Raw genomic sequence first — 56,266 nt, 5'->3', positions numbered from 1 at the left:
CGCTGGGCTTCGGCATCCCCGCGCTGCAGCGCACCGCCGCCCCCGGCGAGGACGCCTACGAGCTCCTCGGCGACGCCAAGGGCAAGCCCCAGGCACTCATCGTCGCCCCGACCCGCGAGCTCGCCGTCCAGGTCGCCAACGACCTCGACGCCGCGTCGCGCAAGCGCGCCGTGCGCATCGTCCAGATCTACGGCGGCCGCGCCTACGAGCCGCAGATCGAGGCGCTCCAGAAGGGTGCGGACGTCATCGTCGGCACGCCGGGCCGCATGATCGACCTGCTCAACCAGGGCCACCTGGACCTGCGCTTCATCAAGACCGTGGTCCTCGACGAGGCCGACGAGATGCTCGACCTGGGCTTCCTGCCCGACGTCGAGAAGCTGCTCGCCGCGACCCCCGCGTCGCGCCACACCATGCTCTTCTCCGCGACGATGCCGGGCGCCGTCGTGGCGCTCGCGCGCCGCTACATGACGCAGCCCACCCACATCCGCGCCGCCGACCCCGACGACGACGGCGCCACCGTCAAGGCCATCAAGCAGGTGGTCTACCGGGCCCACGCGCTCGACAAGGTCGAGGTGCTCGCCCGCCTGCTGCAGGCCAACGGCCGCGGCCTCACCGTGGTGTTCGCGCGCACCAAGCGCACCGCCGCGAAGGTCTCCGACGAGCTCCGCGAGCGCGGCTTCGCCGCCGGCGCCATCCACGGCGACCTGGGCCAGGGCGCCCGCGAGCAGGCGCTGCGCGCCTTCCGCTCGGGCAAGATCGACATCCTCGTCGCGACCGACGTCGCGGCGCGCGGCATCGACGTCACCGACGTCACGCACGTGGTCAACTACCAGTGCCCCGAGGACGAGAAGACCTACCTGCACCGCATCGGCCGCACCGGTCGCGCGGGCAAGACCGGCACCGCCGTGACGTTCGTCGACTGGGACGACGTCCCCCGCTGGTCGCTCATCGACAAGGCCCTGGACCTCGGCTACCCCGAGCCCCAGGAGACCTACTCGAGCTCGGCGCACCTCTTCACGGACCTCGACATCCCCGAGGGCACCAAGGGCCGCCTGCCCCGCGAGAAGCGGACGCGCGAGGGCCTCGAGGCGGAGACGCTCGAGGACCTGGGCGAGACCGGCAAGCACACCGGCGGCTCCGGCGCGGGGCGCTCGGGCGGCCAGGGCGGCCGTTCCGGCGGTCGCGGCCAGGGCGGCCGCGGCGGCTCGGGCTCGGGCTCCGGCGAGGGCTCGCGCGAGGGCGGCTCCGGCCGCAACCGCAACCGTCGCCGCGGCGGCTCGGGCGGCTCGGGCTCGGGCGAGGGCTCCGCGCCCCGCGAGCCGCGCGCCGAGGGCGCCGCGGGCTCGACCCCCGAGGGCGAGGCCAAGCCGCGCCGCAACCGCAACCGCCGTCGCCGCCGCTCGGGCGGCTCGGGCTCGGGCGAGGGCTCGGCCCCGCAGGCCCAGCCGGCCGGCGAGTAGCAGCTGAACGCGAAGGGCGGGACCTCCTCGGAGGTTCCGCCCTTCGTCGTCTCAGCGTGTCAGGCGCTGACGCGTGCCGCCCGGCCCGCGAGGCTCACCACGTCGCCCTGGCGGAGCTGACGCCCACGGCGGAGGTCGACCTCGCCGTTCACCGTCACCTCGCCCTCGAGGATCGCCTCCTTCGCCTCGCCGCCGGTATCCACCAGCCCCGCGAGCTGGAGGAACTGGCCGAGGCGGATCACGTCGCCGGAGATCACGACGTCTTCGATGCGAGGCTGGCGGGTCATAACCGCATGATAGATCCCGGGGACCGCGGCACGATGGCCGGGCCCGCCTACCCGCGCTGCGCCTCGAGCGCCTCGAACGCGGCGATCGAGGTGAGGTTCTCCCCCAGCAGGTTGAGCTTGCCGGTGCCGTGGTAGTCCGAGGACCCCGTCTGGACCAGCCCGTACCTCTCGGCGAGCCCGGCGAGCCTCGCCCGCGACTCGTCGTCGTGATCCCTGTGGTCCACCTCGAGGCCGGCCAGCCCCGCCTCGGCGAGCGACGCGATCACGGAGTCCGGCACCACCCGCCCGCGCGCATGGGCGCCCGGGTGCGCGAACACCGGGACCCCGCCGGCCGCGCGGATGGCGCGCACCGCATCGTGCACGTCGGGCGCGTAGTGGTGCACGTAGAACGGCGAGCGGTTGTGCAGGATCGCATCGAACACCTCGCCGCGCGTGGCGAAGTGGCCGCGCTCGACCAGGGCATCGGCGATGTGCGGGCGCCCCACCGTCGCGGCCGCGCCCGACTGGCGCACCACGTCCTCCCACTCGAGCGGGTACTCCACCGCGATCCGCTCGACCATGCGCTGCGCGCGGCCCACGCGCGCCTCCCGGGTGAGCGCGAGAATCTCGGCGAGCGCCGCATCGGCCGGGCGCGGCCAGTACGCGAGCATGTGGATCGACACCCATCGGTCCTTCGCCGAGACCTCGATGCCGGGCACGAACCTCAGGCCCAGCCGCTCGGCCTCCGCCGCGGCCTCGTCCCAGCCGTCCACGGAGTCGTGGTCCGTGAGAGCCACCACGTCGAGGCCCGCCGCGGCGGCGTCGCGCATCACCTGCGCGGGCGTGCCCGTGCCGTCGGAGACGTTCGAGTGGGTGTGGAGGTCGATGCGCACGGCTTCAGCCTAGGCATCGGCGCGGCCGCCCGTGCCGGGCGGATCAGACCTCGAGCTTGCGGACCAGGAAGATCGCGGCGAGGATCGCCGCGATGAGCGCGCCGCTGATCATCGGGCGGTCGTCGCTCTCCGATGCAGGCGCCTCGGCAGCCGTCGCGACCGGCTCGAGCGCCTCGGCCGCGACCTGGACCGCCGCGTGCTCCTCGGGCTCCACGACGGCGGGGGTCGTGTCCGCCGCGAGGCGCGCGATCTCCTCGACCGCCTCGCGGTGCTGGAACGGGTCCGGCTCCTCGGAAGCGACCGGCTCGGGCTCCTCCGCGGGCTCCGGGGCGACCTCCGGCGCGGGCGCGATCGACTCCGTGGTGGGCGCGGGCCGGGACGGCTCCGGCTCGGGCTCCGGCACCGGCGTGGCGGCGATCGTGAGGGTGAAGGTCTGAGCCACGGTGACCCGGGTGCCCACGGGCGCGGGCTCGGCGGCGCCGAGCGGCAGCACACCCGTAAGCGCGACGGTGAGGTCCACCGAGCCGGCGGCGGCATCCGCCTCGGTCACCGCATAGTCGACGGCGCACGTCACGGTCGCGCCCGCGTCGATGCCGCCGTCGAGGGCGTCGCACGATGCGACGAGGCCGTCGGGCGCGAGCACCGTCACCTGGGCGTCCTGGAGCGGCAGCGCGGCGGTGTTGAGCATCGCGAGCGTGAGCGTCACCGTGTCGCCCGCGTGGACCTCGTCCTCGAGGTCCGCCACCGACCACCCCGCGGTGTCGAGGAACGCCCGCACCTGAGCGACGTCGAGGCGCCGCTGCGCCATCCCGACGGCCAGCTCATGCGCCGCCGCGTGCAGCGGGGCGAGCGCCGCGAGATCCGCGAGCGCCGCGTCGAGCTCGACGCGTGCGGCGTCCGCCGTGGCGACCGCGAGAGCATGCGCGGCCGCATCGGCGTCGAGCACCGCGAGCGCGTCGACCTCGGCTTGCCATGCGTCCCACGCGGCGGCCGCGGCGGGCTCGGCCTCGGCGAGCCCGGCCTCGGCCTCGGCGAGCCGCGCGGTCATCTCGTCGCGGGTGGGGCCGGGCTCGGCGAAGGCGAGCTGGTCCGTCAGCAGCGTGATCTCCGCGCGCAGCGCGACGGCCGCGGCCTCCGCCTCGTCGAGCGTCGCCTGCGCCTGCTCGACCACGCCTGCCTGGGCCTCGTACGCCTCGGGCGCTCCCGCGGTGCCGGCCGCCTCGGCCTCGGCCGCGGCGACGGTCTCCGACGCGATGTCGGCCGACGCCTGGGCCGCGGTCAGCAGCGCCTCGAGCGCCGCATCGGCCGCGTCGACCGCATCGGCCTGCGCCAGGGCCACGTCGAGCTCCCCCGCAGCGAAGGCGGCATCGGCGGCCACGGCGGCCGTCGCGGCCTCGTCGGCGAGCGCCTGCGCCGCCGCGATACGGGTGGGCTCGTCGGTCGCCCCGGCCGGGGCCACGAGCACGGCCATCACGGTGACGAGCGCCGCGACCGCGGAGAGCAGGCGTGCGCGCACGTGTGGTGACCTTCCGTCGAGGTGGGAGAGATCAAGGTTATGGCCGGTGCAGCGCCGGATCGGGGCGCGAACGGCACGATGTGCGCAAACTCACACGGAACCTCCAGGGACCCCCGGCGCATCGTCCACGCCGGACCGCGTGGGACCATGGCGACGTGAACGACAAGGTTGAGAACAACAAGGCCCGTACCGGCCGCCCCACCACGCAGGAGTTCAAGGACTTCATGGGCGCCCACTGGGCCCCGCACGAGGACGTCGAGGTCACGCGCATCGCCGCCGCCCCGTACGCCGCCGAGCGCCGCGCGCGCCTGAGCGCGCGCTTCCCGGGCGAGCTCATCGCGGTCAAGGCCGGCAGCCTCAAGACCCGCGCGAACGACACGGACTACCGCTTCCGTCCCGACAGCGACTTCGCCTACCTCACCGGGCTCGGGCTCGACCACGAGCCGGGCGCGATCCTGGTGATGGAGCCCCGCGAGGGCGAGGGGCACGATGCGACGCTCTACCTGGTCCCGCCGGCGCAGCCCGGCGACGAGGGCTTCTACTCCGACCCCGCCGCGGGCGAGTTCTGGATCGGGCGCCGCCCGGGCCTGGCCGAGTTCGAGGCCATGACCGGCATCGCCACCAAGGCGCTGTCCGACCTGCCGAAGCTCAACCTCACGCACCAGCCGCACAAGAACGTGCGCGAGGCGCTCGCCGAGATGCGGTTCGTCAAGGACGAGTACGAGGTTCAGCAGCTCCGCGACGCGGTCGACGCGACCATCGCGGGCTTCGAGGCCGCGATCACGCAGCTGCCCCGCGCGGTGGGCCACAAGCGCGGCGAGCGCGTGATCGAGGCCTCGTTCGACGGGCACGCCCGCGAGGAGGGCAACGGCGTGGGCTACGAGACCATCGCCGCCGCCGGCCCCCACGCGACCACGCTCCACTGGATCGCCAACACCGGCCAGGTGCGCGAGGGCGACCTGCTGCTGCTCGACGCCGGAGTCGAGGTCGAGAGCCTCTACACCGCCGACGTCACCCGCACCTTCCCGATCTCGGGCGAGTTCACGGCCACCCAGCGCCGCGTCTACGAGATCGTGCTCGAGGCCGCGGACGCCGCGTTCGCCGTCGCGAAGCCCGGCGTGCGCTTCCTCGACATCCACTTCGCCGCAGTCGAGGTGCTCGAGAAGCGCCTCACCGAGTGGGGCATCGCGCCGGTCTCCGAGGACCCCGAGTCGAAGCTGTTCCGCCGCTGGATGGTGCACGGCACGTCGCACCACCTGGGCCTGGACGTCCACGACTGCGCCGAGGCCAAGCGCGAGCTCTACATGGAGGGCATCGTCGAGCCGGGCATGGTCTTCACCATCGAGCCGGGCCTGTACTTCCAGGAGGGCGACCTTGCCGCGCCCGAGGAGCTGCGCGGCATCGGCATCCGCATCGAGGACGACATCCTGGTGACCGAGGACGGCGCCGAGAACCTCTCGGCCGCGCTGCCCCGCGACCCCGATGAGGTCGTGGCCTGGATGAAGCGCGCCATGCGCTGAGGCCTCGGACCTGACGCGACCGGCGCGTCGTCCCTCCGGGGACGACGCGCCGCTTGCTTTCGTCCAGGTAGGTGGGACGATGTGGCGGTGAGCGAGAGCGGGCGCCATGCGGCGCGGTGGGTCCTGCGGGTCCTGGTGCTCGCCTTCGTGTTCGCGCCGATCTTCACGGTCGGCAGGTGCGTCGACTCGGAGGACCCGGGCGCGAGCTACTGCGAGAGCGGGCTCGCGTCTCCGCTCATGGCACTCGTCGGGATGACCTACCCGGTCACGCGCACGCCCTGAGGCGTGCGGCTCAGCCGAGCCACAGCACGTGCCAGGGCGACCGCCAGGCCGGCGCCGACAGCGCCGCCCAGCGCCGCGAGCAGCACGTCGTCGATATCGACCGAGCCGAGCACGAACACAAGCTGTACGGTCTCGACCACAAGCGCCGCTGCCGTCGCCCATGCCAGCCCAGCGATGAACGAGGTCCTCCGCACCGCGAGCGCGCCGAGGAAGCCGACCGGGACGAGCATGAGCACGTTGCCATAGATCTGCCAGCGCGGACCCGGCAGCAGGTTCGGGTCCGTCCACAGCGCCGAGATCGATCGCAGCGGCACCAGGTTGACTCCTGCCCACATGCCCGCCGGCCGCAGCAGCGTGACGGCCGCGATCACCAGCAGCGCAGCTGCGAGCAGGACCCGCGCCGCGCCGGCACGGTCGAGCCTGCGGTGCCGCATGAGGATGGCCACCGCGAGAGCGGCGACAACGCCGGCGATGACCGCGAGCCCGACGAGCGGCAGCGGGACGGTACGCAGGATCTCGCTCATCGCACCGGCGGGTACTTGCCTGGGTCAGGGAACACGATGATGCCGCCGCCCTGGGCCTTGGTGGTGTTCCAGTGGGCGGCGAAGCAGGGCTCGATCTTGTCCCACAGCAGGTGTCGGTCGGTTGGCGGTTGCCCGGCGCCGTACCAGGCACGCGTCGCGAACGCTACGAGGTCCGCCAGTTGGATGAGCTCCCGATCCCATGTGCTCAGGGTGGGATCGATCCAGACGGGCTTGTCGACGACGAGGTTGAAGTTCGGGCGGTTGGCTCCCTTAGATGCCAGTCCCTGCCGAACCTCGTGCATCGAACCCGAGTTGAAGTACGCCTCGTGCTCGTCCTGGCGGTCCGCCACGAAGATCGCGCCCTCGCCGCGGTTCACGCTGCCGAGCGTCTGCGCAACCCGCTCGTAGAGCCGTGCATACGCGATGCCAAGCGGATTGAGCGTCGAGTCGACGGCCGCGAGCGCGCGCTTGTCGACCACGACGCTGAAGACCAGGGGCCGAAACTTGGCGAACAACTGGCCCAGATCACGGAGCAGGTAGTGGAGATGCATCTTCTCGAGTACGTTCGCGTAGCCCGTGGGCAGCCCACCGGGGAACTCGCCGCTCGCCCACCGCGACGCGAGCCACAGGTGCCGCGACTTGATCTCCGTCTCGCCCCAGGCCCGAGACACCGCGTGGGTGCCGAAGTGGCGCTCCTTGACCCGAAGGATCTCCTCGGCGAGGGGCTCACGCGAGGAGTCATGGATCCCCACCGCTGCCAGTGCGAACAGATCGCGCACCGGCGTGCGCCCCTCGCCGGCGGCCTCGACATTCATCGTGGTACCGCCGGACTCGTCGACGTAGAACAGCAGCATCGCTCCCCCAATGACCTCGTGGCCCTGAAACCTACCCGTGCGACCGCAAAGCCCCTGGCTCCGCCGCGCCAGGCTGACACATGGGTGCCCGCACAGCAGGGCGGTTTCAGGGGGACGATGCACAGCGCGGCCGGGCATAGGGTTCCACCTCCCGGCGTTCAGCCCCCGGACCCGCCTCACCACCCGAAGGAAGCCATGCCCCTCGCGCTCTCCCTGCTCGACCTCGCCTTCATCCGCCCCGGCGGCTCCGCCGGGGAGAGCCTCGCGCACAGCGTGGACCTCGCGCGGGCAGCCGAGGTAGCCGGTTACCAGCGCGTCTGGTACGCCGAGCACCACGCGATGCCCACCATCGCGTCCTCCGCACCTGCCGTGGTCATCGCGCACGTCGCGGCACACACGTCGACCATCCGCCTGGGCGCGGGCGGCGTCATGCTCCCCCACCACTCGCCGCTGGTGGTCGCGGAGCAGTTCGGCACGCTCGCCGAGCTCCACCCCGGTCGCATCGACCTGGGGCTGGGACGCGCGCCCGGCGGCGCCGGCGAGGTCTACGCCGCGCTGCGCCGCACGCCGGACGCGTCGGACCGCTTCCCCGAGGACGTGCGCGAGCTCCAGGACCTGCTCGCGGGCGAGGCACGGCTCGACGGGATCCGCGCCACCCCCGGGGCGGGGACGAACGTGCCGCTGTACGTGCTCGGCTCGTCGCTGTTCGGCGCGCAGCTCGCGGCGCAGCTGGGCCTGCCCTATGCCTTCGCGTCGCACTTCGCCCCGCAGGCGCTCGAGCAGGCCGTCGCGCTCTACCGGGGCACCTACCAGCCGTCGGAGCACCACCCGGAGCCGTACGTGATCGCCGGCGTCAACGTGGTCGCGGCCGAGGACGGCGACGATGCACGCGCCGAGCTCGCGGACGCCCGCCGCCAGCGCGTGCGCGCCCTCGTCGCGCGCGGCCCGGCGGCACGCACCTATACCGACGAGGAGATCGAGGCGTTCCTCACCACGCCCCAGGGTCAGGGCATCGCGCAGATGATGTCGAAGGCCGCCGTGGGCACGCCCGCCGAGGTCCGCGCAGGCCTCGAGGCCTTCGCGGCGGAGGCGCGCGCCGACGAGCTCATCACGGTCCACCCGTCGCTGGACCCGGAGGCCCGGATCCGCTCGGTCACCCTCACCGGCGCGGCGGTTCGCTGAGGCGCCCTACGCGGCGCGCTCGGCGAGCGTCTTGATGCCCAGCCGCATCTCCTCGGGCGACAGGTAGAAGGGCAGCCGGAAGCGGTCCGCGCCCGCGCCTGGCACCACCGAGAACGCGGCACCCGCGACCACGGGCACGCCCGCGCGCTCGGCCCGCTCGGCGAACCGCTCTGCCGACTGCCCCGGCATGCGCACCCAGAGGCTCGGCCCGCCCGTCGGCTCGACCGCCTCCCAGTCGAGCCCCGCCTCGGCGATCGCCTCGCGCACCGCCGCGAGCGACTCGCGCAGCGACTCGAGCCTCCACGCGAGCGTCTCCTCGAAGCGCTCCCGCAGGAGGCGCGCGCCGATGCGCTGGAACAGCGCGGGGCTGCCGAGGTCCATCGCCGCGCGCCGATGCCGCAGCTGCGCCGCGAGCGTCGCGTTGGTGTGAAGCCAGCCGATGCGCAGCCCACCCCAGAACACCTTCGACATCCCGCCCACCGTCACCACCGACGCACCGGTGCCGAGCGACGCGAACGGCCGCGGCATCGTCCCGGAGAGCGCGAGCTCGCCCAGCGTGCGGTCGTCGATCACGGTGGTGCCGGACGATGCGGCGGCAGCGAGGAGGCGCACGGCGTCCGCCTCCGCGAGCGCCGTGCCGGTCGGGTTGTTGAACGTGGTGAGGTACGCGAGGTCGGGCTCGGCCGCGCGGAGCAGCTTGGCCGCGCCGTCGACGTCGAGCCCCGCGTCCGTCATGGGCAGCGCGAACGGCCGCGACCCTGCCGCGGCGATCGCGTCGAAGATCCCGGGGTAGGTGATCGCCTCGAGCGCGACGGGCGTGGAGGGCGAGGCGAGCGCGGTCACCGCGAGCCACAGCGCCTGCTGCGCCCCCGAGGTGATGACGACCTCGTCGGCGCGCGCGGGGATCCCCTGCGCGCGCAGGTGGTCGGTGACGGCGAGCACCAGGTCACGGTCCCCGAGCGCCGCATAGCCGTTGCCCAGCGCCGCGCGCCCCTCGAGCAGCGCCTCAGGCTGAGCGAGCGCTTCCGACACGGCCGGCGCGGGCGGCGGCGACGCCGTGTTGAGCGCCACCAGCGGCGGCTCCTGCCCCACCAGGATCCGCGAGAACCGATCCTGCGCGGTCAGCGCCGAGACTCCTCGCGAGCGCATCCCGAGCCGCGGCGCGGCACCGGGCGAGGCCTCGAGCCAGCCCTGGTCCCGCAGGCGCTGATACGCGGCCGTCACCGTGTTGCGCGACAGGTGCAGGCGCGCCGCGAGCGCGCGCTCGGAGGGCATGCGCGCACCGTGGTCGAGGGTGCCCGACTCCCCGAGGGAGACGATCGCATCGGCGAGCTGCATGTACAGCGGCCCCGTGCCCGACTTCCAGTGGTCGAGCACGCCGGCGAGCTGGTCGGCTGTGGTGCGCATGGCGCCATCCCACCACAGAACTGGCACCCCGATGCAAGTGCCAGCCTGCGCATCGTCCCGCCTCCCAGGCGGGACGCAGGGACGGGACTACCATCGCACCATGAGCACCGCAGTCGACCGCGTCTACATCGCGCGCCTCGCGGGCACCTCCGTCTTCGACCCGATCGGCGACGAGGTGGGCCGTGTCCGCGACGTCGTCGTCGTGATCCGCCGCACCGGCGGCACGCCGCCCACCGCCGTGGGCCTGGTGGTCGAGGTCCCGGGCCGCAGGCGGGTCTTCATGCCCCTCACCCGCGTCACCGCGATCAACCCGGGGCAGGTCATCTGCACCGGCGTGATCAACCTGCGCCGCTTCAAGGCGCGCGCCGGCGAGTCCCTGGCGATCGCCGAGCTCTTCGAGCGCTCGGTGAAGCTCAAGGAGGACAAGTCCACGGCGTACATCGAGGACATCGCGATCGAGCAGGACCGCACCAAGACCTGGCGGTTCACCAAGCTGTACGTGCGCCGCGCCGAGCGCCGCAAGGGCGTGCTCGGGTTCTCGCGTCGCGGCGAGTCGCTGGTGGTCGACGTCGACCAGGTCACCGGGCTGTCGACCCGGGACAAGAACCAGGGCGCCTCGCTCGTCATCGAGGCCTTCGAGGACCACAAGCCCGCCGACCTCGCGGCCGCGCTCATGGAGATGAGCCCGTCGCGCTCCGCGGAGATTGCTGCGGCGCTGGACGACGAGCGCCTCGCCGACGTGCTCGAGGAGCTGCCCGAGGAGGATCAGATCGTCCTCCTGTCGACGCTGCGCTCGGAGCGCGCGGCCGACGTCCTCGAGGCGATGGACCCGGACGATGCGGCGGACCTCCTGGGCGACCTGCCGGCACCGCAGGCGGCCGCCCTGCTCGAGCTCATGGAGCCCGAGGACGCGCGCAACGTCGAGCAGCTGCTGGGCTACGAGGACGACTCTGCCGGCGGCCTGATGACGACCGAGCCCGTGATCGTCGGACCGGAGACGTCGGTGGCGACGTGCCTCGCGCTCGTGCGCAAGAACGAGCTGCCGCCCGCGCTGGCCTCGATGGTCTTCGTGGTGCGCCCGCCGCTCGAGACGCCGACCGGCCGCTACATCGGCCTGGTCCACATCCAGAGGCTGCTGCGCGAGCCCCCGCACGAGTCCATCGGCTCGTTCGTGGACCCCGCGATCGCGCCGCTGCACCCGGGCGACCATCTGTCCATCGTCGCGCGCCGCATGGCGGCCTACGACATCCTCGCGCTGCCGGTGGTGAACGACGACCACCGCCTGGTGGGAGCGATCTCCATCGACGACGTGCTCGACCACCTGCTGCCCAGTGACTGGCGCGAGCACATGGACGAGGACGACTCGGAGGGCGCGACCGCGAAGGGAGGCGCACGTGGCTGACCGGCTCGACCGCCCCAAGGGCACGGAGCGCGGCTTCTTCCGCCGCCGCTCGAGCAACCCCGACCGCGCGGGCGTGGTGGTCGAGGGCATCGCGCGCTTCCTCGGCACCCCCAAGTTCCTGCTCTGGCTGACCCTCTTCTGCGCGGCGTGGCTCGCATGGAACTCATGGGGGCCGGAGCAGTACCGCTTCGACTCGGCCGCGTTCGGCTTCACGCTGCTCACGCTGATGCTGTCCCTGCAGGCGTCCTACGCCGCGCCCCTGATCCTGCTCGCGCAGAACCGTCAGGACGACCGCGACCGCGTGGCCGCCGAGCAGGACCGCCAGCAGGCCGCCCGCTCGCTCGCCGACACCGAGTACCTCGCCCGTGAGGTCGCGTCGCTGCGCCAGGCGCTCGGCGAGACCGCGACGCGCGACTTCGTCCGCTCGGAGCTGCGCGGCCTGCTCGAGGAGCTCCGCGACGAGCTGCGCGACGACGAGGACGACGACGACGAGGAGCCGCGCCCCACCAAGCCGACGCGGCGCGCGAAGTAGCCGCCGCATCGTCCGCCCGACCGCGCAGCCGGTCCGGGCCGAGCGCCTACGATTGACCCCATGCCTACCGCCGAGCTCATCCACGACGCCCTCGCGAAGGTCATCGACCCCGAGATCCGCCGCCCCATCACCGAGATCGGCATGGTCCGCTCGGTCGAGGTCGACGGCGCGCTCGCCGTGGTCGGCATCGACCTCACCACGCAGGGCTGTCCGATGCGCGAGCGGATCACCACGGACGTCGAGGCGGCCACGCTGACCGTCGACGGCGTCGAGGACGTGCGCATCGAGCTGGGCGTGATGTCCGAGGAGCAGCGCCTCGAGCTGCGCTCGAAGCTGCGCGGCGGCAAGCCCGAGCCCGTCATCCAGTTCACCCAGCCCGGCAACATGACGCGCATCTACGCGATCGCGTCGGGCAAGGGCGGGGTGGGCAAGTCCACCGTCACCGCGAACCTCGCGGCCGCGATGGCTGCCGACGGTTTGAAGGTGGGCGTGCTCGACGCGGACATCTTCGGCTTCTCCATCCCCGGCATGCTGGGCGTCCAGGGGCAGCCCACGCGCCTCGACGACATGCTCCTGCCGCCCATCGCGCACGAGGTCAAGGCGGTCTCGATCGGCATGTTCGTGCCGGAGGGCCAGCCCGTCGTGTGGCGCGGGCCGATGCTCCACCGCGCGATCGAGCAGTTCCTCGCCGATGTGTTCTGGGGCGACCTCGACGTGCTCCTGCTCGACCTCCCGCCGGGGACCGGCGACATCGCGATCTCGGTCGCGCAGTTGCTCCCCCACGCCGAGATCCTCGTGGTCACGACGCCTCAGGCGGCCGCCGCGGGCGTCGCGGAGCGCGCGGGCGCGATCGCGACGCAGACCTCCCAGTCCGTGGTGGGCGTGGTCGAGAACATGGCGTGGCTCGAGCAGGCGGACGGCTCGCGGCTCGAGGTGTTCGGGTCCGGCGGCGGTGCCACCGTGGCCGGCCGCCTCACCAAGGTGCTCGGCACGGACGTGCCGCTGCTGGGCCAGATCCCGCTCGACATCACGGCGCGCGAGGCAGGCGACGCGGGCACGCCCGTGGTGGTCTCGGACCCCGACTCGCCGGCCGCATCGGCCATGCGTGAGGTCGCCCGGAAGCTCACGTCGCGTCAGCGCGGCCTCGCGGGCCGCTCGCTGGGCGTGACCCCCGTCAAGCGCTGACCCCCGGCTCGGGACGCTCAGTCCCGGATGTCCCGACCGGGGCCGGGGTGTCAGCCTCGGTCGCGCGGCCCCCAGCCGACGATGATCGCCGCGATCAGCCCGCACAGCACCCCGCCCGCGGACACCGCGGGGGTCGCGAGCGCGCCGAGCAGCGCGTCGTCGAAGCCGGGCGCCTCGGCGCCGATGAGCCCCAGAAGACCGTCGAGCCCGCTGCCGGTCGTGTCGATGGTGCCGGTCACGCCCATGATGTGGATGCCCAGCAGGGTCGCGATGAAACCGGCCCCCTGCGCCATCAGGTCGCGCTCGTGCGACAGGTAGCGCACGGTGAACCCGACCGCCGCGGTGAGCAGCAGCCCCAGGACCGTCAGCGCGTAGAGGTTGGGCACGTTGGGGACCAGCACAGCGAGCAGCAGCGCGACCGCGAAGGCGACGCCCAACCCCGCAGCGAGCGGCCCCGTGCGGTTGCTCCGCACCCGCTCGAGGACCGACGGCGGCGCGGACGATGCGACCGGAGCGGGCCCGGCCGGCTCGCCCGGCTCCTGGCGGGACATGGTGGCGGGATCCGCCTCCGATCCTGCACTCATGTCCCGCTGGGGCTCGGGTGCCGGGTCGGCTGCAGGCTCGGGTGCGGGCGCGTCGTTCTTGCGGGCCATGAGGACCTCCTCGGCTAGACCCTCGCATTGTGGCATGTCCGCTTTCGCACCCCGATGTCCGTGCTGGCATGATGTGCACCGTGACCGCACGCGCCCCCGACGACGCGCCTCGCCGGCTCGAGCCCTGGAGCCTCGACGAGGGCGCCGACCGCGTGCGCGCGCTGTTCGCGCAGTCCTTCGAGGGCGAGCCCGAGGCGAGCGTCTCCGCTCCCGGGCGCCTCACCATCGTGGGCGACCACACGGACTACAGCGGCGGCCTCACGCTCGCGACCGTCACCCCGCATCGGACCTTCGTCGCCGCCCGGCGCCGCGACGACCAGGCGATCCGCGTGGTCGCCGCGCGCAGCGAGCAGGTCGATGGACCCGGCGCCCGATGGGAGGGCGCTCTCGGCGCGCTCGAGCCCGGCTACGAGGGATGGCCGTCGCGCGTCGCTGGCGTGCTGTGGGCGCTCGCCGAGCGCGGGTACCCGATCGGCGGGATGGACATCGCGATCGACTCGTGCCTTCCGCTCGGGACCGGGCTGGGGTCCTCGGTGGCGCTCAGCGCGGCCGTGGGGCGCGCGGCCGATGCGGTCTGGGGCCTCGCTCTCGACACCGAGGCCGGCGCGGTCGAGCTCGCCGAGGCGTGCTGGGAGGCCGAGAACACGTACGTGGGCTTCCCGTGCGGGCGCCTGGACCAGCACACGGTGCTGCGCTGCGAGGAGGGCGAGGCCGCGCTGCTCGACTTCTCCGAGATGCCGCCGCACATCACGCGCTACCCGCTGTACTTCCACGAGTACGGCCTGAGCCTGCTGCTCATCGACACGGGCCCGCGGCGCGACGGCTGGCGCGATGCGTACGCGCGACGCAGCCGGGCTGCGGTCCGGGCCGCCGACGTCCTCGGGCTGCCGTCGCTGCGCGAGCTCAAGCGGGACGAGGCCCTGGCCCGCGTCGCCGCGCTCGAGGACAACGCGACGCGGATCCGCGCGCGCCACATCGTCTCCGAGAGCATGCGGGTCCAGGCGACCGTCGCCGAGCTGTCGGGCCTGGGCCCGGCGCATGACCGCTTCACCGAGATCGGCACGCTCATGCTCGCCTCGCACCAGTCGCTGACCGCGGACTACCGCGTCAGCACGCCGCTGCTGGATCTCGCGGTCGACACGGCCTTCGCCGCGGGCGCGCTGGGCGCGCGCATGGCGGGCGCGGGGTTCGGCGGCTGCGTGGTCGCGCTGGTGAGGACCAACGCGATCGCGCAGATCGCCGACCAGGTGGACGCCGTGCTGGTGTCCCAGGGCTACCCGCAGCCGACCTTCCTCGAGGTCTGACTACAGCGCGTAGTCGACCACCAGCGGCGCGTGGTCCGTCCAGCGCGCGTCCCAGCTCGCCTGGCGGTCGACGCGCACGGCGGTCGCCTTCGCGGCGAGCAGCGGGCTCGCGTACTGGTAGTCGATGCGCCAGCCCGAGTCGTTGTCGAAGGCCTGGCCGCGCTGCGACCACCACGTGTACGGGCCGGGCTTGATGCCCTCGAGGGCGCGGTGGACGTCCACCCAGCCGGCGTCGAACCAGCGGTCCAGGTAGGCGCGCTCCTCGGGCAGGAAGCCCGCGGACTTGAGGTTGCCCTTCCAGTTCTTGATGTCGTTCTCGGTGTGCGCGATGTTGATGTCGCCCATCACCACCACGCGGTCGTGCTCCTCGCGCAGCACCGCGAGGCGCGCGGTCATGGCGTCGAGCATCGCGTACTTCTGGTCCATCTTGGGGGTGCCCGCGGTGCCCGAGTGCATGTACACGGAGACGATGCGCACGGGCCCGGACGCCGACTCGACGGTCGCCTCGATCCAGCGGCCGGTGTGGACCGGCTCGTCCATCTCGCCTCCGAGCGCGTCGACGCCCGCGACCACGTCGGTGAGCGGCAGGCGCGAGGCGATCGCGACGCCCGCGCGGCCCTTGATCTCGCACGCCTGCTCGACCACGTGCCAGCCCTCGCCGATCAGCCCCGCGGTGATCTCGAGCGGCGCGCGGACCTCCTGGAGGCACATGACGTCGGGCTCGCACGCGGCGATCCACTCGTGCATGCCCTTCTTCGCGGCGGCGCGGACGCCGTTGACGTTGACGGAAGCGATTCTCATGGCGAATACGGTACCTGCGCCCGCCGACACCGAGGGCCCGCCCGGAGATCCGGACGGGCCCTCGCACAGTGGACGATGCGGCGGTCAGCCGAGCGCGCGCTCCGCGCTCTCGACCACGTTCGCGAGCAGCATCGCGCGGGTCATCGGGCCCACGCCGCCCGGGTTGGGCGAGTACCAGGACGCCTTGGCCCGCGCATCGGCCGCGATGTCGCCGGCGACCTTCGACTTCCCGGTCTCCGGGTCGGTGACGCGCGAGACGCCCACATCCACGAGCACCACGCCGTCCTTGACCATGTCGCCGGAGACGATGCCCGGGACGCCGGCCGCCGCGATCACCACATCGGCACCACGCGTGTGGGCGGCGAGGTCCGCGGTGCCGGTGTGGCACAGCGTCACGGTCGCGTTGACGTCCTTGCGCGTGAGCAGCAGCCCGATCGAGCGCCCGACGGTGGTGCCGCGGCCCACGACCACGACCTCCTTGCCGCGGAGGTCGACGCCGTGACGCGAGAGCAGCTCGATGATGCCCTTGGGCGTGCACGGCAGGCTCGACTCCACCGGCTCCGAGATGCGCAGCACCAGGCGGCCCAGGTTGGTCGGGTGCAGGCCGTCCGCATCCTTGTCGGGGTCGACGAGCTCGAGCACGCGGTTGGTGTCGATGCCCTTCGGGAGCGGGAGCTGCACGATGAAGCCGGTGCACGCGGGGTCGGCGTTGAGACGCGCCACGGCGGCCTCGATCTCCTCCTGCGTCGCGGTCTCGGGCAGGTCCTCACGGATGGAGGCGATGCCCACCTCGGCGCAGTCCGCGTGCTTGCCGTTGACGTACCAGGTCGAACCGGGGTCCGAGCCGACCAGGAGCGTGCCGAGGCCGGGCGTCACGCCGCGCGAGCGCAGCGCGTCGACCCGGTCCTTCAGCTCGCCCTTGATGGCGGCCGCGGTGGCCTTGCCGTCGAGTACCTGCGGCCCGGAGGCGGCGGGAGCCGTCACTGGGCGAGGCCCTCGTACAGCGGGAACTCGTCGGCCAGCTTCGCGACGCGCGCACGGAGCGCCGGGATGTCGGCGCCGCCCTTGAACGCCGTGGCGATGACGTCGGCGACCTCGGTGAACTCCTCGGCGCCGAAGCCGCGCGACGCGAGCGCCGCGGTGCCGATGCGCACGCCCGAGGTGACCATCGGCGGGCGGGGGTCGAACGGGACCGCGTTGCGGTTGACCGTGATGCCGACCTCGTGGAGGAGGTCCTCGGCCTGCTGGCCGTCGAGCGGCGAGTTGCGGAGGTCCGCGAGCACCAGGTGCACGTCGGTGCCGCCGGTGACGACGTTGACGCCGGCCGCGATCGCGTCGGGCGACGTGAGGCGCTCGGCGATGATGCGGGCGCCCTCGAGGACGCGCTCCTGGCGCTCCTTGAACTCCTCGCCGGCGGCGGCCTTGAGCGCGACCGCCTTGGCTGCGATGACGTGCATGAGCGGGCCGCCCTGCTGGCCCGGGAACACCGCCGAGTTGAGCTTCTTCGCGAGCACGGTGTCGCGCGACACGATCATGCCCGAGCGGGGGCCGCCGATGGTCTTGTGGATGGTGGTCGAGACCACGTCCGAGTGCGGCACGGGCGACGGGTGCAGGCCCGCGGCCACCAGGCCGGCGAAGTGGGCCATGTCGGTCCAGAGCTTTGCGCCGACCTCATCGGCGATCGAGCGGAAGGCCGCGAAGTCGAGGTGGCGCGGATATGCAGACCAGCCGGCGATGATGACGTCGGGACGCTCGGCGAGCGCCTGCTCGCGCACCTGCTCCATCTCGATCCGGTGCGTCTGCTCGTCGAGGCCGTACGCCGCGACGTCGTAGAGCTTGCCGGAGAAGTTGAGCTTCATGCCGTGCGTGAGGTGGCCGCCGTGCGCGAGCGAGAGGCCCATGATCTTGTCGCCGGCGTTGATGAGGGCGTGCAGCACGGCCGCGTTGGCGGTCGCGCCCGAGTGCGGCTGCACGTTCGCGTACTCGGCACCGAACAGCGACTTGGCGCGCTCGATCGCGATGGTCTCCGCGACGTCGACCTCCTCGCAGCCGCCGTAGTAGCGGCGGCCGGGGTAGCCCTCGGCGTACTTGTTCGTGAGCACGGAGCCCTGGGCCTGCAGCACGGAGCGCGGCACGAAGTTCTCGGACGCGATCATCTCGAGGTAGTTGCGCTGGCGGTCGAGCTCGCGGTCGAGCACCTGCGCGATCTCGGGGTCGAAGTCCTGCAGCGTGGCGTTCATCACCGCTGCGGTGGCGCTGGAGTCGGTCGTCATGACTGTCCTTGTCCTGTCCGCCGGCGAGGTCGCCGGCAAGTAGCTTCCGGTGACCAGTGGCCCAGGCGTGCGACCAGCAGTCGAGAGATCTCCTTGCCGCTCCCCGTGGGTGAGCCCACTGCGCCAGTTGCGGCAGGCCCGAGTCTAGCAACGGACGCGCGATGCGCCAGGGCCTATCCCGCATCGCGCGCGGCAGGCCCGCGATCGGCGCCGGCCACGGGCGCATCGTCCTCCGTCGCCCGGACGATGCTGTCGCTCACCCGCCGCTCGACGGCGGCCGTGAGCCGGGTCCCGTGAGCGCCGCCGATGCGGTCGCGGATGCGGTCCCACCGGCGCTGGTAGACCTCGGAGTAGCGGCGCCGCGCCCGGGCCATCTTCTTCTCCTTGTAGAAGCGCCTCGCCCAGAACGAGGTGGGCTTCGCGAGCCGGATCGCGGCGACCTCGGACACGACCGGCAGCACCACGCCGATGAGCGCTGTCACGCGCTTGCCCTTGAGCGCCGTGATGATGACCAGGGTGAAGTGGATCGCGAGCGCGAGCGCGAAGGCCCAGCCGGAGCTCTGCTCGGAGGGGTCGATGCCCACCGGCGAGGAGCCGAGCAGCAGGCCGAGCGCGATGACCGCCGCCACCAGGATCGCGTCGATCGACTTGCGGCCTTCCGCGGACCAGTAGACGTCGTCGAGGTGGAGCCACAGCGCGAACTCGTCGAGCGCGAGCGCGGCGCCGGCGCCGAAGAGCGCGGCGAGGATCTCGACCCACGGGGACGCGGGGCTGAACCGGAACTCGAGCACGCCCGTCACCATCACGAGCAGGATGCCCCACACCTGGTGGTGCACGTGCACGCCGCCCAGGTGGATGTTCGAGACGACGCCGCCCTCGGCCGGCGCCGCCTCGCCGCGCGCGACGGCCAGCTCGCGCGCTCGGATGCGCCGCGTCACCCACCGCGTGAGCGCGAATGTCACCAGGAAGCCGACGAGCAGCCACAGGGTCGGAGCACGCCCCGGTTCGACGATGGTGGACTCGTACCAGGACATCGTCCCTCCCCGGACGCCGTGGATGGCAGGCGGCGCTAGTTCTCCCCGCGCACCGCGACGTCCTCGACGTCGTCCTCGTCGTCGACGATCGCGCCGGCCTCGAGCACCTTGCGCAGGTACGCGTAGGTGAGGTCGCCCGCGACCTGGTCGAACTGGTGCTCGTACCCGGCCTTGTTGTACAGCGCGATGTTGTGCTTCGAGTTCTGGCCCGTGAAGACCCAGACCTCGCGCGTGTCCTCCGGCAGGTACGCGAGCACCGCGAACAGCAGCTGGGTGCCGATGCCCTGGCCCTGCTGGTCGGGGGCGACCGCGAGGCGGCCGATGGTCGCCTTGTCGTCCTCGATGCCCACACGGATCGACCCGATGAGGCGGTGCCCCTGCCAGGCGCCGAGCGTCACCACGTCCTCGGACTGAAGGTCGACCACCAGCTCCTCGAGCGTCTGGGTCAGCGCCGGGATGTTGGGGTCGTTGAAGATCTGTGCCTCGGACACGAAAGCCGCGCGCCTCAGGGTGAGGAGCTCGCCGGCGTCCGGGGTGCCGACGACATCGATGCGGATCTGATCGCCCTCGCTCATGGATCCATCCTGGCATGACGGAACCCCCAGCGGGTATGCGCGCGCCCGTGGCGCGGCGCGTCGTTCCCGCTAATCTTGTGCGTCATGACCGACGCATCGTCCTGGGTCCTCAGCCTGTCCTGCCCCGACCGCCCCGGCATCGTGCATGCCGTCTCGGGCGTGCTCGCGGAGCACGACGGCAACATCACCGAGTCGCAGCAGTTCGGCGACCCGGACACGGGCCTGTTCTTCATGCGCGTGGAGTTCGCGTCCGCCGCGCCGCTCGCGGAGCTCGAGGCGGCCGTCGACGGGATCGCCGCGCGGTTCGAGATGACGTGGGACCTCGACGTCGCGGGCCGCCGCATGCGCACCATCGTCATGGTGTCGAAGACCGCGCACTGCGTGAACGACCTGCTCTTCCGCGAGCGCGCGAAGACGCTGCCGGTCGACATCGTCGGCGTGGTGGGCAACCACACCACGCTCAAGGATCTGGCCGAGTTCTACGGCAAGCCGTTCCACCACATCCCCGTCACGGCGGACACGAAGGCCGAGGCGGAGGCCGCGCTGCTGGCCCTGGTCGAGGAGCTGGACGCCGAGCTGGTCGTGCTCGCGCGCTACATGCAGATCCTGTCCCCCGAGCTCTCGGACGCGCTGCGCGGGCGGATCATCAACATCCACCACTCGTTCCTGCCCTCGTTCAAGGGCGCGCGGCCGTACTTCCAGGCGCACGACCGCGGCGTCAAGCTCATCGGCGCGACCGCGCACTACGTCACGTCCGACCTCGACGAGGGCCCGATCATCGAGCAGGACGTCGAGCGCGTGGACCACACCTACACGCCCGAGTCGCTCACCGCGATCGGCGCCGACGTGGAACGGCGCGCCCTCGCGAGGGCCGTGAGGTGGCACGCGGAGCACCGCATCCTGCTGGACGGCCACCGCACCATCGTCTTCAAGTAGCCCCCACTCTGACAGTCGCAACGGATCTCGCCGCGACACGCCGCATCGTGACCGGTCACGGGCCGCGACACGCCGGCACACCGGGACCAGCTCCGTTGTGGCTGTCGGTGGGGGTTAGAGGTCGAGCACCCATTCCGGGGTGGTGGTGACCGCCGCCTCCGCCTCGTCGCGCGGCACGCCCGCGGCGATGCAGACGTCGACGGCGCGGTCCAGGGTCAGCGTGGACCCCGCCAACGTCTGCGTGCCCGCGAGCACCGCGCGGCCGTCGACCGTCACGTCCACGTCCAGGCCGCCGAGGGAGTAGCGACCGGGGGACGATGCGGCGGCCGCCATCGCGTCCGTCACCAGCACGATGCGCCCCGGCGCCGCACGGAACAGCGTCGCGATGTTGGACGGCGCGACGTGGATGCCGTCGGCGATCACCTCGATCGCGACCCGGGGGTCGTCGAGGGCTGCGCCCAGCGGACCCGGGTCGCGCCCGGTGATGGGCGCCATCGCGTTGAAGCCGTGCGTGATGAGCGTCGCTCCCGCGTCGAAGGCCGCGCGCGCCTCACCGGCGCCGCACTCCGTGTGCCCCACCGCGACGACCACGCCGTGGTCGACCAGGATCCCGATCGCCTCGATCGCGCCGGGCAGCTCGGGCGCCATCGTGATCTGACGCAGCGTCCCGTCGCAGGCCTCGAGAAGGCCCATGACCGCCTCCCGCGTGGGCAGCGCCAGGGCCGAGGGGTCATGCGCACCCTTGCGGGAGGGCGCCAGGAACGGCCCCTCGAGGTGGATGCCCAGCAGGCCGGCATCGGCCGCCATCGCCTCGCGGATCACGGCGGCGGCGCGTGCCGTCTCCGCGAGCGGCGCCGAGACCAGCGAGGCGACCACCCGGCCGGTCCCGTGAGAACGATGCGCGGCGAGCGCCGCGAGCGTGCCCTCGACGGTCCCGCCGAAGGCGTGGCCGCCACCGCCGTGGCAGTGGATGTCGGTCCACGCCATGCTCAGATCCCCTGCCACTCGGGCTTGTTGTCCTGGGCCCAACGGTAGTAGTCGGCGAACTGCAGCTGCGAGGCAGCGCCGGGGTCGACCACCACGGTCACGCGCGGGTGCAGCTGGATCGCGGACCCCGGCATCGACGCGGACACCGGCCCCTCGACCGCCGCCGCGAGCGCCTCCGCCTTCGACTCCCCGAAGGCGAGCAGCACCAGATGCCGCGCCCGGAGGATGGTGCCGAGCCCCTGCGTCACGCAGTGCACGGGGACCTGGTCGAGCGAGTCGAAGAAGCGCGCGTTGTCCTCGCGCGTCCTCTCCGTCAGCGTCTTCACGCGGGTCAGCGACCCGAAGCTCGACCCGGGCTCGTTGAAGCCGAGGTGCCCGGTGCGGCCGATCCCCAGCAGCTGGAGGTCCACTCCCCCGTGAGCGCGCAGCGCCTCCTCGTAGCGCTCGCCCGCGGTCGCGATGCCGTCGAGCGAGCCGTCCGGCACGTGCACCCGTCCAGGATCGAGACCCAGCGGGACCGTGACCTCGCGGTCAACCACGGAGCGGTAGCTCTCGGGATGCCCGGCCGGCAGGCCCACGTACTCATCGAGGGCGAAGGCCGCCATCCGCGTGAAGTCGGTCCCTGCCTCTGCCTCGGCGCGGAGCGCCTCGTAGACCGGCAGCGGGGTCGAGCCCGTCGCCACTCCGAGCGTGAACTCGGGGTCGGTCCGGACGGCGGCCGCGATGTGCGCCGCGACGAACGCCCCCGCGTCCTCCGCCGTCTCCAGCACGATCACCTCAGCCACGTCCGCCTCCCAGCATCGCGGCACCCACGGCCGCCACGGGTACGTCGATGTCGAGCGGTCGCATGCGCGCCGCGAGCTCGAGCGAGGCGAGGAACGGGCTCGCACCCGCCCACGCGTCCAGGATGCGCGTCGCGCCGTCCATGAGCTCGGCACCCCAGGCCGTCATGCCCCCGCCGACCACCACCTCGTCCACGTCGAGCGTGAGCACCAGCACCCTCACGCACGACGCGAGGCCGTAGTACGCGCGCTCGCAGATCTCGCGTGCCCGCGCGTCGCCCGCGGCGGCCGCCTCGACCACGTCACGCCCGGTCGCACCGTCCACGGCCCACTGCAGCGCGAGCCCCGAGCCAGAGGCGTAGGTCTCGAGCCCGCCCGGCAGCCCGTCCGCGCCCACGGGACCGGCCGGATCGACCGAGATGTGCCCGATCTCCCCGGCGGCCCCCCGCTTGCCCCGCCACACACGGCCGCCCAGCACCAACCCCGCGGCGAGGCCGGTGCCGAGGTTGAGGTAGGCCATCGAACGGTCCGCGCCGTCGCCCGCGAGGATCCACGCGCCGAGCGCCGCGACGTTCACGTCGTTGTCCACGACAGGCCGGGCGCCCCATCCCGCGGAGAACTCCCCCGCGAGGTCGAGCCGGTCCACGCGCAGGTTCACCGCGTGGGAGACGATGCCGTCGACCACGGTCCCCGGCGTCCCGATCCCCACGGTCACCTCGCCGGGCGTCACGCCCGCGTCGGCGCACGCGGCCCGGGCGCTCTCGAGCGCCGCCGCGACCACCGCATCGGCCCCCCGTCCCGAGGGGCGGCGGTCGCGAGCCAGGACGGCGCCGGCCGTGTCCACGACCACGGCATCGGTCTTGGTGCCGCCGATGTCGATTCCCAGATGCATGCTCACTGTCCGATCAGCTCGATGAGCGCCTCGCCCACGAGGCGAGACGCTCCGTAGGTCGCGACGTCGGCGGCTCGGTCGCCCGGCCAGCCCATGTCCACCACCACCGCGTCGCCCCGCTCGCGCACCGCGTCGATCGCGGCGAGCGCCCACGGGTGCCGGTGGTTGTCCTTGCCCACCACGATCGCGAGCGCGCCGTCGGCGGCGGCCGCGGCGAACGATGCGGGGTCGCCGTCGGCGCCGAGGCTCGCGGCCGCTTCCGCGCCGGCGGCGAACGGACCCCAGGGCGCGTTCCCGACCGCCATGTTCGCGGCCGGGTCGAGCCGCAGCCACACGCGCGGGCGGTCCGCCGCGAGCAGGTCGCGTGCCTCGCGCGACACGTCGAAGGTGCGCCGCACCATGGCGGCATCGACGATCTCGGGGCCTTCCTGCTCCCCGGACCCGGCCCGTCGCTCGGCATGCGCCGAGCCCAGCGCGGCGCATCGTGCCGCGGCGTCGGCCAAGCGATCGGCATCGAGCGCGCCGGATGCGACCGCTGCCGCGATGGCGGCGGCGATCTCGCCGATCTCCTCGTCGGGGTTGACCGAGCCCAGGCACAGCAGGTCGGACCCGCCCGCGAGCGCGAGCACCGCGGCCGCCGGGATCCCCCGGCCCGCCGAGGCTCCCTGCATGTCGAGCGCGTCGGTCACCACCACGCCCTCGAAGCCGAGCCCCGCCCGCAGCAGGCCCTGAAGGATGGGCCGCGAGAAGGTCGCGGGGAGCTCCGAGTCGAGCGCCGGCACCATGAGGTGCGACGTCATCACGGTCGCCGTCCCGGCATCGATCGCGGCGACGAAGGGCGGGAGGTCGCGCTCGTGCAGCACCTGCGCGGCGGCGTCGACCACCGGCAGCGCGTGGTGCGAGTCCTGCGCCGTGTCCCCGTGGCCCGGGAAGTGCTTGGCGCACGCCGAGACGCCGGTGGACTGCACGCCACGCACCCATGCCTCGGTGTGGCGGGCCACGAGCGCCGGGTCGGCGCCGAAGCTGCGCACGCCGATGACCGGGTTGCGCGGGTTGGCGTTGACGTCCACGTCGGGGGCAAGCGTGAGGTCCACGCCCACCGCGGCGAGCTCCGCGCCCACCCGTGCCGCGACGGCCTGGGTGGCCGCCGCATCGTCCAGCCGTCCCAGGACGGCGTTGCCGGGGAACGGCGAGCCGATGGCCTGGTAGAGGCGCGAGACGTCGCCGCCCTCCTCGTCGATCGCGACGATCGCGTGCGGGTTGGCCGCGTGGATGGCGTCGGTGAGGGCGCGCAGCTGGGCGGGCGACTCGACGTTCGCGCCGAAGAGGCACACGCCGCCCAGCCCGTCCTTCAGCCGCTGCTCGAGCCAGCCCGGGAGGGTGTGCCCGACGAAGCCGGGCATGAGCACGGCCAGCGGGTTGGCGGCGGTCATCCCTTGACCGCCCCGCCGACGAGGCCCTGCGCCATGCGGCCCTGGACGATCATGAAGAACACGATCACGGGGATGGCGACCAGCACCGAGCCGGCCATGACCTCGCCCCACTCGGTGACGCCCAGGTTCGACGACTGCGCGAAGTCGCGCAGCCACAGCGGCAGCGTGGCCTTCTGGCTCTCGGTGAGGATGATCGACGCGAGCGCGAACTCGTTCCACACCTGGAGGAAGGCGAACACGCCAGAAGCGACGAGCCCCGGGGCGAGCAGCGGGAAGGTGACGCGACGGAAGGCGCCCATGCGGGTGCAGCCGTCGATCATCGCCGCCTCCTCGAGGTCCACGGGGATGCCTGCGACGAAGCCGCGCAGCATCCACGTGGTGAACGGCACCACCATCGCGAGGTAGATCACCGAGACGCCGATGACGGAGTTGAGCAGGTTCGCGCCGGCGAGCATCTTGTACTGCGCGATGAACATCGCCTCGGCGGGCAGCATCTGCACCACGATGATCGCGAGCACGAAGCTCTTGCGGCCCTTGAACCGGAAGCGGCCGATCGCGAACGAGGCCAGCAGCGCGTAGACCAGGCACAGCACCAGGCAGATCGTGGTCACGACGAGCGACATGCCGAGCGCGGAGGTGAATGCGTTGTCGGCGAGCACGGCGCGGTAGTTCGAGAGGTTGCCGCCGAAGGGCACCCACGTGGGCTCGAGCTTCGAGATGGTCGCGGGGGACAGGAACGACGAGTTGACCATCCAGTAGACGGGGAACGCCCAGACGAGGGCGAGCACCAGGGCCAGCGCCGCACCGGCGCCGCGGAAGACCGTGCGCTTCACGACTCCTCATCCTCCTTGAGCAGGCGGCGGACGTAGCCCCAGCTCACCGTGAGCGTGAGGATCATGACCACCATGGCGGCGGCCGCGGCCGCCCCGAACTGGCCCTGGCCGATGCCGAGGCCGTAGATGTACGTGCCGAGCAGGTCGTACCGCTCGCCCGCGGCGCCGAAGTCCTGCAGCAGCTGGATCTGCGCGAACACCCGGAGGTCCCAGATGAGCTGGAGCAGGATGAGGATCACCAGCACGGGGCGGATGATCGGCATGATGATGAGCCGCAGCATCTGGAACGGGCTCGCGCCGTCGAGCTGACCGGCCTCGAGGACCTCCTCGGAGACCTGGGTGAGGCCCGCGTAGACGGAGAACGCGACGAACGGCACCGAGGCCCACGTGATGATGACGAGCGCGACGCCGAAGAAGCTGAGGGGGTCGCGCAGCCAGTCGTGGCCGATGTAGTCGACACCCGGGATGAGCGACAGGACGTAGTTGAGCACGCCGTTGCGATCGTCGATGAGCCAGTTGGCGACGGTCATCTGCGCGACGATGGGCATGGCCCAGGCCAGCAGCATCGCGACCTGGAGGGTGATGCGCGACCACGTCGGGATGACCTTCATGAGCAGCGCGAAGGCGATGCCGATCACCATGGTGACCGCGGCGGTGGCGGCCATGAAGACCACGGAGCGCAGCGCGATCTGCCAGAACACGGCGTCCGTGAACAGCGCGACGTAGTTGTCGAAGCCGACGAACTCGGCAGGCTGACCGAACTGCTGCTTGAGCCCGTACTCCTTGAAGGAGTTGAGGATCTGCCACGTCACGGGGTAGCCGAGGCCTATCAGCAGGGTCGCGATCGCGGGGATGAGCAGGATGTACGGCAGCTTGTGGCCGCGGCGCCGTCGCCGCGGGGGCTGCTCCACGCGGGCCGGGCTGCTCGCCGGCGCCGTCATGGTGGTGGTCATGATGTGCCTCTCGATGGTGCTGAGATGGGGTCCAGCCATGGCAGGGGCCCGGGTGCGGGTGCGCACCCGGGCCCCTGCGTGAGCGGCGAGGCCGCTCGGATGGTTGCTAGCCGTTGATGAGCTGGTCGATCTTGGCGTTCGCCTCGACCGCGAGCGAGGCGACGTCGCCGCCCTCGGCGACCGCCTGGAAGTAGTCCTCCATGATCCCGGCCTCTTCGATGCTGGCCCAGCCGGCCGCGGCCGGGGTGAGCTTCGCGTTCGCGGCTGCCTCGTAGGCGATCTCGTTGACGCCCTCGAACGATCCGGCGCCGATGTAGGCGTCGGCGAAGTCGAGGTTCGCCGGGCCCATGCCGTTCTCGGCCAGCATCTGCTGGTACTCGTCGGCGAAGATGATCTCCATGAGGGTCATCGCGCCGTCAGGGTGCTGGGTCGCGGCCGAGATGCCGATGTTCGAGCCGCCCGCGAACACGGGGGCCACGCCGCCGTCGACGCCCGGGAGGGCGTAGACGCCGAAGGTCTCCGGGTTCCACACGTACGCCTCGGTCTCCTCGTCGAAGTCGCCGAGCGTCCAGGTGGCCCAGGACGGCGCCATCGTGGACGATGCGGGGGTCCCGGGGAGGAACTCGTCGTTGATCGCCGAGTAGGTGGTCGTGTCGTCGTCCGTCGCCTTCGCGACGTTCGCCGTGGTGAAGAGCTCCTGCCACTGCTCCATGCCCGCGATCGCCTCGGGCGAGTCGAGCGTGGCGTGCCACTCGGAGCCGTCGTACTCGGCGATGTCGCCGCCGTTGGCGAAGATCCACGAGATGCCGGAGCGCCAGTCGCGACCGGCCAGGTAGGCACCGCCGACGCCCTCGTCGAGCATCGTCTTGTTCGCCTCGGTGTACTCGGCGAGCGTGGTGGGCACCGCGACGCCGGCGGCGTCGTAGATGTCCTTGCGGTAGAACACCGCACGCGAGCCGAAGTAGTACGGGAGCGCGTAGACCGAGTCGCCGATCGAGCCGGCCTCGACGAAGCCCTGGAGCAGCGAGTCGCCGCCCAGCTCCTCGTAGTGCTCGGTGAGGTCCATGAACGCGCCCACGGTGGTGAAGGTGGCGGCCTGCGTGTTGCCCACCTCGACCACGTCCGGGGTGTTCTCGGAGTCCGGCAGCGCGGTGGTGAGCGACGAGATGAGGTCGCCCCAGCCGATCTGCTCGACGGTGAGCGAGCCGCCGTTGACCTCGGTGTACTCGGTCTTCAGGTACTCGATGAGAGCCTCAGGCGTGTCCGTTCCGGCCAGCCACAGCGAGATGTCCTCGGCGGGCGCGGCAGCAGGCTCGCTGCCCGCCGCGGTCGGCGTGGTGTCGGTCGAGCCCTCGCCGGTCGACGAGCAACCCGCCAGGGCGATGGCGCCGGCGGCCGCGAACGCGGTCACCCCCAGCATCGTCTTCTTCATTCCAGTTCCAGTTCCTTCGTAGGGTTTCCCGGGCCCGCAGGGCTCGGGGAGTGGGGACGAGGGTCAGAAGACCCCCAGCTGGCCGGTGAGGACCATGACCGCGGCCCCGAGCACGACGATGTCGCGCCCGAGCGTGGTCATCCGTACCGCAGGACCGCCGTGGGAGTCGGCCATCGTGCGGGAGCGGATCGTCTCGGCGGCGGACTCGAGGAGCGAGCCGTCGAGAAGATCGAGGGGGCCGCTCAGCACGACCTCCCCGAGATTGAGGGCGCCCACCACGGGCGCGAGGGAGATGCCGAGGCGCTCGCCTGCCGCGGCGAGCGCCGCGCGGCGGGTGTCGGCATCGGCGGCCGCCTCGAGGCGGGCCTGGAGGCGGGGGATGGCGAGCCAGGTCTCGAGGCAGCCGGTCTTGCCGCAGGCGCAGATGTCGCCGCCGTCGGTGCCGACCACCACGTGCCCGAGCTCGCCGGCCGCGGAGTGCGCGCCGCGCACCAGCCGGCCGCCCACGATGAGCCCCGCGCCGACGCCTCGGCCCACGCGGACGAGGATCGCGTCCTCGTGCGCGCCGCCGAAGGTGCGCTCCGCGAGCGCGGCGGCGTTGGCGTCGTTCGCGACCAGCACTGGGAGCTCGCTGCGCTCCGCGAGCGCCGCCTGCAGCGGGACGTCCGCCCAGCCCAGGTTCGGGGCGGACAGTACCGTGCCCGCATCGTCCACGATGCCGGGGCTGCCGACGCCGACGCCCAGCACCGGCGCCTTGGCGGCGGCGACCAGGCGGTCGAGCAGCGCCGCGACCGCGTCGACCGCGTCGGTGCCGGTGATGCCGGTCACGTCGGCGTGCTCGCGGTGGAGCACCGTGCCGTCGAGGTCGGTGACCACTCCCCGGAAGAGGTTGTCGTACGACAGGTCGAGCGCGATCACCGCGAAGCCCTTGCGGTTGATGTCGAGCAGCGTCGCGGGCTTGCCGGGGCGGGCGTCGGAGCGCAGGCCGAGCTCGATCACTAGTCCGTCCTCGATGAGGTCCGCGACCAGGTCGGAGATGGTGACGCGCGTGAGGCCCACGGCACGGGCGAGGTCCGCGCGGGACAGGCCCTCGGAGCGGTAGAGCTCCTGCAGGACGAGCACGCGGTTGTGGCTGCGGGCCCGCTCCGGCGTGACGCGGCTGCCGGCGCGCACCACCGAGGCGAAACGCTGCTGGCGCGCCGTGCCTCGCTGCGTCGCGAGGTCTGCTCCCTGGGGGCTCATGTTCGTTAGTAAAGGTTACTAACAATCAAACGCGCAAGGGGGGTTCACCGCTTCGTTACCGATCCGTGATGTGGACGTTCACACCGCCCACCCCCAGCGAAGTGGTAGGTCTTGGTCGGTTCTCGAAGGTTTCAGCAACACAGTGGTCGGCCATTGTCGGCGGCCGATGCGCCGCGGACCGGCGCCCCCGCCCGGCGGCCACCGCTCACTGCTGAGCGCCCGCGACACTGAGGCACCACTGCGATGCCGCGATCTTGCAGAACCGACCAAGGGCTACCACTTCGGTCGATGGCGGACGGGAGCGCAGCACGAGGGCCCCGACCCGCCGGAGCGGATCGGGGCCCTTGTGAGACAGCAGCTAGATGAGAGACAGCTCCGTGACGGCGTCGCGCTCCTCGACCAGCTCGTCGACGGACACCTGGAGGCCCGCCTCCGCAGCGGGAGACATCTCGAGGCCCTGGACGATCTCCCACGCGCCGTCCTTCGACACGCACGGGAAGCCGGAGATGATGCCCTCGGGCACGCCGTAGGAGCCGTCGGACACGAGGCCCACCGACGTCCAGGAGCCCTCGGGGGTCCCCAGCACCCAGTCGCGCACGTGGTCGATCGCCGCGTTCGCAGCGGAGGCCGCAGAGGACGCACCGCGCGCGTCGATGATCGCCGCGCCGCGCTTGGCGACGGTGGGGATGAAGGTGTCGGTGACCCACGCATCGTCCGCGATCACGGACGGCGCCGGACGGCCGCCGATGACGGCGTGCGCGATGTCCGGGTACTGCTTCGCGGAGTGGTTGCCCCAGATGGTGACGTTCGAGACCTCGGAGACCCCCACCTCGGCACGAGCAGCGAGCTGCGCGAGCGCACGGTTGTGGTCGAGGCGCATCATCGCGGTGAAGCGCTCCGCCGGCACATCGGGCGCGTGCGAGGCCGCGATGAGCGCGTTGGTGTTGGCGGGGTTGCCCACCACGAGCACGCGGACGTCGTCCGCCGCACCCGCGTTGATCGCGGCGCCCTGCGGACCGAAGATGCCGCCGTTCGCCGCGAGCAGGTCGCCGCGCTCCATGCCCGGGCCACGCGGACGCGCGCCCACCAGGAGCGCGACGTTGACGCCGTCGAACGCCGCCGTGGCGTCGTCGTGGATGTCGATCCCGTCGAGCAGCGGGAAGGCGCAGTCGTCGAGCTCCATCGCGGTGCCCTCGGCGGCCTTGACCGCCTGCGGGATCTCGAGCAGGCGCAGGCGGACCGGGGTGTCCGGGCCGAGCATCGCGCCCGAGGCGATGCGGAACAGGAGCGCGTAGCCGATCTGGCCTGCCGCTCCGGTGACGGTGACGTTGACGGGGGTGGTGCTCACAGCGCTGTGACTCCTTCTGACAGGTGGGTGGGGACGAGGCGCCGGGTCAGCCCAGGCGCGCCGAGAGGTTGGCGTCGAGGGTCGCGAGGAACTCCTCGGTGGTCTGCCACTCCTGGTCGGGCCCGACCAGCAGCGCGAGGTCCTTGGTCATCGCGCCGCCCTCGACGGACTTGATGATGACGTCCTCGAGGGTCTCGGCGAAGCCCGTGACGTCGGGCGTGCCGTCGAGCTTGCCGCGGTGCTTGAGGCCGCCCGTCCACGCGAAGATCGACGCGATCGGGTTGGTCGACGTGGGCTTGCCTGCCTGGTGCTGACGGAAGTGGCGGGTCACGGTGCCGTGCGCGGCCTCCGCCTCGACGGTCTTGCCGTCCGGGGTCATGAGCACCGAGGTCATGAGACCCAGCGAGCCGAAGCCCTGCGCGACCGTGTCGGACTGGACGTCGCCGTCGTAGTTCTTGCAGGCCCAGACGTAGCCGCCCTCCCACTTCATCGCCGCGGCGACCATGTCGTCGATCAGGCGGTGCTCGTAGGTGATGCCGGCTGCGTCGAACTGCGCCTTGTACTCCTTCTCGAACACGTCCGCGAAGATGTCCTTGAACTGGCCGTCGTAGGCCTTGAGGATCGTGTTCTTGGTGGACAGATACACCGGGTAGCCGCGCTGCAGGCCGTAGGCGAAAGAGGCGCGCGCGAAGTCCTCGATGGACTTGTTGAAGTTGTACATGCCCATCGCGACGCCGCCGTCGGCGCCGTAGTTCGCGACCACGTGCTCGATGGGCTCGGAGCCGTCCTCGGGCGTGAAGGTCACAGTCAGCTTGCCGGCGCCGGGCACCTTGAAGTTGGTGGCCTTGTACTGGTCGCCGTGCGCGTGACGGCCGATGACGATCGGCTTGGTCCAGCCCGGCACCAGGCGCGGGACGTTGGAGATGATGATCGGCTCGCGGAACACGACGCCGCCGAGGATGTTGCGGATGGTGCCGTTCGGCGACACGTACATGCGCTTGAGGCCGAACTCCTCGACACGCGCCTCGTCCGGCGTGATCGTGGCGCACTTGACGCCCACGCCGTGCTTCTTGATGGCGTTGGCGGCGTCGATCGTGATCTGGTCGTCGGTCGCGTCGCGCGACTCGATCCCCAGGTCGTAGTACTCGAGGTCCACATCGAGGTACGGGTGGATGAGGCGGTCCTTGATGAACTGCCAGATGATCCGCGTCATCTCGTCGCCGTCGAGCTCGACGACCTTGCCCTCGACCTTGATCTTCGCCATGCGTCAGTCCTCACACCTTCGGGGATGGTGGCACCAGGCTAGTCCACGGGGCCAGGCCCAAGGTCACGGCAGCGTATGGCCCCCTCGCGCACGGCCCGCAGGCGTGCGACGATGCGACGGAGCGCGCCCGCCGAGGCGCCCCTACGCAGGAGGAACGATGAGCCAGCGAGAGTTCGAGGACGGTCCGGAGAAGGAGCCGACGGAGCCGACCGCCGACGCCGAGGCGGTCGAGACGGACGAGGAGGCCCCCGTCGAGGACGAGGTCATCCTGACCGAGGAGATCGACGAGGACGTGTGGGTCGAGGACAACTCCGGCCCGAGCCTGGCGAGCCGGATGGCCGCCGAGGTCGGCGGCACGTTCATCCTCGTCTTCATGGGCGTGGGCGCGGCCGTGTTCTCCGGGGTCATGGGCTGGGACGTCATCACGGTCGCGTTCGGCTTCGCGCTCGGCGTCATCATCGCCGCGCTGATCTTCGGCGGCATCTCCGGCGCGCACCTCAACCCCGCGGTGACCGTGGGCGTGTGGCTCGCCGGCCGCTTCCCCGGCCGCGACGTCGCGCCGTACATCCTGGCGCAGCTGATCGGGGCGAGCGCGGCGGGCGCCGTGCTGCTCGGGCTGCGCTCGACCAACGAGCTCTACGACCAGCTCGGCACCGCGCAGGAGTTCATCGGCACCGGCGCCAACGGCTATGGCGAGTTCTCCCCCACCCAGTTCGGCTGGGTCGCGGGAGGCGTGGTCGAGATCATCATCGCGGCCCTGCTGGTCGCCGTGGTGCTGTCCGTGACCTCGCATCGTGCCAACCCCGCGGTCGCGCCGTTCGCGATCGGCCTCACGGTCGGCTTCCTGGTGCTCATCGCGATCCCGTTCACCAACGGCGCGCTCAACCCGGCGCGCGCGACCGGCATCGCGCTGTTCTCCGGCGCCGACCACCTCCAGCAGGTGTGGCTGTTCTGGGTCGCGCCGATGCTCGGCGCCGCGGTGTCCGGGATGCTGTTCCGCGCCTTCGGCCCCGAGGAGGACCTCGAGACCGTCGAGGTCGTCGAGCTCATCGAGGACTGACCCCGCACGCACGGAAGGCCGATGCGTCACGACAGCGGCGTGGTGAGCCCCAGGAACGCGAGCACGAGGGCGAACACCACGAGCACGCCGACGTCGATCGCGCGACGACGCACACGGAATGCGCCCTGGACCGGCGTGACGATGCGCGCGACCGCGCCCGCCGCCGCGAACACCGCGAGCGCGAGCACCGCCCTGCCGACCCCGATGAGGAGGCCGGACAGGGCGATCGCGACCACCGCGACGACCAGCACGTAGGCGAGCCGTCGCGGCGTGTGGGAGCTCTCGGACACGCGAACCTCAGTGGAAGAAGTGACGCGTGCCGGTGTGGACCAGCGTGATCCCGGCGGACTCCGCGGCCGCGATGACCTCGGCGTCGCGCACCGACCCGCCGGGCGACACCACCGCCTTCACGCCGCCCTCGATCAGCACCTCGAGCCCGTCCGCGAACGGGAAGAACGCATCGGACGCCGCGACCGAGCCCGCGGCACGCTCGGTGCCCGCGCGGCTCACCGCGAGGCGGCACGAGTCGACCCGGTTGACCTGACCCATGCCGATGCCGACGGCCGCGCCGTCCTTCGCGAGCAGGATCGCGTTGGACTTCACGGCGCGGCACGCGCGCCACGCGAACTCGAGCTCGGCGAGCAGGGCCTCGTCCGGCACGGGGCCGGCCACGTGCTGCCACGCGGCCGTCGCGTCGCCGTGCGCGTCGATCGCGTCGACGTCCTGGACCAGCAGCCCACCCGTGATGCGGCGCCACTCGGAGGCGAGCGGCGCGGGGTCGATCTCGAGGATCCGCAGGTTCTTCTTCGCGGTGAGCACCGTGATGGCCTCGTCTTCGTACCCGGGGGCGACCACCACCTCGGTGAAGATCTCCGCGATCTGGCGGGCCGCATCGGCCGTGATCACGCCGTTGGACGCGATGACGCCGCCGAAGGCGCTGACCGGGTCCGTCGCGTGGGCCTTCGCGTGCGCCTCCGCGATGGTGTCCGCGACCGCGATGCCGCACGGGTTCGCGTGCTTGATCACGGCGACCGCGGGACCCGCGTGGTCGTACGCGGCGCGCACCGCGGCGTCCGCGTCGACGTAGTTGTTGAAGGACATCTCCTTGCCGTGCAGCTGACGCGCGCCCGCGATGCCGGCGCCCGAGCCGTCCGTGTACAGCGCCGCGGACTGGTGCGGGTTCTCGCCGTAGCGCAGGATCGCCTCGCGGGTGAACGATGCGCCCATCCAGGGCGCGAGGGCCGCGGGCTCGTCCTCGGCGTGCGCGGACATCCAGGTCGCGACCGCGACGTCGTACTCCGCGGTGTGCTGGAAGGCCTTCGCGGCGTAGCGCGTACGGTCCGCGACGGTGAAGCCGCCGTGGCCCACGGCGGAGGCGACGGCCTCGTAGTCGGTGGGGTCCACCACCACCGCGACGGACGCGTGGTTCTTCGCGGCGGCGCGCACCATCGACGGGCCGCCGATGTCGATCTGCTCGACGATCTCGTCGTCGGAGGCGCCCGACGCGACGGTCGCGGCGAACGGGTAGAGGTTGACCACCACCAGGTCGAACGCCTCGATGCCCAGCTCCTCGAGCTGACGCACGTGGTCGGGCAGGCGGCGGTCCGCGAGGATGCCGGCGTGGACGCGCGGGTGCAGCGTCTTGACGCGGCCGTCGAGGCACTCGGGGAAGCCCGTGAGCTCCTCGACCGGCGTGACGGGGACGCCCGCGGAAGCGATGCGCTGCGCGGTCGAGCCGGTCGAGACGATCTGGACGCCCTCGTGGGTCAGCGCGGTCGCGAGCTCCTCGATGCCGGTCTTGTCGTAGACGGAGATGAGGGCGCGGCGCACGGCCTGACGCTCGGTCATGATTCCTCCTCAGGAGTGGGTGTCGGCGCTCCGAATCGCACGGAGCGGCCCGTGACGGTCCAGCCCTCGCGCGCCATCCGGCCGAGCGTGCGGGCCACCAGGACCTGCTCGACCTCCTTGATGCGCGCGTGGAGCGTGGACTCGGTGTCGTCGTCGAGGACCTCGACCGCCGCCTGCGCGACGATGGGCCCGGTGTCCACGCCCGCGTCGACCAGGATGACGGAGCAGCCCGTCACCTTGGCCCCGCCGGCGAGGGCGTCCCTCACCCCGTGCGCGCCGGGGTAGGCAGGCAGCAGGGCGGGGTGCGTGTTGACGATGCGGCCGCCGAACCGGTCGAGCGTGGGCTCGCCGAGCAGCCGCATGAATCCCGCGAGCAGCACCAGCTCGGGGTCGAAGGTCGCGAGCGTCCGCGCGACGGCCTCGTCCCACAGCGCGCGCGACCCGAAGTCCTCGAGGCGCACCACCGCCGTCGGGATGCCGGCCTCGCGCGCGATGTCGAGCGCTCCCGCGTCGGCCCGGTCCGTGACGACCCCGACCACGCGGGCGCCGAACGCCTCCTCGCGGGCGGCCTCGACGACGGCGCGGAGGATGGACCCGGTCCCCGAGGCGAGCACGACGACACGCCGGGCCGGGGGTGGGTTTGTCACAGCGCCGAGCCTATCGGCATGCTGGGGGTCACACCGACCGAGGGAGCCGCATGCCGACGACCCCTGCCGCGCCCGAGGTGAGCGCGCGGGCGCGCCGCGCCGTCCGCTGGTCGCTCGTGCTCTTCGCGGCCATGCTGCTCGTGCCGATGCTCGGGGCGCTGTGGGGGTACAGCACGCTCCTGCTCGCGCCCGCATGCGCGGCGGCGATGATCGTCGCGCTCGTGAGCCTCCAGGGCGTGCAGCTGACCGCGCTCAAGACGATGCTCTGGATCGGGCTGGGCGTCTCGGCGCTCGCACTGCTGTCCGGCGTGGGCCTCGTGATCCTCCACGAGCAGATCCTCGCGCTCGTGGAGTGCCAGGATCGTGCCATCACGCACACCGCCGAGCAGGCGTGCCTGGACGAGTACCTCGACTCGTCGGCCGAGATGCTCGAGCGCTGGGGCCTCAACGTGCCGGCGCAGCTGCGTCCTTGACTTCCGCCGCGTCGGGCCGCACGCCCGCGAGCGGCACCGGGCCCGTCACGGCCGCATCGTCCCCGCGCACGCGGCCCCGCGTCCACCGCCAGGCGGCGAGCGTGCCCCACACGAGCCCGTAGCCCACCATCACGAGCGCGGTGCCGATGAGCGTCACCGGCACCACCTCCGCGCCCATGTCGGCGAGCCTGCCCGGTCCGGCGGAGCCGCGCGAGAGCGCCGTGAGGGTCGCGAGCCCCGCGGCGACGGCGGCGATCGCGACGCCGGCGGACTTGGCCGAGTCCCAGTCGAGGCCGATGCGGCGGGACAGCAGCGCGCGGGCGAACGCCGCGAGCGCGACCACGCCCACGGGAGCCCACACCCACCAGCCGCCCGATCCCGAGGGCAGCGCGCCGAGCAGCGGCACGCTCGGGAGCGCATCGGCGGTGAGCGTGTCGACCGCGTAGAGCGACCCCGTGCCCACCACGAATCCCGGTCCCACGAGCCACGCGACCATCCAGCAGACCATGGTGGGGACGTAGAGCGTCTCCGCCACCGCGAGCGCGCCGGCGCCGAGCGGGTCCATGCGCAGGCTCGCCGCGATCACCGAGATGTGGTCCATCCCGAGCACGGCCCACGCGCCGCCCACCGCGGCCGCCGCGGCGATCACGAGCGCGAGCGTGCCGAGCCCCAGGCGCAGGCCGGCGCGCACGGGGTCGGGGATGATGTCGAGGATGCGCAGGCGCGCGCCGTACGCGCGCCAGATCCCCGCGGCGACCGCCGGCGCGGCGATGAGAGTGCCGACGAGCGCGGCCCGCGCCGCGGAGCCCGAGCGCAGCCCGTCCGGCGCTCCGAGCCAGCCGATGAGCGCCGCTCCCATCGCGAACGCGGCGACCGCGAGCGCCCAGCTGGCCCAGGTCTTGACGGCGAAGCGCCGCGCGACCGCGGCGAGGATCCCCGCGGTGACGAGCGGCAGGCCCAACGGGATGAGGCTGAGCGTCGCCTGATCCGTGACGAACGGCACGCCGTGGCCCAGCAGCCACAGGTCCGTGGCGATCGCGGTGGCGCCGGACCAGTCGACCGCCGCGGAGCCGTCGAGGCTCGGCGCCCCGGCCACCGCCGCGAGCGCGGGCACCAGCACCACCAGGTAGGACAGCACCACGCCCTGCACGCCCGTGAGCAGGCCGCCCATCCACCCGGGGATCGCCGCGCGGATGCGCGCGAACAGCGGCAGGCGCGCGTTCTCGGGTAGGGGGGTGGGCATGGCATCCATGGTCACCCGGGCGGGCCACGATGCGGCGGACCGCCACGCGCCGCTCCCTTCCGACAGTGCCAACGGAGTTGGACTCGACACGCCGGGCGCCCGGCCGTGTGAACGTGTCCAGGCCGGCGTGGCGCTTCGAGATCCGTTGGAAGTGTCGGGACGGGAACGCGAACGGGGCCCGGGCGCTCGCGCACCCGGGCCCCGCATCGTCCGCGCGTCAGGACGCGGTGAGGATCTCCCGCATGAGGGCCGCGGTCTCCGAGGGCGTGGTGCCGACGCGCACGCCGGCGGCCTCGAGTGCCTCCTTCTTGGCGGCGGCGGTGCCCACCGAGCCGGACACGATCGCGCCGGCGTGGCCCATGGTCTTGCCCTCGGGCGCCTCGAAGCCGGCCACGTAGCCCACCACGGGCTTGGTGACGTGCTCCTTGATGTACGCCGCGGCGCGCTCCTCGGCGTCGCCGCCGATCTCGCCGATCATCACGATCGCCGCGGTGTCCGGGTCGTTCTCGAACGCCTCGAGGCAGTCGATGTGCGTGGTGCCGACGATCGGGTCGCCGCCGATGCCCACGCAGGTCGAGAAGCCCAGATCGCGGAGCTCGAACATCATCTGGTACGTCAGCGTGCCGGACTTGGAGACCAGCCCGATCTTGCCGGGCCCGGTGATGTTCGCGGGCGTGATGCCCACGTTGGACTGGCCGGGCGTGATGAGGCCCGGGCAGTTGGGGCCGATGAGGCGCGTGCCCTTGGACTGCGCGTAGGCGAAGAACTCGGCCGTGTCGGCGACCGGCACGCCCTCGGTGATGATGACCACCAGGGGCATGCCCGCGTCGACGGCCTCCATGACCGCGGCCTTGGTGAACGGCGGCGGCACGAACAGCACCGAGACATCGGCGCCCGTCGCGGCCATCGCCTCGGCCACCGTGCCGTACACGGGGACAAGCACGTCGCCGGGGAACTCGACCTCGGCACCGGCCTTGCGCGGGTTCACGCCGCCCACGACCTGGGTGCCGGAGGCCAGCATGCGCTGGGTGTGCTTCATGCCCTCGGAGCCGGTCATGCCCTGGACGATGACCTTGGACTCTGCGGTGAGGAAGATTGCCATGGTGTCTCCTTAGGCGGCCGCGGCGGCGAGCTCGGCGGCCTTGGCCGCGGCGCCGTCCATGGTCTCGACGATGGTCACGAGCGGGTGGTTGGCGTGCGCCAGGATCGCGCGGCCGTCCTCGACGGCGTTGCCGTCGAGTCGCACCACGAGCGGCTTGGTCGCCTTGTCGCCGAGCGCCTCGAGCGCGCCCACGATGCCGTCCGCCACCGCGACGCAGGAGGTGATCCCGCCGAACACGTTGACGAACACGCTCTTGACCTGCGGGTCGTGCAGGATGACGTCGAGGCCGTTGGCCATCACCTCGGCCGAGGCGCCGCCGCCGATGTCGAGGAAGTTGGCGGGCTTCTGGCCGCCGAACTCGCGGCCGGCGTAGGCGACCACGTCGAGCGTGGACATGACCAGCCCCGCGCCGTTGCCGATGATGCCCACCGAGCCGTCGAGCTTCACGTAGTTGAGGTTCATGTGCTTGGCCTTGGCCTCGAGCGGGTCCGCGGCTGCCTTGTCCTCGAGCGCCGCGTGGTCCTCGTGGCGGAAGTCCGCGTTCGCGTCGAGGGTCACCTTGCCGTCGAGCGCGATGATCGAGCCGTCCTCGGTGCGCACGAGCGGGTTGACCTCGACCAGCGTCGCGTCCTCGTTCTTGTAGACCGCCCACAGCTTCTGGATCACGTCCGCGACGGCGTCCCGCAGGTCCGCCGGGAAGCGCGCCTCGTCGACGATCTCGTAGGCCTTCGCCTGGTCGATGCCCACCAGCGGGTCGACGGCGACGCGCGCCAGCGCGTCGGGACGCTCGACGGCGAGCTGCTCGATCTCCATGCCGCCCTCGACGGAGCACATGGCCAGGTAGCGGCGCTCGGCGCGGTCCAGGAGGACGCTGAAGTAGAACTCCTCGGCGATGGCGGCACCCGCGGCGATCATCACGCGGTGGACGGTGTGGCCCTTGATATCCATGCCGAGGATCGCCTCGGCGTAGGCCCCGGCCTCCTCGGGCGTCTTGGCGACCTTGACGCCGCCGGCCTTGCCACGTCCGCCCACCTTGACCTGCGCCTTGACGACGACCACGCCGCCCAGCTGCTCGGCCGCGGCGCGTGCCTCGGCGGGGGTCTCGGCGACGATGCCGGGGAGCACGGGTACGCCGTGCTTCTCGAACATGTCGCGCGCCTGGTACTCGTACAGGTCCATGCACTGTCCTCACGCGAAGGGCGCGCCCTCGTCGGCGCGCTGGTCCGATGCTGCAGGCCTCATGCTACCCACGTCTCACGAAGCGACAGGACCAAGGTCCCCCGCCCCACCTGACAGCAGCAACGGATCCGGTCCCGGTCTTCCGGCGCGTCGGGGCACGATGCGCCGACGGGCTCGGCGTGTCGCCGTGGGATCCGTTGCAGCTGTCAGGCCTCGGAGACCTCCCCGGGCGCCACGAAGCCGCTCTCGTAGGCCGCGATGACCGCCTGGGTGCGGTCCCGCACGCCGAGCTTCATGAGGATCGAGGCGACGTGCGACTTCACCGTCTCGACGGACACGAACAGGTCCGCCGCGATCTCGCCGTTCGAGCGGCCCCGCGCGAGCGCGCGCAGCACGTCCTCCTCGCGCTCGGTGAGCTCGGGCAGCCGCTGGAGGCCGCGCGACGCGAAGCGCTCGATGACCGCGCGGGTCGACGACGGGAACAGCAGGGACTCGCCGAGCGCGACCACGCGGATCGACTCGATGAGGTCGGCGGGCGGGATGCGCTTGAGGACGAAGCCCGAGGCGCCGGAGCGCATCGCGTCGAAGACGTACTCGTCGACCTCGAAGGTGGTGAGCACCAGCACGCGGGTCGCGATGCCGCGCGCGATGATCTCGCGCGTCGCCGTGAGCCCGTCCATGCCGGGCATGCGCACGTCCATGAGCATGATGTCGGGCCGCTCGCGCTCCGCGAGGGCGACGGCGTCGACGCCGTCGCCGGCCTCGCCGACCACGTCCCAGCCGTCCTCCGAGCCGACGATCGCACGCAGCCCCATGCGCACCAGAGGGTCGTCGTCGACGATCGCCACCTTCATGCGCGCACCTCCTCGCGCAGATCGTCCCACGCGGAGCCCTCACCCGCCGGACGGATGGTCGACTCGAGCGGCAGCAGCGCCCTCACGCGGTAGCCGCCGTCGCGCAGCGGCCCGATCGCGGTGCGCCCGCCGAGCAGCGTGACCCGGTCGCGCATGCCCGCCACGCCGTGGCTCGCCCGCACGGACGATGCCGCCGGCGCCGCACCCCCCGGGCCGTTCACGATGTCGATCGCGAGCGCATCGTCCTCGCGGACCACCCGCACGGAGACCGGGGCACCCGGGGCGTGCCGCGCCGCGTTGGTGAGCGACTCGCGCACGATGCCGAACGCGGCGCGCCCGATCGCGGGAGGCACCGGCGCGATGTCCAGCTCCGCATCGACGACGATGCCGGCGTCACGCGACGCCTCGACGAGGGCGGGGATGTCCGCGATGCCGGGCAGCGGCGTGCGCTCGCCGGGATCGTCGCCGCGGATGGTGGCGATGATGCGGTCGAGCTCGCCCATCGCGGCGCGGCCCCGTTCCTCGATGTTGCGCAAGGCCTGGCGAGCGAACTCCGGATCGGAGTCGAACACGTGCGCGCCGGCGCCGGCCTGCACGATGTTCATGGTGATCATGTGGCCGATGCTGTCGTGGAGCTCCTGGTCGATGCGCACCTGCTCCTCCGCGAGCTCCGCGCGAGCGGTCGCGGCGCGCGCGACGTCCCTGCCGCAGATGCCCAGGGCGTTGGACGCGAGCCACCGGTGGACGGCGGCGAGGCCACGCACGATCCAGGCCGGCGCCGGCATCAGGGCGATGAGGAGCGGGCTGCCGACCGCGGTCCAGAACATGACCGTGTCGACCACGGCGCGCTCGTCCGCGGTCGCGTTCTCGATCTGGAGCCAGCCGTCGAGCCCGAGGTAATGCAACGCGACGATCACCACCGCCGCGAGGAGGCTGATCGGCACCACGAGCTGCACGATCGCGAAGGCGAAGGCGATCGGAGCGAGCACGATCCTCGCCGCGATCCACGCGAGCACCCACCACGAGCCGGCGTCGCCGAACAGCGCGAGCGCACGGTGGACGAGCTTCGGATCGTTCGCGCCGCGCGGAGGCAGGGGCTGCGGGATCGAGAATCCGAGCATCCGCATCGCCATCACCCGCTCGACGGCGCCGATCGGCCGCAGGGAGGCCTGCACGCCGACCAGCACGAACAGGCCTACCCACACGATCGCGAGCCCGATCCCGACGGCGTATCCCGTGATCGCGTACGTGAACAGCACGATCGCGATCGGGAGGCTGATGACGAAGTACAGCACCGCCCCCCAGGTGCGGGGATCCCACAGGGCGGAGAAGTAACGACCGAGCGCGTGCATGCCTCCATCGTGCCGTGAGCAGGGCCGATGCGCCCTCGCTCGCCCGGATGGAACCCTTCCCCCTCCCGGGGGAGACGATGCGCGCCCTCCCCCGCGAGGACCACGCCGAGTTCACCCGCGGGGCATGCCCGATTCATCCCTGAGCGCGCAGATCCCAGGGGGGTCGCCTCCCTAGCGTCGAGGTGAGCCGGGAGGTCCCGGCGATCTCGAGGAGGGGATCATGGAGCTTGGCATCACCGGGCGCATCGCCCGAGCCGCCGCCGCACGGCCGTGGCTGACCATCACCGCGTGGCTGCTGGCGATCGTCGCCGCGGTCGTCGCGGCAGGGGGGCTCGGCGACGCCCTCACGCAGGACGACCGCATGCTGGTCGCGACCGAGTCCGATGCAGCGGCCGATCGCAACGAGGAGCTCCGCGGCGCGGACGACTCCACCACGGACGAGACGGTGGTCATCACCGCGGACTCGGCGACGTGGGGCGACCCTGAGTTCACCGCCGCCGTCGAGCGGGTGGTCGCGGGGCTCGAGGCGCTGCCGGGCGTGCAGTCCGTCACGGCGCCGAGCCTCGAGGAGCCCTATCCCGTCTCCGAGGACGGCCGCACGGCGCTGGTCACCGCGGTGGTCGACGCGGACTCCGACACGGTCGGCGAGGCGGTCTCGGCCGCGACCGACGAGGCGGCGGCCGCCGGCTTCTCGCTGCACAACGTGGGCGACACCACCGCCGAGGTCATCTTCGACTCGCTCGCGGAGGACACCCTGGTGCGCGGCGAGATGATCGGCATCGCGGTCGCGCTGGTGATCCTCGTGATCGTGTTCGGCGCGCTCGTCGCGGCGGGCCTGCCGCTCATGGTCGCGATCGTCGCGATCACCACGGCCGTCGGCGCCACGGCGATCGTGGGTCAGGTGTTCGAGCTGTCCTTCTTCATCGTCAACATGATCACGATGATGGGCCTGGCCCTGGGCATCGACTACAGCCTCGTCGCGGTCCAGCGCTTCCGCGAGGAGCTCGCGCACGGCCGGACGGTCAAGGACGCGGTCGCGATCACCGGCTCGACCGCCAACCGCGCGATCCTGTTCTCCGGCGTCACCGTGCTCATCTCGCTCGTCGGGATGCTCGTGGTGCCGTCGACCATCATGCGCTCGCTCGGCGCCGGCGCGATGATCGTCGCGGTCATGGCCGTCATCACGGCGCTCACCCTGCTGCCCGCCGTCCTGCGACTGCTCGGCCACCGTGTCAACCGCGGTCGCATCCCGACGGCGCACCCGGGCCGCGAGCCGCGGGTGTGGAGCGCGATCGCCCGCACCGTGGTCGCACGTCCGGCGGTCTTCGCGGCCGGCGGCCTCGCGGTGCTGCTCGCGCTCGCCCTGCCCCTGCTCTCGATCCGTCTGACGTTCCCGGGCATCGACGCGCTGCCGGAGGACAACGACGTGCGTCAGGGCATGGAGGTGCTGGTCGACGACTTCGGTTACGGCCAGTCGTCGACCCTGGTCGCGATCGACGACGCGGGCGGCTCCACGTCCGCCGTCGAGACGCTCGCGAGCGCGATCGATGAGGACCCGGCCTTCGCGGAGACCACCGTCGACTGGCGCGGCACCACCGCGTTCATCGACACGCGCGACGTGTTCGACTCGGCCGACCCGGCCGCCGAGCAGGCGCTCGACCGGCTCCGCACGGACATCGTGCCGGCGGCGCTCGGCGGCACCGAGGCCACCGCGAGCGTCGGCGGAGGGCAGGCCGAGTCGGTGGACTTCCGCGACGTGATCGTCGACCACGTGCCGTTGCTGGTCACGATCGTCCTGGGAGCGAGCTTCCTGCTCCTCCTGGTGGCGTTCCGCTCGCTCGCGATCCCGCTCACCGCGATCGCGCTCAACGTGGTCTCCGCGGCGGCGGCGTTCGGCCTCCTGGTCGCCGTGTTCCAGTACGGCTGGGGCGCCGAGCTGTTCGGCTTCGCCCAGGTGGACGGCATCGCGCCATGGATCCCGGTGTTCCTCTTCGCGGTGCTGTTCGGGCTGTCGATGGACTACCACGTGTTCCTCATCAGCCGCATCAAGGAGCGCTACGACTCGACGCGCGACACGAAGGACGCGGTGGTGTTCGGTCTGTCCCGCACCGGCTCCCTCATCACGGGCGCGGCGCTCATCATGGTCGCGGTGTTCCTCGGCTTCTCGCTGGGCGACCTCGCGGAGTTCCAGCAGATGGGCTTCGGGCTCGCGGCGGCGGTCATCATCGACGCCACCGTGGTCCGCACCATCCTGGTGCCGTCGATCATGGCGCTGCTGGGCGAGCGCAACTGGACGCTCCCGCGGTGGCTGGACTGGCTGCCGCAGGTCTCCGTCGAGGGCGGCGCGTCCGAGCCTCCGCGCGAGAAGGAGCTCGTGGGCGTCTGAGCCCGCCACGCACGATGCCCCCGGTCCCGGCCGGGGGCATCGTCGCGCATCGGCCCTGCTTCCGGTTCACTAGGGGCATGCGCGACTACCCGACCATCGAGGAGACCATCGGCCGCACGCCCCTGGTGAGGCTCCAGCGCCTCGCCGCCGGCGCCGCCGAACGCGGCACCGTGGTGCTCGCGAAGCTCGAGGGCACCAACCCCGCGGGCTCGGTCAAGGACCGTCCGGCGCTGTCGATGATCGAGGCCGCGCAGGCCGCAGGGCGCATCCGTCCGGGCGACACGGTCATCGAGGCCACGAGCGGCAACACCGGCATCGCCCTCGCCATGGTCGCGGCGGTGCGCGGCTACGCCATGGTGCTCGTGATGCCCGCGGACCTGTCCGTCGAGCGCGCGCGCACCATGACCGCGTACGGCGCACGGCTGGTGCTCACCGACCCCGCCGGCGGGATGGAGCTCGCGCGCACCACCGCCGACGCGATGGAGGCCGCGGGCGAGGGCGTCCAGCTCGACCAGTTCGCCAACCCGGCCAACCCCGCCGCGCACATGGCCGCGACGGCCGAGGAGATCTGGTCCCAGACAGACGGACGCGTGACCCACTTCGTGTCCTCGATGGGCACCACGGGCACGCTCACCGGCACGGGCCGCCGCCTGCGCGAGCTGAGCGATGCCGTCCGCATCGTCGGCGTCCAGCCCGAGGAGGGCTCCCGCATCCCCGGCATCCGCGCGTGGGAGCCGGAGTTCCTGCCCCGCATCTTCGATCCGACCGTCCCGCACGAGGTGCGGAACGTGAGCCAGGACGATGCGACGCGCACCACGCGCGCGCTCGCCCGCGAGGAGGGCATCCTCGCGGGCATGAGCGCGGGCGGCGCCGCGCACGTCGCGCTCGGGCTCGCGGCGACGGAGCACGATGCGACCATCGTCTTCATCGTCCCCGACCGGGGCGACCGCTACCTCTCGACGGATCTGTTCGCCTGAGCCCGGACGTGACGATGCCCCGGTCGCCCGCGCGGGCGACCGGGGCATCGTGCAGCGTCAGCCGACGCCGAAGCGGTTCGCGGTCTCCTTGATCGAGCGGGCGGAGGCCTCGAGGGCCGCCTTCTCCTCGTCGTCCATCGGGGTCGCGGCCTGGTGCTCGATGCCGTTGCGGCCGATCACGGCTGGCAGCGACATGCAGACCTCGCCGACGTTCGGGTAGTCGATGAGGGTCGACACGGGCATGATGCGGCGCTGGTCGCCCAGGACCGCCTCGACGATGCGCGCACCCGCGGCGCCGACCGCGTAGTTGGTCGCGCCCTTGCCCTCGATGATCGTGTACGCGGAGCGCATGACGTCGTGGTGGATCTGCTCGCGCACCTCCGGGGTCATCACGACCTCGCCGTCGCGGCCGCGCCAGTCGACCAGCGGCTGCCCGCCGATGGTGGCCGAGGACCACAGCGCAACCTCGGAGTCGCCGTGCTCGCCCGCGATGTACGCGTGGACGTTGCCCACCGCGATGTCGCAGTAGTCGGCGATCTGGTGGCGCAGGCGCGACGTGTCGAGCGCCGTGCCCGAGCCGAACATGCGGGACGGGTCCATGCCGGACTTCTTGATCGCGGCGTACGTCACCACGTCGACCGGGTTGGTGACGAGGATGTAGATCGCGTTCGGCGCGGCCTCGAGGAGCGGCGGCAGCACCTTGTCCATGAGGCCGATGGTCGCGCCCGCGAGATCCATGCGGGTCTGGCCCGGCTGCTGCTTCGCTCCCGCGGTGATCACCACCACGTCGGAGTCCTCCACCACGCCGATGTCGGAGGATCCGAGCACCGTCGCCTCGGGCATGAACTGGATGCCCTGCGCGAGGTCGAGCGCCTCCGCCTCGACCTTCGCCTTGTTGATGTCGTACAGCGCGACCGTGCGCGCGAATCCGCGCATCAGGCCTGCATAGGCGAGGGTCGCCCCGACGGCACCCGCGCCGACGATCGACACCTTCGAGGTCTTCTCCGACATTGCGCCCTCCCTGAGTTCAAGTCCAGGTAGAGCCTAGTGCGGAGGGACGATGAGCGCCGCGCGCGGGCGCCCGGCCGCTACGTCTCGAGATCGAGGCACAGCACGTCGGAGGCCGAGGAGGCCACCGTCGAGGACGCCCCGCCGTCACGGAACATGAGGCCCGAGTCGACCCGAAGGCACCAGACGTCGTCCCGCGTGACGCCGCCGGCGATCGTGAGCGTCAGGCCGGAGCCGTCCACCGCGCCGGCACCCTCGTCGGTCGCCACCTCGAGGCGCACGCCCGTACCCCCGCAGTCGACCGCGACGGCGCTGCCCTCCTCCTGATCGATGTTCCACTCGCTGCACTCGCCGGTCGGGGTGATGCCCGCGAAGCCCGCGGCGATGACGGCGTCGCGCTCGCCGCATCCCGGCTCCTCGGCGACGCTCAGGCGCGCGTCCGTGACCTCGACGCCGGTGAGGCGCGCGATCCCGAGCACGTCGACGAGCGGATGCTGCACGGTCCCGCTGAGGCCCGCGGTGACCGTCACGGTGCCGCAGCCGTCGGTCTCGGTGTCCTCGAGCGTCGCCGAGAACTCCGACGGTGCCGTCGCGGCCTCGGTCGCGACGAACGGCAGCGGCACGCAGACCGCCGCCCCGGCCGCGAGCGCGACCACCAGACCGATCCATGCCGCCTTGCGCATCATCCCCCCAGAGATATCTGGGGGAACGCTAGCGCCGTGCCCTACAGCTTGTCGAGGGAGTTGAAGCGCAGCACCAGGCGCTTGACCTCGCCGCCGAAGTCCACCTTCACCACCGCGTTGCGACCCACGCCCTCGGTGCCCACGACCTTGCCCATGCCGAACTTGTCGTGCAGCACGCGCTCGCCGACCTCGAAGCCGATGTCGCCCGAGCCGGCCCCCGGCGGGCTCGGGGGGACGCGCTTCGTGGTGACCGCGCCGGCGCGCGAGTACGTGTTGCCGTCGCCCCGGTCCTGGTTGCCGCCGTAGCCCATGCCCGACCAGGCGCCCGAACGGGAGGAGCCCCGGTCGGAGCGCTCGCGCAGCGAGCCCATCGTCACCGCGGCGCGCGTCCACTCCATGAGCTCGTCGGGGATCTCCTCGACGAATCGGCTCGGCCCGAAGTACTGCGGCGCGCCCCACGAGGAACGCGCCTCGGCGCGCGTGAGGTAGAGCCGCTCGCGGGCGCGGGTGAGGCCCACGTAGGCGAGGCGGCGCTCCTCCTCCATGTCCTTGGTGTCGCCGGACTCGATCGACCGCATGTGCGGGAAGGTGCCGTCCTCCATGCCGGTGAGGAACACCACCGGGAACTCGAGGCCCTTGGCCGTGTGGAGCGTCATCATCGTCACCACGCCGCCGCTGCCGTCCGCGTCGGGCACCTGGTCCGCGTCCGCGACCAGCGCGACCTTCTCGAGGAAGTCAGCGAGCGTGCCGTCGGGGTTGTCCTCGGAGAACTCACGGCCCACGGCCACGAGCTCCATGATGTTCTCGACGCGGCTCGCGTCCTGCGGGTCCTCGCTCTTCCTCAGCGAGGCGAGCAGACCCGACCGGTCCGCGATCGCGTCGAGCACGCCCGCGGGCCCGTTGTCCTTCGCAAGCGCGCGCAGATCGTCCATGAGCCGCACGAAGTCCTCGATGGCGCGCTGCGAGCGTGCCTGCAGCCCCGCATCGTCCAGATGCCTCAGCGCCACGCCGAAGCTGGCCTCCTGGCCGGCCGCGACGAGCGTGCGGCGCACGCCCTCGACCGACTCGACCGCGGTGTCGCCGATGCCGCGCTTGGGCTCGTTGATGATCCGGCGGGTCGCGACGTCGTCGTCCTCGTTCACCACGGCGGCGAGGTACGCGAGCATGTCCTTGATCTCCTTGCGCTCGTAGAAGCGCGTGCCGCCGACCACCTTGTAGGGGATCTCGGCGCGGATGAAGCGCTCCTCGACCGCGCGGGACTGCGCGTTGGCGCGGTACATGATCGCGATGTCGTTGGGCTCGATGCCGTCCTCGTCGATGAGCCGGCGGATCTCGGTGGCGATGTACTGCGCCTCGCCCTGCTCGGTGTCGGCGGCGTAGCCCTTGATCTTCTCGCCGGCGCCCGAGTCCGTCCACAGGTTCTTGGGACGGCGGTCGGAGTTGTTCTGGATGACCGTGTTGGCCGCGGTGAGGATGTTCTGGGTCGAGCGGTAGTTCTGCTCGAGGCGCACGATGTGCGCGTTCGGGTAGTCCTTCTCGAACTCCATGATGTTGCGGATGGTCGCGCCGCGGAACGCGTAGATGGACTGGTCCGCGTCACCCACGACGGTCAGCTCGCCCGCCGGGAGCGACGCATCGTCCGCCGGGCCGACCAGCTCGCGCACCAGCACGTACTGCGCGTGGTTGGTGTCCTGGTACTCGTCGACCAGGATGTGGCGGAACCGCTCGCGGTAGGCGCGCGCGACCTGCGGGTGCTCCTGCACCAGCCTCACGGTCTTCACGATGATGTCGTCGAAGTCGACCGCGTTGGCCGCCTCGAGACGGCGCTGGTACAGCGGGTACGCCGTCGCGGCGGCGTGCTCGATCGAGAACTTGGACGCCATCGAGGCGCCCGCGAGCGCCACCTCGGGGTCGATCAGCTCGTCCTTGAACTTGCCGATGCGGCCCAGGATCGCCTTCGGCGTGAACTTCTTGGGGTCGAGGTTCAGCTCCTTCATGACGAGCTTCATGAGGTTGACCGAGTCCGACGTGTCGTAGATCGAGAACGTGCTGCTGAGCCCGGCGAGCTGGTGGTCGGCGCGCAGGATCCGCACGCACGCGCTGTGGAACGTCGCGACCCACATGCGGCGCGCCTCGGGACCCACGAGCGCCTCGACGCGCTCGCGCATCTCCGCCGCCGCCTTGTTGGTGAACGTGATCGCGAGGATCTGATGCGGGCGGGCGCGTCCCGTCTCGAGCAGGTGCGCGATGCGGTGCGTCAGCACGCGCGTCTTGCCGGACCCGGCGCCCGCCATGATGAGCAGCGCCTCGCCCTCGTGGGTGACGGCCTCCGCCTGCGGACCGTTGAGCCCCTTCACCAGGGACGATGCGTCGCGCACCGGGCGGTTCGGCGCGGGCTCCGGCCGGTGGTGGCCCGCGAGGATCGGCGTCGGCGGGATCCACGCGTCCTCGGGCTCGGGCTCGTTCGCCTCCTCGGGTGCCGGCTCGAAGTCGGGCGCGCCCCACTCCTCCGGCTCCGGCTGCTGGGCGGCGGGCGTGCTGGGCTGGGGCTCGCTGGGGACGGAGCCGTCGAGATCGAAGAGCGCATCCATGACCCGAGAGATTCTAGGCGCTCGGGCGGACACCGGCGGCGGCCGTCCACGGGCCAGGCGGAGCACGCTAGCCTCGCGCCATGCGCCGACTTCTCGCGTTCGCCGCGATCGCCCTGGTGACCGCCTGCTCCAGCCCGTCGACGCTCGATGCCGACGCGCTCGATTCCTGGACGCCGCTGCCCGGTCGGGCGACCGAGGTGCCCTGCGGCGACCTCTACGACGGGTGGGCGGACCCGTCCGCCGAGCGCCCGCTGCGGTGCTGGACCTACGAGGAGTCGGACGGCCTGCCGGCGACCTTCCGGGAGCTCGTGGACTCGTTCGAAAACCAGTTGTCAGGCGACGTCGAGGTCGCGCCGGCCTGTCAGGGCGCCACCGCCGAGCGCCGCTCGTTCACGTGCACCGCGAGCTGGTCCTCCGGGGACGCGGTGGTGACGGTCACCTCCGGCGTCACCGTCCACTCGATGGAGGAGATGGTCGACGAGGTCCCCCCGGTCTCGTACTCCGACCCCACGCTCGCGGGCACGCACGAGGTGATCCTCTGGGTCGGGGACGCCGCACCCGTCGACGACCTCGGGATCTACACCGACGCCGTGTAGCCGCTCACGCGCCGCGCGGCACCGTGCCGTGGCGCTCGAGGTCGGAGAGCGCCGCATCGGCGATGCGTCGGACCCCGGGGTCGACGTCGTACTTGCTCAGGCCGAGCAACGCCCGCCACACCTCGCGGTCGGCGGGGGCCCGGCCCTCGCACGCGAGCAGCGAGTAGCACAGCGCGTAGAGCGAGCGCATCTCGGGGCGGCGGTCCTCCGACAGACCCTTGAGCCTCGGCATCAGGTCGGCGAGGACGTCCGCGCGCTCGCTGCGGATCGCGGCATCCGACTGCTCCTCGGGCGCAGGCTCATGATCGGGACGGGTCGCGCGCAGCCTGCGCCGGCTCGGGACCGTCGACGCCTCGCGAGAAGGCGGCGCCGGAGGCACGCCGCCGGACAGCGCTCCGCCGCCCTTGGACTCCGAACGCCGCGGCAGCACCTTGGGCGTGTGGTCGTCCGGCATCACGCGAACGTCCGTGGTCGCCTCCGCCACCGCGAGCTCCGCGAGGCGCCTGAGCACCACGGCGGGGTCGACGGGGGCCGGCACCTCGGGCGCGATGCGCGCCCGGGGCACACCCCCGGCCGGGGTCGCCGACGCCGCCCAGAACTGCGGGGCCTTGAGAGGATCCGCATCCGGGCGCGCCGCATAGGCGCGCGGGAGGTCCGCCTGCGCGAGGCGCCGTCCTCCCGCGGCCGACCCCTCAGATGCGTCCGCGCTTGACACCCTCGCAGGCTATAGCGACGTCATCCCTGGAACAAGGGGAAATGCGATTCGTAGGAAATGTCCGATCAGCGCGACCGGCGACGGCCCGATCCCGAGCCGCCGCGCGCCGAGAACGCCGCGGCACCGCCGGACGATGCGCCGGTCCCGGTCGTCTTCGACGCGCCCTGGGCGCGGTTCGCGGAGCCGCCCGCCTTGGCCCCGCCCTGGCCGCGAGCCTGGCGGCCCTGGCCCTGCGCGGTGGTCGAGGAGGACCCCTGCGCGCGTCCACGCCCGCCCGAGCGGCGGCCACGGCCGGGGCGCGAGCCGCCGGCCGAGCGGCCGTCGCCGGGGTGCGACGTGTGGTGCGACTGCGGCGCGGCGGCCTGGGTCGGTGCGACGTGCGGAGCGACCTCGCCGACCAGGCGGGTGACGGGGCTCGACGCGGCGTTGACCGCCTGCGGACGCACCGTGATCTTGGCCTTGCGCAGCAGCTGCTCGGTCTCCTTGCGCTGCTCCGGCATCACGACGGTGACCACATCACCGGCAGAGCCCGCACGCGCGGTGCGGCCCGAGCGGTGCAGGTAGGCCTTGTGCTCGGCCGGCGGGTCGACGTGGACCACGAGCTCGATGCCGTCGACGTGCACGCCGCGGGCCGCGACATCGGTCGCGACGAGCACGCGCACGCCCCCACCGGAGAAGGCCGCGAGGTTGCGGTCGCGCGCAGCCTGCGACAGGTTGCCCTGCAGCTCGACCGCGGGGATCCCGGCGGCGGTGAGCTGGCGCGCGAGGCGCTTGGCCTGGTGCTTCGTGCGCGTGAAGAGGATGCGGCGGCCCGTGCCCGAGGCGAGCGCGTGGACCACGTCCTTCTTGGCGTCCGCGCCGTCGACGTGGAAGACGTGGTGCGTCATGGCCTCGACCGGGCTCGACGCATCGTCCACCGAATGCAGGATGGGATCGCTGAGGAACCGCTTGACCAGCTTGTCCACACCGTTGTCGAGCGTCGCGGAGAAGAGCAGGCGCTGACCGCGCTGCGGGGTCTTGCTCATGATGCGCGTGACGCCGGGCAGGAAGCCGAGGTCGGCCATGTGGTCGGCCTCGTCGAGCACGGTCACCTCGACGGCGTCGAGCGACACGTGCCCCTGACCCATGAGGTCCTCGAGGCGACCCGGGCACGCGACCACGATGTCGACGCCGCGCGAGAGCGCCTGCTCCTGACGGCGCTGGCTGACGCCGCCGAAGATGGTGGCGGTGCGCATGCCGTACGCGGCGGCCAGCGGCGCGACCACGGCGTCGATCTGGGTCGCGAGCTCACGCGTGGGGGCGAGGATGAGCGCACGGGGACGGCCAGGGCGAGCCTTGGCGCGACCGGCGCCCAGGCGCGCGGCGAGCGGGATGGAGAAGGCGAGAGTCTTGCCCGAGCCGGTGCGACCGCGGCCGAGCACGTCGCGGCCTGCGAGCGTGTCGGGGAGCGTGTCGACCTGGATGGGGAAGGCCGAGGTCTTGCCGTCACGCTCGAGCACATCGGTGATCGGGGTGGGCACGCCGAGCTCGGCGAAGGTGGTGGAGGACATGGGTGCCTTTCTGGGCAGCCACCGGCGCGCGCGTTCGCGCGGCACCGGGGAAGGTGGCGAAGGCGGAGGTGTCCGCTCTCGTTCGCCGAAGAGAATTTCTACGAGCCGCGCCGCCATCATGGTCGGGCGCCGGCGAGAAGTGGAAGCAATCTGCGACGCAGGAGGGCCGTCGACGGCCCTGCAAGTACTGCCCAGGGTAGCAGGCGGGCGCGCCATCCCCCATGACCACCGTGCCCGAGGGGGTGCGGATCGTGCGACCCGAGAGCGCCTGCGAGCAGGAACGCGTGCGAATCGTGCGGCCGCTCCCCCGTGCCGCGCGCCGGCCGGCACGATCCGCACGCGTTGGCATCCGGGGACCGCACGGGCGCACACGATCCGCACCTGTTGCGGGAGCCGAGGCGTCGAGCGGCCCGGGCCGCGGCTAGACGATCCGACGCTGCGCGGCCCAGTGCGCGAGCTCGTGACGGTTGGACAGCTGCAGCTTGTGCAGCACCTTGCCCACGTGGGTCTCGACCGTCTTGACGGAGATGAACAGCTTCTCCCCGACCTCGCGGTAGGTGTAGCCGCGCGCGATGAGCCGCATCACCTCCTGCTCGCGCTCGGTGAGCTTGTCGAGGTCCTCGTCGGCCGCGGCGACCTCGCCGCCCGCGGCGCCGAACGCGTCGAGCACGAACCCGGCCAGGCGCGGCGAGAACACCGCGTCGCCGGTCGCGACCCGCCTCACGGCATCGGACAGGTCGGGCCCGGAGATCGACTTGGTGACGTACCCGCGCGCGCCGGCGCGCACCGTCGCGACCACGTCCTCGGCCGCGTCGGACACGGACAGCGCGAGCACGCGGGGCGCCCCGGGACGATGCAGGATCTCCGCGAGCACGTCGAGCGCCCCGCCTCCGGTCCCGCCGGGCAGGTGCACGTCGAGGATCACCACCTGCGGCTGCACCTCACGCACCACCGCGACGGCGGACTCGACGTCGCGTGCCTCCCCGATCACCTCGATGTCGTCGTCGAGGCTCTCCCGGACCCCCACACGGATGACGTCGTGGTCGTCCACGATCACCACGGACACGGTCATGGCTGCTCCTCCCGGGGCATCGTGATGGTCACCTCGGTGCGGCGCCCGGGCGCGGACAGGACCTCGGCCGTCCCGCCATGCCGCTCGACGCGATGGATGATCGACTCGCGGATCCCGAGCCGGCCGGACGGCACCGCCGCCGGGTCGAAGCCCGGACCGCCGTCGCGCACGAAGACCTCGAGCCCGGTCGCGGTCACCTCGGCGTAGACCGAGTAGGGCGCGGCTCCGTGCCTGGCAGCGTTGAGGACTGCCTCACGCACCGCCTGGACCGCAGCGGCGAGCCCGGGCGTGGTCGGCGCATCCCCGACCGTCACCACCTCGACCTCGACGCCGTGCGCGTCCTCGACCTCGGCCACCGCGGCCCCGAGGGCGGTCGCGACCGACTCCTGGGTGCTGCGGCGATCCTGGTAGAGGTACGCACGCAGATCGCGCTCCTGCGCCCGCGCGAGGCGCGCGACCGCCGCCGGGTCGTCCGCCTTCGCGCGGATGAGGGTGAGCGTCTGGAGCACCGAGTCGTGCAGGTGCGCCGCGATCTCGGCGCGCTCGAACTCGCGCACGCGGCGCTCGCGCTCGACCCCCACCTGGCGGATCAGGCGCAGCCACCACGGGGCGAGCACCAGCGCGATGCCCGCCGCGACGACCGCGGGCACCACGATCGCCCGGGTCACCTGGTTCCATCCAGACGTCCCGGCCGCGAACAGCCCGAGCGCGCCGATCGCGAGCACCACGCCACCCACCGCACGCAGCCATGCGTCGCGCGAGAACAGCCCGCCCACGTCGGGACGGCGCGCGTCGAGCTGGACGGCGTTCTCGAGCGGGCTCCACACGAGCACCACGGCCACCACGAAGAGCAGCAGGGGCAGCAGCCACCACGCGAGGTTCGCCCACTCGTAGCGGCGCACCAGCATCACGCCCGCGATGACCAGCAGCACCAGCCCCACGGTCGCGCGCCACCATTGCACGGCGGGCGAGCGCCGCTCGAGCGGACGCGCGATCCGCATGCTGGTGGCCGTCATGGGACCACCTTGGCACAGGGCCCCGCGCCGCGACCTCGGCCGCCGGGAGGACGGGCGGCCCGCCGCAGGATCAGGGTCCGAATCAGGGCGTTCCCTCATAGCGGCACCCCGCACCGGGGGGCGAGACTCGAGGGAGATCGGAGGACCACACATGACCCACCAGCAGACCCCGCCTCCCGAGGCCGGGTTCTTCACCACCATCCGCGGATGGGGGCTCACCCGCTCGGACGCCCGCGTCTTCAGCGGCGTCGCAGGCGGCGTCGCCGAGCGCCTCGGCTGGTCGAGGGCGTGGACCCGCGTCGGGCTCGTCGGGCTCGCGATCGTGCTCAACGGCATCGTGCTCCTCGCCTACGCCGCGGCATGGGCGCTGCTCCCGGATCGACGCGGGCGCATCATCGCCCAGGACTTCGGGCGCGGCGTGCCGAACGTGGGCGCGCTCGTGGTGATCTCGCTGGTGGCGCTCGTGGGCCTCGCCTCCATCGACAACACGGGACCGTGGCAGTGGTCCGCCAACGCGGCATGGAACGACGGCATGGGCGGCGGCGTGTTCCGCGCGGCCGCGGCGATCCTCGCGGTGGCGGTCCCGCTCGGTGTGCTCGCCGCGATCATCGGGCTCATCGTCTACCTGGTGCGACGCGACCGCCACCGCGACGGCGCGACCCCGCCGTCCGGCACCCCGGGCGGCGGACCGCAGTACGCCGCCCCGCCGCAGTGGGCCGCCGACCGCCGCGCGCAGCGCGAAGCCGCGCGCCAGGCCCGCCACGAGCACCGGCAGGCGTACCGCACCGCGGTGGCGGAGCAGGTGGCGGCGGACGTGTCCGCGGCAGCCGACGAGGCCGCTGCCTCCGCCCAGGAGGCGGCCGATGCAGCGGCCGGGTACGCGGCCCCCTACGGCGCGCCGTATGCGGTGCCTCCTGCCGCGCCCACCCGGCCGCCACGACCCCCGCGCCCCGCACGCGTGCCGGGCCCCGGCGCCCCCTTCTACCTGCTCACGCTCGCCTGGCTGATCCTCTCGATCGCGGGCATCGCCATCGCCGACCGCCAGGGCGACCTCGCGGTCCAGCCTCTGGTCGCGTGGGGTGCGCTGTTCGTCACCGGCGTGGGCGTGATCCTCATGCTCGTCGCGCTGAGCGGCCGCCGGCTCGGCTTCCTGGCCTTCGCCTCGGCCGTCATGCTCATCCCCACGGCGATCTTCATCGCCAAGGCCGACGACGTCCGCGACAGCTGGGCCGAGCCGTACTTCCCGGACGTGCAGGTCGACGGCGACGGCATCCACATCGGTGTCGGCGATCCCGACGTCGAGGCCTCGTCCTCCTTCGAGGCCGAGCCCGAGCCCACCCCGTACGACGCCTTGAGCGCGTTCGACGGCGACTACGCGACCATCACGCTCCCCGCCGGCTGCTACGCGATCGACGAGGCACCGCCGTCGGACGGCATGTCGCGAGGGCTCCTCGCGAAGACCGGGCTCGAGAAGGCGGCCGCCGTGGACGTCACCGCCGCCTACACGACCGTGCGGATCGCCGCGGGCGGCTCGCTCGCGGTCACGGCGGACCAGGCGGTCCCGACCTCCGTGTACTGGCCCGACCGGGGCGTCGCGTGCGACCTGTACTCCGGTGAGCCGCTGACCCTGTCCAATCCGGGCGACCCTCTGCTCACGCTCGACACCGCGTCGAGCACGGACGGCTACGCCACCATCGTGATCGAGGAGGTCGCGTCATGACCACCGAGCTCCGTCCCCGCCGCGGCGCCGCCGAGCGCGTGACCGGCGTCATCTGGGGAGCGATCGTCGCCGCGTCCGGCGCGTGCGCGATCGCCGCCCTCTCCGGGTACGACGTCGACCTGCAGCTCATCGCCATCATCGCGCTCGCCGCGCTCGGCGCGTGGCTGGTGGTGTCGGCCGTCGTGCTCGCGACCCGTCAGTCGCGCCAGGAGCGCGCGAGGGCCGATGCGGCGGCGATGCCCGCTCCGGAGCCGGCACCGGAGCCCGACGCCGAGCCGGAGCCGGAGGACCGCGAGGACTCCTGACCGCACACGCAGAAGGGGCCGGGCGCATCGTCTACCGATGCGCCCGGCCCCTTCTGCGCCGCTCATCCCCGACGTCGGCGCCCTGGGAGGTGGCGAGTGCTCAGAATCCGCCTCAAAGTCAAGC

At 72.5% G+C, this 56,266-nt stretch carries 53 protein-coding genes and 1 riboswitch (1 of these 54 cut by a window edge); of the genes, 16 read left to right on the top strand and 37 right to left on the bottom strand.

What is annotated here, in order from left to right; genetic code table 11:
• Positions 1–1,460: the 3' portion of a DEAD/DEAH box helicase gene (locus AOM06_RS09540; RefSeq protein WP_228372917.1), read on the top strand. Its footprint begins 190 nt before the window's first position; only the last 1,460 of its 1,650 coding nucleotides appear in the window; the start codon falls outside the window, past its left edge; it ends in the stop codon at positions 1,458–1,460.
• Positions 1,461–1,519: 59 nt separating this feature from the next.
• Here the strand turns inward: AOM06_RS09540 and AOM06_RS09535 are convergent, their stop codons facing one another.
• Genes AOM06_RS09535 through AOM06_RS09525 form a run of 3 tightly spaced genes read right to left on the bottom strand, consistent with a single transcriptional unit; the run spans position 1,520 to position 4,135 of the window.
• The gene (locus AOM06_RS09535) at positions 1,520–1,747 is read right to left on the bottom strand and encodes an RNA-binding S4 domain-containing protein (protein WP_062305175.1); all 228 of its coding nucleotides are present in this window, start codon (positions 1,745–1,747) and stop codon (positions 1,520–1,522) included.
• Positions 1,748–1,794: 47 nt separating this feature from the next.
• The gene (locus tag AOM06_RS09530; protein WP_062305172.1) at positions 1,795–2,619 is read right to left on the bottom strand and encodes a PHP domain-containing protein; all 825 of its coding nucleotides are present in this window, start codon (positions 2,617–2,619) and stop codon (positions 1,795–1,797) included.
• Between the two features lie 43 nt (positions 2,620–2,662).
• Positions 2,663–4,135, bottom strand: a complete 1,473-nt coding sequence (locus AOM06_RS09525; RefSeq protein WP_062305170.1) for a CLIPPER-2 domain-containing protein — start codon at positions 4,133–4,135, stop codon at positions 2,663–2,665.
• A 155-nt stretch (positions 4,136–4,290) separates the two neighbouring features.
• Between AOM06_RS09525 and AOM06_RS09520 the strand changes: the two genes are divergently transcribed.
• Both AOM06_RS09520 and AOM06_RS09515 read left to right on the top strand, forming a co-directional pair.
• Positions 4,291–5,655, top strand: coding sequence for an aminopeptidase P family protein (locus AOM06_RS09520; RefSeq protein ID WP_062305167.1), 1,365 nt, complete (start codon positions 4,291–4,293; stop codon positions 5,653–5,655).
• 87 nt (positions 5,656–5,742) lie between these two features.
• The gene (locus AOM06_RS09515) at positions 5,743–5,937 is read left to right on the top strand and encodes a hypothetical protein (RefSeq protein ID WP_156163663.1); all 195 of its coding nucleotides are present in this window, start codon (positions 5,743–5,745) and stop codon (positions 5,935–5,937) included.
• Here AOM06_RS09515 and AOM06_RS09510 read toward each other — a convergent pair.
• Positions 5,913–6,461 (bottom strand): VanZ family protein, encoded by a 549-nt coding sequence (locus AOM06_RS09510; protein WP_062305164.1) that lies wholly within the window; start codon positions 6,459–6,461, stop codon positions 5,913–5,915. The two genes, AOM06_RS09515 and AOM06_RS09510, sit on opposite strands and share 25 nt — an antisense overlap.
• The gene (locus tag AOM06_RS09505) at positions 6,458–7,315 is read right to left on the bottom strand and encodes a DUF3800 domain-containing protein (RefSeq protein WP_062305162.1); all 858 of its coding nucleotides are present in this window, start codon (positions 7,313–7,315) and stop codon (positions 6,458–6,460) included. The genes AOM06_RS09510 and AOM06_RS09505 overlap by 4 nt, the downstream gene beginning before the upstream one ends.
• A gap of 195 nt (positions 7,316–7,510) precedes the next feature.
• On the opposite strand from AOM06_RS09505, the gene AOM06_RS09500 reads away from it, so the two are divergent.
• On the top strand, positions 7,511–8,497 hold the full coding sequence (locus AOM06_RS09500; RefSeq protein WP_062305160.1) for an LLM class flavin-dependent oxidoreductase: 987 nt from the start codon (positions 7,511–7,513) through the stop codon (positions 8,495–8,497).
• A 6-nt stretch (positions 8,498–8,503) separates the two neighbouring features.
• Here the strand turns inward: AOM06_RS09500 and AOM06_RS09495 are convergent, their stop codons facing one another.
• Positions 8,504–9,904 (bottom strand): aminotransferase-like domain-containing protein, encoded by a 1,401-nt coding sequence (locus tag AOM06_RS09495; RefSeq protein WP_062305157.1) that lies wholly within the window; start codon positions 9,902–9,904, stop codon positions 8,504–8,506.
• A gap of 100 nt (positions 9,905–10,004) precedes the next feature.
• Here AOM06_RS09495 and AOM06_RS09490 point away from each other — a divergent pair, with 100 nt between their 5' ends.
• From AOM06_RS09490 to AOM06_RS09480, 3 genes are read left to right on the top strand one after another with little or no spacing between them, the layout of a single operon-like run.
• On the top strand, positions 10,005–11,306 hold the full coding sequence (locus tag AOM06_RS09490) for a magnesium transporter MgtE N-terminal domain-containing protein (protein WP_062305155.1): 1,302 nt from the start codon (positions 10,005–10,007) through the stop codon (positions 11,304–11,306).
• The gene (locus AOM06_RS09485; RefSeq protein WP_062305152.1) at positions 11,299–11,838 is read left to right on the top strand and encodes a DUF1003 domain-containing protein; all 540 of its coding nucleotides are present in this window, start codon (positions 11,299–11,301) and stop codon (positions 11,836–11,838) included. Before AOM06_RS09490 ends, AOM06_RS09485 begins: the two co-directional genes overlap by 8 nt.
• A gap of 60 nt (positions 11,839–11,898) precedes the next feature.
• The gene (locus tag AOM06_RS09480; protein ID WP_062305148.1) at positions 11,899–13,023 is read left to right on the top strand and encodes a P-loop NTPase; all 1,125 of its coding nucleotides are present in this window, start codon (positions 11,899–11,901) and stop codon (positions 13,021–13,023) included.
• Positions 13,024–13,073: 50 nt separating this feature from the next.
• On the opposite strand, the gene AOM06_RS09475 is transcribed toward AOM06_RS09480, so the two are convergent.
• Positions 13,074–13,676 (bottom strand): hypothetical protein, encoded by a 603-nt coding sequence (locus AOM06_RS09475; RefSeq protein WP_062305144.1) that lies wholly within the window; start codon positions 13,674–13,676, stop codon positions 13,074–13,076.
• 80 nt (positions 13,677–13,756) lie between these two features.
• Here AOM06_RS09475 and AOM06_RS09470 point away from each other — a divergent pair, with 80 nt between their 5' ends.
• Complete coding sequence (locus AOM06_RS09470; protein ID WP_062305139.1) at positions 13,757–14,980, top strand: galactokinase; 1,224 nt, start codon at positions 13,757–13,759, stop codon at positions 14,978–14,980.
• Here the strand turns inward: AOM06_RS09470 and AOM06_RS09465 are convergent, their stop codons facing one another.
• The 5 genes from AOM06_RS09465 to AOM06_RS09445 form a co-directional block, all read right to left on the bottom strand.
• Positions 14,981–15,781: an exodeoxyribonuclease III gene (locus AOM06_RS09465; RefSeq protein WP_062305135.1), complete on the bottom strand. Its 801-nt coding sequence runs from the start codon at positions 15,779–15,781 to the stop codon at positions 14,981–14,983.
• 84 nt (positions 15,782–15,865) lie between these two features.
• Positions 15,866–16,765 (bottom strand): bifunctional methylenetetrahydrofolate dehydrogenase/methenyltetrahydrofolate cyclohydrolase, encoded by a 900-nt coding sequence (locus AOM06_RS09460; protein ID WP_062305130.1) that lies wholly within the window; start codon positions 16,763–16,765, stop codon positions 15,866–15,868.
• Positions 16,762–18,054 carry a serine hydroxymethyltransferase gene (gene glyA, locus AOM06_RS09455; protein WP_062305127.1) on the bottom strand — a complete coding sequence of 431 codons (1,293 nt, stop codon included), beginning with the start codon at positions 18,052–18,054 and terminating at the stop codon, positions 16,762–16,764. The genes AOM06_RS09460 and glyA overlap by 4 nt, the downstream gene beginning before the upstream one ends.
• Positions 18,055–18,106: 52 nt before the next feature.
• Positions 18,107–18,195: riboswitch (ZMP/ZTP riboswitch) on the bottom strand.
• Between the two features lie 32 nt (positions 18,196–18,227).
• Positions 18,228–19,088, bottom strand: a complete 861-nt coding sequence (locus AOM06_RS09450; RefSeq protein WP_062305124.1) for a hypothetical protein — start codon at positions 19,086–19,088, stop codon at positions 18,228–18,230.
• A 35-nt stretch (positions 19,089–19,123) separates the two neighbouring features.
• A complete protein-coding gene (locus AOM06_RS09445; protein WP_062305120.1) occupies positions 19,124–19,663 on the bottom strand; it encodes a GNAT family N-acetyltransferase in 540 nt (179 codons plus the stop codon).
• A gap of 84 nt (positions 19,664–19,747) precedes the next feature.
• On the opposite strand from AOM06_RS09445, the gene purU reads away from it, so the two are divergent.
• A complete protein-coding gene (gene purU / locus AOM06_RS09440; RefSeq protein WP_062305117.1) occupies positions 19,748–20,599 on the top strand; it encodes a formyltetrahydrofolate deformylase in 852 nt (283 codons plus the stop codon).
• 114 nt (positions 20,600–20,713) lie between these two features.
• Here the strand turns inward: purU and AOM06_RS09435 are convergent, their stop codons facing one another.
• The 10 genes from AOM06_RS09435 to AOM06_RS09390 form a co-directional block, all read right to left on the bottom strand.
• Entirely contained in the window at positions 20,714–21,586 is an 873-nt protein-coding gene (locus AOM06_RS09435; protein ID WP_062305113.1) for an N-acetylglucosamine-6-phosphate deacetylase, read from the bottom strand.
• A gap of 2 nt (positions 21,587–21,588) precedes the next feature.
• On the bottom strand, positions 21,589–22,371 hold the full coding sequence (locus tag AOM06_RS09430) for a glucosamine-6-phosphate deaminase (protein ID WP_062305110.1): 783 nt from the start codon (positions 22,369–22,371) through the stop codon (positions 21,589–21,591).
• Positions 22,364–23,260 (bottom strand): ROK family protein, encoded by an 897-nt coding sequence (locus tag AOM06_RS09425; RefSeq protein WP_062305107.1) that lies wholly within the window; start codon positions 23,258–23,260, stop codon positions 22,364–22,366. The genes AOM06_RS09430 and AOM06_RS09425 overlap by 8 nt, the downstream gene beginning before the upstream one ends.
• A 2-nt stretch (positions 23,261–23,262) precedes the next feature.
• Positions 23,263–24,693, bottom strand: coding sequence for a glycoside hydrolase family 3 N-terminal domain-containing protein (locus AOM06_RS09420; RefSeq protein ID WP_062305104.1), 1,431 nt, complete (start codon positions 24,691–24,693; stop codon positions 23,263–23,265).
• Positions 24,690–25,526 (bottom strand): carbohydrate ABC transporter permease, encoded by an 837-nt coding sequence (locus AOM06_RS09415; RefSeq protein WP_228372916.1) that lies wholly within the window; start codon positions 25,524–25,526, stop codon positions 24,690–24,692. The genes AOM06_RS09420 and AOM06_RS09415 overlap by 4 nt, the downstream gene beginning before the upstream one ends.
• Complete coding sequence (locus AOM06_RS09410) at positions 25,523–26,479, bottom strand: carbohydrate ABC transporter permease (protein ID WP_062305102.1); 957 nt, start codon at positions 26,477–26,479, stop codon at positions 25,523–25,525. Before AOM06_RS09410 ends, AOM06_RS09415 begins: the two co-directional genes overlap by 4 nt.
• A 106-nt stretch (positions 26,480–26,585) precedes the next feature.
• Positions 26,586–27,911: an extracellular solute-binding protein gene (locus tag AOM06_RS09405; RefSeq protein WP_062305098.1), complete on the bottom strand. Its 1,326-nt coding sequence runs from the start codon at positions 27,909–27,911 to the stop codon at positions 26,586–26,588.
• A 63-nt stretch (positions 27,912–27,974) separates the two neighbouring features.
• Positions 27,975–29,153 (bottom strand): ROK family transcriptional regulator, encoded by a 1,179-nt coding sequence (locus AOM06_RS09400; protein ID WP_082105469.1) that lies wholly within the window; start codon positions 29,151–29,153, stop codon positions 27,975–27,977.
• 358 nt (positions 29,154–29,511) lie between these two features.
• Positions 29,512–30,501, bottom strand: coding sequence for a malate dehydrogenase (locus AOM06_RS09395; protein ID WP_062305096.1), 990 nt, complete (start codon positions 30,499–30,501; stop codon positions 29,512–29,514).
• Between the two features lie 46 nt (positions 30,502–30,547).
• Positions 30,548–31,765, bottom strand: coding sequence for an NADP-dependent isocitrate dehydrogenase (locus AOM06_RS09390; protein WP_062305094.1), 1,218 nt, complete (start codon positions 31,763–31,765; stop codon positions 30,548–30,550).
• A 157-nt stretch (positions 31,766–31,922) separates the two neighbouring features.
• Between AOM06_RS09390 and AOM06_RS09385 the strand changes: the two genes are divergently transcribed.
• Positions 31,923–32,825, top strand: coding sequence for an aquaporin (locus tag AOM06_RS09385; protein ID WP_062305091.1), 903 nt, complete (start codon positions 31,923–31,925; stop codon positions 32,823–32,825).
• 26 nt (positions 32,826–32,851) lie between these two features.
• Here the strand turns inward: AOM06_RS09385 and AOM06_RS09380 are convergent, their stop codons facing one another.
• From AOM06_RS09380 to purN, 3 genes are read right to left on the bottom strand one after another with little or no spacing between them, the layout of a single operon-like run.
• Positions 32,852–33,115 carry a hypothetical protein gene (locus tag AOM06_RS09380; RefSeq protein WP_062305089.1) on the bottom strand — a complete coding sequence of 88 codons (264 nt, stop codon included), beginning with the start codon at positions 33,113–33,115 and terminating at the stop codon, positions 32,852–32,854.
• A gap of 7 nt (positions 33,116–33,122) precedes the next feature.
• The gene (purH, locus tag AOM06_RS09375; RefSeq protein ID WP_062305088.1) at positions 33,123–34,673 is read right to left on the bottom strand and encodes a bifunctional phosphoribosylaminoimidazolecarboxamide formyltransferase/IMP cyclohydrolase; all 1,551 of its coding nucleotides are present in this window, start codon (positions 34,671–34,673) and stop codon (positions 33,123–33,125) included.
• Complete coding sequence (gene purN / locus AOM06_RS09370) at positions 34,670–35,320, bottom strand: phosphoribosylglycinamide formyltransferase (protein ID WP_062305087.1); 651 nt, start codon at positions 35,318–35,320, stop codon at positions 34,670–34,672. Before purN ends, purH begins: the two co-directional genes overlap by 4 nt.
• A 50-nt stretch (positions 35,321–35,370) precedes the next feature.
• On the opposite strand from purN, the gene AOM06_RS15090 reads away from it, so the two are divergent.
• Entirely contained in the window at positions 35,371–35,793 is a 423-nt protein-coding gene (locus tag AOM06_RS15090; protein WP_062305085.1) for a hypothetical protein, read from the top strand.
• Here the strand turns inward: AOM06_RS15090 and AOM06_RS09360 are convergent.
• The 5 genes from AOM06_RS09360 to AOM06_RS09340 all read right to left on the bottom strand — a co-directional run bounded on the left by AOM06_RS09360 (position 35,765) and on the right by AOM06_RS09340 (position 41,523).
• On the bottom strand, positions 35,765–37,036 hold the full coding sequence (locus tag AOM06_RS09360; protein WP_062305082.1) for a cell division protein PerM: 1,272 nt from the start codon (positions 37,034–37,036) through the stop codon (positions 35,765–35,767). The genes AOM06_RS15090 and AOM06_RS09360 overlap by 29 nt on opposite strands.
• 217 nt (positions 37,037–37,253) lie before the next feature.
• Complete coding sequence (sucD, locus tag AOM06_RS09355; RefSeq protein ID WP_062305079.1) at positions 37,254–38,138, bottom strand: succinate--CoA ligase subunit alpha; 885 nt, start codon at positions 38,136–38,138, stop codon at positions 37,254–37,256.
• Between the two features lie 9 nt (positions 38,139–38,147).
• Complete coding sequence (gene sucC / locus AOM06_RS09350; RefSeq protein ID WP_062305077.1) at positions 38,148–39,317, bottom strand: ADP-forming succinate--CoA ligase subunit beta; 1,170 nt, start codon at positions 39,315–39,317, stop codon at positions 38,148–38,150.
• Positions 39,318–39,523: 206 nt separating this feature from the next.
• A complete protein-coding gene (locus AOM06_RS09345; protein ID WP_062305074.1) occupies positions 39,524–40,171 on the bottom strand; it encodes a response regulator transcription factor in 648 nt (215 codons plus the stop codon).
• Positions 40,168–41,523 (bottom strand): sensor histidine kinase, encoded by a 1,356-nt coding sequence (locus AOM06_RS09340; RefSeq protein WP_062305072.1) that lies wholly within the window; start codon positions 41,521–41,523, stop codon positions 40,168–40,170. The genes AOM06_RS09345 and AOM06_RS09340 overlap by 4 nt, the downstream gene beginning before the upstream one ends.
• Before the next feature lie 220 nt (positions 41,524–41,743).
• Between AOM06_RS09340 and AOM06_RS09335 the strand changes: the two genes are divergently transcribed.
• Both AOM06_RS09335 and cysM read left to right on the top strand, forming a co-directional pair.
• On the top strand, positions 41,744–43,909 hold the full coding sequence (locus AOM06_RS09335; RefSeq protein ID WP_062305069.1) for an MMPL family transporter: 2,166 nt from the start codon (positions 41,744–41,746) through the stop codon (positions 43,907–43,909).
• Positions 43,910–43,986: 77 nt separating this feature from the next.
• Complete coding sequence (gene cysM / locus AOM06_RS09330; protein WP_062305066.1) at positions 43,987–44,886, top strand: cysteine synthase CysM; 900 nt, start codon at positions 43,987–43,989, stop codon at positions 44,884–44,886.
• A 57-nt stretch (positions 44,887–44,943) separates the two neighbouring features.
• Here the strand turns inward: cysM and AOM06_RS09325 are convergent, their stop codons facing one another.
• The 3 genes from AOM06_RS09325 to pcrA all read right to left on the bottom strand — a co-directional run bounded on the left by AOM06_RS09325 (position 44,944) and on the right by pcrA (position 49,168).
• The gene (locus tag AOM06_RS09325) at positions 44,944–45,897 is read right to left on the bottom strand and encodes an L-lactate dehydrogenase (protein ID WP_062305064.1); all 954 of its coding nucleotides are present in this window, start codon (positions 45,895–45,897) and stop codon (positions 44,944–44,946) included.
• A gap of 77 nt (positions 45,898–45,974) precedes the next feature.
• The gene (locus AOM06_RS09320) at positions 45,975–46,580 is read right to left on the bottom strand and encodes a hypothetical protein (RefSeq protein ID WP_156163662.1); all 606 of its coding nucleotides are present in this window, start codon (positions 46,578–46,580) and stop codon (positions 45,975–45,977) included.
• A gap of 38 nt (positions 46,581–46,618) precedes the next feature.
• On the bottom strand, positions 46,619–49,168 hold the full coding sequence (pcrA, locus tag AOM06_RS09315; RefSeq protein ID WP_062305058.1) for a DNA helicase PcrA: 2,550 nt from the start codon (positions 49,166–49,168) through the stop codon (positions 46,619–46,621).
• A gap of 80 nt (positions 49,169–49,248) precedes the next feature.
• On the opposite strand from pcrA, the gene AOM06_RS09310 reads away from it, so the two are divergent.
• Positions 49,249–49,764 (top strand): hypothetical protein, encoded by a 516-nt coding sequence (locus AOM06_RS09310; RefSeq protein ID WP_062305056.1) that lies wholly within the window; start codon positions 49,249–49,251, stop codon positions 49,762–49,764.
• A 4-nt stretch (positions 49,765–49,768) separates the two neighbouring features.
• Here the strand turns inward: AOM06_RS09310 and AOM06_RS09305 are convergent, their stop codons facing one another.
• The 4 genes from AOM06_RS09305 to AOM06_RS09290 form a co-directional block, all read right to left on the bottom strand.
• Positions 49,769–50,479 carry a hypothetical protein gene (locus AOM06_RS09305; RefSeq protein WP_062305054.1) on the bottom strand — a complete coding sequence of 237 codons (711 nt, stop codon included), beginning with the start codon at positions 50,477–50,479 and terminating at the stop codon, positions 49,769–49,771.
• 65 nt (positions 50,480–50,544) lie between these two features.
• Positions 50,545–52,029 carry a DEAD/DEAH box helicase gene (locus tag AOM06_RS09300; RefSeq protein WP_062305051.1) on the bottom strand — a complete coding sequence of 495 codons (1,485 nt, stop codon included), beginning with the start codon at positions 52,027–52,029 and terminating at the stop codon, positions 50,545–50,547.
• Positions 52,030–52,450: 421 nt separating this feature from the next.
• A complete protein-coding gene (locus AOM06_RS09295; protein WP_062305045.1) occupies positions 52,451–53,101 on the bottom strand; it encodes a response regulator in 651 nt (216 codons plus the stop codon).
• Positions 53,098–54,117, bottom strand: a complete 1,020-nt coding sequence (locus tag AOM06_RS09290) for a sensor histidine kinase (protein WP_062305043.1) — start codon at positions 54,115–54,117, stop codon at positions 53,098–53,100. The genes AOM06_RS09295 and AOM06_RS09290 overlap by 4 nt, the downstream gene beginning before the upstream one ends.
• A gap of 151 nt (positions 54,118–54,268) precedes the next feature.
• Here AOM06_RS09290 and AOM06_RS09285 point away from each other — a divergent pair, with 151 nt between their 5' ends.
• Entirely contained in the window at positions 54,269–55,837 is a 1,569-nt protein-coding gene (locus tag AOM06_RS09285) for a PspC domain-containing protein (RefSeq protein WP_062305041.1), read from the top strand.
• Positions 55,834–56,142, top strand: a complete 309-nt coding sequence (locus AOM06_RS09280) for a hypothetical protein (protein WP_062305040.1) — start codon at positions 55,834–55,836, stop codon at positions 56,140–56,142. Before AOM06_RS09285 ends, AOM06_RS09280 begins: the two co-directional genes overlap by 4 nt.
• The last annotated feature ends 124 nt before the right edge of the window (positions 56,143–56,266 follow it).

The organism is Demequina subtropica (genome assembly GCF_000971235.1).
GTDB classification, from domain to species: domain Bacteria; phylum Actinomycetota; class Actinomycetes; order Actinomycetales; family Demequinaceae; genus Demequina; species Demequina subtropica.
The sequence above is the reverse complement of the archived record's forward strand: the minus strand, read 5'-3'. Positions and strand labels throughout refer to the sequence as shown.

Bases quoted from the DNA above. Each gene is read 5' to 3' on its own strand.
- AOM06_RS09340 (WP_062305072.1), bottom strand. From the start codon at position 41,523: ATGCACGCGCTCGGTCGTTACTTCTCCGCCCTGTGGGATCCCCGCACC.
- AOM06_RS09425 (WP_062305107.1), bottom strand. From the start codon at position 23,260: ATGCATCTGGGAATCGACATCGGCGGCACCAAGACCGATGCCGTGGTC.
- cysM (WP_062305066.1), top strand. From the start codon at position 43,987: ATGCGCGACTACCCGACCATCGAGGAGACCATCGGCCGCACGCCCCTG.
- AOM06_RS09280 (WP_062305040.1), top strand. From the start codon at position 55,834: ATGACCACCGAGCTCCGTCCCCGCCGCGGCGCCGCCGAGCGCGTGACC.
- AOM06_RS09325 (WP_062305064.1), bottom strand. From the start codon at position 45,897: ATGTCGGAGAAGACCTCGAAGGTGTCGATCGTCGGCGCGGGTGCCGTC.
- AOM06_RS09310 (WP_062305056.1), top strand. From the start codon at position 49,249: ATGCGCCGACTTCTCGCGTTCGCCGCGATCGCCCTGGTGACCGCCTGC.
- AOM06_RS09290 (WP_062305043.1), bottom strand. From the start codon at position 54,117: ATGACGGCCACCAGCATGCGGATCGCGCGTCCGCTCGAGCGGCGCTCG.
- AOM06_RS09420 (WP_062305104.1), bottom strand. From the start codon at position 24,693: ATGACCGCCGCCAACCCGCTGGCCGTGCTCATGCCCGGCTTCGTCGGG.
- pcrA (WP_062305058.1), bottom strand. From the start codon at position 49,168: ATGGATGCGCTCTTCGATCTCGACGGCTCCGTCCCCAGCGAGCCCCAG.
- purU (WP_062305117.1), top strand. From the start codon at position 19,748: ATGACCGACGCATCGTCCTGGGTCCTCAGCCTGTCCTGCCCCGACCGC.
- glyA (WP_062305127.1), bottom strand. From the start codon at position 18,054: ATGACGACCGACTCCAGCGCCACCGCAGCGGTGATGAACGCCACGCTG.
- sucC (WP_062305077.1), bottom strand. From the start codon at position 39,317: ATGGACCTGTACGAGTACCAGGCGCGCGACATGTTCGAGAAGCACGGC.
- AOM06_RS15090 (WP_062305085.1), top strand. From the start codon at position 35,371: ATGCCGACGACCCCTGCCGCGCCCGAGGTGAGCGCGCGGGCGCGCCGC.
- sucD (WP_062305079.1), bottom strand. From the start codon at position 38,138: ATGGCAATCTTCCTCACCGCAGAGTCCAAGGTCATCGTCCAGGGCATG.
- AOM06_RS09360 (WP_062305082.1), bottom strand. From the start codon at position 37,036: ATGCCCACCCCCCTACCCGAGAACGCGCGCCTGCCGCTGTTCGCGCGC.
- AOM06_RS09510 (WP_062305164.1), bottom strand. From the start codon at position 6,461: ATGAGCGAGATCCTGCGTACCGTCCCGCTGCCGCTCGTCGGGCTCGCG.
- AOM06_RS09505 (WP_062305162.1), bottom strand. From the start codon at position 7,315: ATGCTGCTGTTCTACGTCGACGAGTCCGGCGGTACCACGATGAATGTC.
- AOM06_RS09405 (WP_062305098.1), bottom strand. From the start codon at position 27,911: ATGAAGAAGACGATGCTGGGGGTGACCGCGTTCGCGGCCGCCGGCGCC.
- AOM06_RS09490 (WP_062305155.1), top strand. From the start codon at position 10,005: ATGAGCACCGCAGTCGACCGCGTCTACATCGCGCGCCTCGCGGGCACC.
- AOM06_RS09450 (WP_062305124.1), bottom strand. From the start codon at position 19,088: ATGTCCTGGTACGAGTCCACCATCGTCGAACCGGGGCGTGCTCCGACC.
- AOM06_RS09285 (WP_062305041.1), top strand. From the start codon at position 54,269: ATGACCCACCAGCAGACCCCGCCTCCCGAGGCCGGGTTCTTCACCACC.
- AOM06_RS09390 (WP_062305094.1), bottom strand. From the start codon at position 31,765: ATGGCGAAGATCAAGGTCGAGGGCAAGGTCGTCGAGCTCGACGGCGAC.
- AOM06_RS09345 (WP_062305074.1), bottom strand. From the start codon at position 40,171: ATGAAGGTGGCGATCGTCGACGACGACCCTCTGGTGCGCATGGGGCTG.
- AOM06_RS09475 (WP_062305144.1), bottom strand. From the start codon at position 13,676: ATGGCCCGCAAGAACGACGCGCCCGCACCCGAGCCTGCAGCCGACCCG.
- AOM06_RS09410 (WP_062305102.1), bottom strand. From the start codon at position 26,479: ATGACCACCACCATGACGGCGCCGGCGAGCAGCCCGGCCCGCGTGGAG.
- AOM06_RS09435 (WP_062305113.1), bottom strand. From the start codon at position 21,586: ATGGCGTGGACCGACATCCACTGCCACGGCGGTGGCGGCCACGCCTTC.
- AOM06_RS09320 (WP_156163662.1), bottom strand. From the start codon at position 46,580: ATGATGCGCAAGGCGGCATGGATCGGTCTGGTGGTCGCGCTCGCGGCC.
- AOM06_RS09500 (WP_062305160.1), top strand. From the start codon at position 7,511: ATGCCCCTCGCGCTCTCCCTGCTCGACCTCGCCTTCATCCGCCCCGGC.
- AOM06_RS09445 (WP_062305120.1), bottom strand. From the start codon at position 19,663: ATGAGCGAGGGCGATCAGATCCGCATCGATGTCGTCGGCACCCCGGAC.
- AOM06_RS09535 (WP_062305175.1), bottom strand. From the start codon at position 1,747: ATGACCCGCCAGCCTCGCATCGAAGACGTCGTGATCTCCGGCGACGTG.
- AOM06_RS09400 (WP_082105469.1), bottom strand. From the start codon at position 29,153: ATGAGCCCCCAGGGAGCAGACCTCGCGACGCAGCGAGGCACGGCGCGC.
- AOM06_RS09465 (WP_062305135.1), bottom strand. From the start codon at position 15,781: ATGAGAATCGCTTCCGTCAACGTCAACGGCGTCCGCGCCGCCGCGAAG.
- AOM06_RS09480 (WP_062305148.1), top strand. From the start codon at position 11,899: ATGCCTACCGCCGAGCTCATCCACGACGCCCTCGCGAAGGTCATCGAC.
- AOM06_RS09300 (WP_062305051.1), bottom strand. From the start codon at position 52,029: ATGTCCTCCACCACCTTCGCCGAGCTCGGCGTGCCCACCCCGATCACC.
- AOM06_RS09335 (WP_062305069.1), top strand. From the start codon at position 41,744: ATGGAGCTTGGCATCACCGGGCGCATCGCCCGAGCCGCCGCCGCACGG.
- AOM06_RS09385 (WP_062305091.1), top strand. From the start codon at position 31,923: ATGAGCCAGCGAGAGTTCGAGGACGGTCCGGAGAAGGAGCCGACGGAG.
- AOM06_RS09295 (WP_062305045.1), bottom strand. From the start codon at position 53,101: ATGACCGTGTCCGTGGTGATCGTGGACGACCACGACGTCATCCGTGTG.
- AOM06_RS09495 (WP_062305157.1), bottom strand. From the start codon at position 9,904: ATGCGCACCACAGCCGACCAGCTCGCCGGCGTGCTCGACCACTGGAAG.
- purH (WP_062305088.1), bottom strand. From the start codon at position 34,673: ATGACCGAGCGTCAGGCCGTGCGCCGCGCCCTCATCTCCGTCTACGAC.